52 protein-coding genes and 1 tRNA gene (2 of these 53 running past the window's edge) are annotated in these 57671 nt (G+C 63.1%); 14 read left to right on the forward strand and 39 right to left on the reverse strand.

Annotated elements, in window-relative coordinates; translation table 11 throughout:
• The 6 genes from GCN74_RS11385 to GCN74_RS11410 all read right to left on the reverse strand — a co-directional run.
• Positions 1–52, reverse strand: the beginning of a protein-coding gene (locus tag GCN74_RS11385) for a YciI family protein (protein WP_152256790.1). The gene continues 293 nt to the left of window position 1, outside the view; only the first 52 of its 345 coding nucleotides appear in the window; the start codon lies at positions 50–52; its stop codon lies beyond the left edge, outside the window.
• Between the two features lie 94 nt (positions 53–146).
• Positions 147–599: a gamma-butyrobetaine hydroxylase-like domain-containing protein gene (locus GCN74_RS11390; RefSeq protein ID WP_152256791.1), complete on the reverse strand. Its 453-nt coding sequence runs from the start codon at positions 597–599 to the stop codon at positions 147–149.
• 9 nt (positions 600–608) lie between these two features.
• Positions 609–1058 (reverse strand): HIT family protein, encoded by a 450-nt coding sequence (locus GCN74_RS11395; protein ID WP_152256792.1) that lies wholly within the window; start codon positions 1056–1058, stop codon positions 609–611.
• The gene (locus GCN74_RS11400) at positions 1058–5098 is read right to left on the reverse strand and encodes a DUF3683 domain-containing protein (RefSeq protein ID WP_152256793.1); all 4041 of its coding nucleotides are present in this window, start codon (positions 5096–5098) and stop codon (positions 1058–1060) included. The genes GCN74_RS11395 and GCN74_RS11400 overlap by 1 nt, the downstream gene beginning before the upstream one ends.
• A gap of 75 nt (positions 5099–5173) precedes the next feature.
• Positions 5174–5398: a hypothetical protein gene (locus GCN74_RS11405; protein WP_152256794.1), complete on the reverse strand. Its 225-nt coding sequence runs from the start codon at positions 5396–5398 to the stop codon at positions 5174–5176.
• Entirely contained in the window at positions 5368–5859 is a 492-nt protein-coding gene (locus GCN74_RS11410) for a YqaA family protein (protein ID WP_152256795.1), read from the reverse strand. The genes GCN74_RS11405 and GCN74_RS11410 overlap by 31 nt, the downstream gene beginning before the upstream one ends.
• Before the next feature lie 202 nt (positions 5860–6061).
• On the opposite strand from GCN74_RS11410, the gene ilvA reads away from it, so the two are divergent.
• The 5 genes from ilvA to rapZ all read left to right on the forward strand — a co-directional run bounded on the left by ilvA (position 6062) and on the right by rapZ (position 11324).
• Positions 6062–7597, forward strand: coding sequence for a threonine ammonia-lyase, biosynthetic (gene ilvA / locus GCN74_RS11415; protein WP_152256796.1), 1536 nt, complete (start codon positions 6062–6064; stop codon positions 7595–7597).
• Between the two features lie 113 nt (positions 7598–7710).
• Positions 7711–8553 carry an NADPH-dependent 7-cyano-7-deazaguanine reductase QueF gene (gene queF / locus GCN74_RS11420; protein WP_152256797.1) on the forward strand — a complete coding sequence of 281 codons (843 nt, stop codon included), beginning with the start codon at positions 7711–7713 and terminating at the stop codon, positions 8551–8553.
• Between the two features lie 337 nt (positions 8554–8890).
• On the forward strand, positions 8891–9373 hold the full coding sequence (locus tag GCN74_RS11425; protein WP_071079718.1) for a PTS sugar transporter subunit IIA: 483 nt from the start codon (positions 8891–8893) through the stop codon (positions 9371–9373).
• Between the two features lie 36 nt (positions 9374–9409).
• Complete coding sequence (gene hprK / locus GCN74_RS11430; protein ID WP_034753337.1) at positions 9410–10345, forward strand: HPr(Ser) kinase/phosphatase; 936 nt, start codon at positions 9410–9412, stop codon at positions 10343–10345.
• Positions 10346–10460: 115 nt separating this feature from the next.
• The gene (gene rapZ, locus GCN74_RS11435; protein WP_035824128.1) at positions 10461–11324 is read left to right on the forward strand and encodes an RNase adapter RapZ; all 864 of its coding nucleotides are present in this window, start codon (positions 10461–10463) and stop codon (positions 11322–11324) included.
• Positions 11325–11457: 133 nt separating this feature from the next.
• Here the strand turns inward: rapZ and GCN74_RS11440 are convergent, their stop codons facing one another.
• From GCN74_RS11440 to GCN74_RS11475, 8 genes are all read right to left on the reverse strand, one after another.
• Positions 11458–12543: an enoyl-CoA hydratase/isomerase family protein gene (locus GCN74_RS11440; RefSeq protein WP_152256798.1), complete on the reverse strand. Its 1086-nt coding sequence runs from the start codon at positions 12541–12543 to the stop codon at positions 11458–11460.
• A gap of 153 nt (positions 12544–12696) precedes the next feature.
• Entirely contained in the window at positions 12697–13056 is a 360-nt protein-coding gene (gene hpf, locus GCN74_RS11445) for a ribosome hibernation-promoting factor, HPF/YfiA family (RefSeq protein ID WP_152256799.1), read from the reverse strand.
• 69 nt (positions 13057–13125) lie between these two features.
• A complete protein-coding gene (locus tag GCN74_RS11450; protein WP_152256800.1) occupies positions 13126–14604 on the reverse strand; it encodes an RNA polymerase factor sigma-54 in 1479 nt (492 codons plus the stop codon).
• Positions 14605–14608: 4 nt separating this feature from the next.
• Positions 14609–15364 (reverse strand): LPS export ABC transporter ATP-binding protein, encoded by a 756-nt coding sequence (gene lptB, locus GCN74_RS11455; RefSeq protein WP_034778383.1) that lies wholly within the window; start codon positions 15362–15364, stop codon positions 14609–14611.
• Entirely contained in the window at positions 15364–15957 is a 594-nt protein-coding gene (gene lptA, locus GCN74_RS11460; RefSeq protein WP_152256801.1) for a lipopolysaccharide transport periplasmic protein LptA, read from the reverse strand. Before lptA ends, lptB begins: the two co-directional genes overlap by 1 nt.
• A 25-nt stretch (positions 15958–15982) precedes the next feature.
• A complete protein-coding gene (gene lptC, locus GCN74_RS11465) occupies positions 15983–16594 on the reverse strand; it encodes an LPS export ABC transporter periplasmic protein LptC (protein ID WP_226938994.1) in 612 nt (203 codons plus the stop codon).
• 42 nt (positions 16595–16636) lie between these two features.
• Positions 16637–17170, reverse strand: a complete 534-nt coding sequence (locus GCN74_RS11470) for a KdsC family phosphatase (RefSeq protein ID WP_152256802.1) — start codon at positions 17168–17170, stop codon at positions 16637–16639.
• Entirely contained in the window at positions 17170–18204 is a 1035-nt protein-coding gene (locus GCN74_RS11475; RefSeq protein ID WP_413541537.1) for a KpsF/GutQ family sugar-phosphate isomerase, read from the reverse strand. Before GCN74_RS11475 ends, GCN74_RS11470 begins: the two co-directional genes overlap by 1 nt.
• 84 nt (positions 18205–18288) lie before the next feature.
• On the opposite strand from GCN74_RS11475, the gene GCN74_RS11480 reads away from it, so the two are divergent.
• On the forward strand, positions 18289–20268 hold the full coding sequence (locus tag GCN74_RS11480; protein ID WP_152256804.1) for a monovalent cation:proton antiporter family protein: 1980 nt from the start codon (positions 18289–18291) through the stop codon (positions 20266–20268).
• 11 nt (positions 20269–20279) lie between these two features.
• On the opposite strand, the gene GCN74_RS11485 is transcribed toward GCN74_RS11480, so the two are convergent.
• The 3 genes from GCN74_RS11485 to GCN74_RS11495 form a co-directional block, all read right to left on the reverse strand.
• Positions 20280–21443 carry a sensor domain-containing diguanylate cyclase gene (locus tag GCN74_RS11485; RefSeq protein WP_152256805.1) on the reverse strand — a complete coding sequence of 388 codons (1164 nt, stop codon included), beginning with the start codon at positions 21441–21443 and terminating at the stop codon, positions 20280–20282.
• A 34-nt stretch (positions 21444–21477) separates the two neighbouring features.
• Entirely contained in the window at positions 21478–22329 is an 852-nt protein-coding gene (locus GCN74_RS11490) for an MOSC domain-containing protein (RefSeq protein WP_152256806.1), read from the reverse strand.
• A 128-nt stretch (positions 22330–22457) separates the two neighbouring features.
• On the reverse strand, positions 22458–23552 hold the full coding sequence (locus tag GCN74_RS11495; RefSeq protein WP_152256807.1) for a type II asparaginase: 1095 nt from the start codon (positions 23550–23552) through the stop codon (positions 22458–22460).
• A gap of 133 nt (positions 23553–23685) precedes the next feature.
• Here GCN74_RS11495 and GCN74_RS11500 point away from each other — a divergent pair, with 133 nt between their 5' ends.
• The gene (locus GCN74_RS11500) at positions 23686–24204 is read left to right on the forward strand and encodes a hypothetical protein (protein ID WP_152256808.1); all 519 of its coding nucleotides are present in this window, start codon (positions 23686–23688) and stop codon (positions 24202–24204) included.
• 134 nt (positions 24205–24338) lie between these two features.
• Positions 24339–25418: an acyltransferase family protein gene (locus GCN74_RS11505; RefSeq protein ID WP_152256809.1), complete on the forward strand. Its 1080-nt coding sequence runs from the start codon at positions 24339–24341 to the stop codon at positions 25416–25418.
• A gap of 136 nt (positions 25419–25554) precedes the next feature.
• Here GCN74_RS11505 and GCN74_RS11510 read toward each other — a convergent pair whose 3' ends face one another.
• From GCN74_RS11510 to GCN74_RS11570, 13 genes are all read right to left on the reverse strand, one after another.
• Positions 25555–26337, reverse strand: a complete 783-nt coding sequence (locus GCN74_RS11510) for a class I SAM-dependent methyltransferase (protein ID WP_152256810.1) — start codon at positions 26335–26337, stop codon at positions 25555–25557.
• A 199-nt stretch (positions 26338–26536) separates the two neighbouring features.
• Positions 26537–28984 (reverse strand): TonB-dependent receptor, encoded by a 2448-nt coding sequence (locus GCN74_RS11515; RefSeq protein WP_152256811.1) that lies wholly within the window; start codon positions 28982–28984, stop codon positions 26537–26539.
• A gap of 105 nt (positions 28985–29089) precedes the next feature.
• On the reverse strand, positions 29090–30073 hold the full coding sequence (locus GCN74_RS11520) for a siderophore ABC transporter substrate-binding protein (RefSeq protein ID WP_152256812.1): 984 nt from the start codon (positions 30071–30073) through the stop codon (positions 29090–29092).
• A gap of 1 nt (position 30074) precedes the next feature.
• Complete coding sequence (locus tag GCN74_RS11525) at positions 30075–30845, reverse strand: ABC transporter ATP-binding protein (protein ID WP_152256813.1); 771 nt, start codon at positions 30843–30845, stop codon at positions 30075–30077.
• Positions 30842–31780, reverse strand: a complete 939-nt coding sequence (locus tag GCN74_RS11530; protein ID WP_226938995.1) for an iron chelate uptake ABC transporter family permease subunit — start codon at positions 31778–31780, stop codon at positions 30842–30844. The genes GCN74_RS11525 and GCN74_RS11530 overlap by 4 nt, the downstream gene beginning before the upstream one ends.
• A gap of 8 nt (positions 31781–31788) precedes the next feature.
• The gene (locus GCN74_RS11535; protein ID WP_226938996.1) at positions 31789–32745 is read right to left on the reverse strand and encodes an ABC transporter permease; all 957 of its coding nucleotides are present in this window, start codon (positions 32743–32745) and stop codon (positions 31789–31791) included.
• A 13-nt stretch (positions 32746–32758) separates the two neighbouring features.
• The gene (locus tag GCN74_RS11540; protein ID WP_152256816.1) at positions 32759–34519 is read right to left on the reverse strand and encodes an ABC transporter ATP-binding protein; all 1761 of its coding nucleotides are present in this window, start codon (positions 34517–34519) and stop codon (positions 32759–32761) included.
• The gene (locus GCN74_RS11545) at positions 34513–36303 is read right to left on the reverse strand and encodes an ABC transporter ATP-binding protein (protein ID WP_152256817.1); all 1791 of its coding nucleotides are present in this window, start codon (positions 36301–36303) and stop codon (positions 34513–34515) included. Before GCN74_RS11545 ends, GCN74_RS11540 begins: the two co-directional genes overlap by 7 nt.
• 96 nt (positions 36304–36399) lie before the next feature.
• Positions 36400–37380 carry a FecR domain-containing protein gene (locus tag GCN74_RS11550; protein ID WP_152256818.1) on the reverse strand — a complete coding sequence of 327 codons (981 nt, stop codon included), beginning with the start codon at positions 37378–37380 and terminating at the stop codon, positions 36400–36402.
• 3 nt (positions 37381–37383) lie between these two features.
• Positions 37384–37902, reverse strand: coding sequence for a sigma-70 family RNA polymerase sigma factor (locus tag GCN74_RS11555; RefSeq protein ID WP_152256819.1), 519 nt, complete (start codon positions 37900–37902; stop codon positions 37384–37386).
• Positions 37903–38128: 226 nt separating this feature from the next.
• A complete protein-coding gene (gene ychF / locus GCN74_RS11560; protein ID WP_152256820.1) occupies positions 38129–39220 on the reverse strand; it encodes a redox-regulated ATPase YchF in 1092 nt (363 codons plus the stop codon).
• 153 nt (positions 39221–39373) lie between these two features.
• A complete protein-coding gene (locus GCN74_RS11565) occupies positions 39374–39607 on the reverse strand; it encodes a helix-turn-helix domain-containing protein (protein ID WP_152256821.1) in 234 nt (77 codons plus the stop codon).
• A complete protein-coding gene (locus GCN74_RS11570; RefSeq protein WP_152256822.1) occupies positions 39607–40182 on the reverse strand; it encodes a DUF2975 domain-containing protein in 576 nt (191 codons plus the stop codon). Before GCN74_RS11570 ends, GCN74_RS11565 begins: the two co-directional genes overlap by 1 nt.
• Positions 40183–40300: 118 nt before the next feature.
• On the opposite strand from GCN74_RS11570, the gene GCN74_RS11575 reads away from it, so the two are divergent.
• A complete protein-coding gene (locus tag GCN74_RS11575; RefSeq protein WP_152256823.1) occupies positions 40301–41398 on the forward strand; it encodes a serine hydrolase domain-containing protein in 1098 nt (365 codons plus the stop codon).
• Here the strand turns inward: GCN74_RS11575 and pth are convergent, their stop codons facing one another.
• The 7 genes from pth to GCN74_RS11610 all read right to left on the reverse strand — a co-directional run bounded on the left by pth (position 41399) and on the right by GCN74_RS11610 (position 47490).
• Positions 41399–41983, reverse strand: a complete 585-nt coding sequence (gene pth / locus GCN74_RS11580; RefSeq protein ID WP_152256824.1) for an aminoacyl-tRNA hydrolase — start codon at positions 41981–41983, stop codon at positions 41399–41401.
• 115 nt (positions 41984–42098) lie between these two features.
• Positions 42099–42707: a 50S ribosomal protein L25/general stress protein Ctc gene (locus GCN74_RS11585; protein ID WP_152256825.1), complete on the reverse strand. Its 609-nt coding sequence runs from the start codon at positions 42705–42707 to the stop codon at positions 42099–42101.
• Positions 42708–42873: 166 nt separating this feature from the next.
• Complete coding sequence (locus GCN74_RS11590; RefSeq protein ID WP_034753270.1) at positions 42874–43824, reverse strand: ribose-phosphate pyrophosphokinase; 951 nt, start codon at positions 43822–43824, stop codon at positions 42874–42876.
• Positions 43825–43975: 151 nt separating this feature from the next.
• A tRNA-Gln gene (locus GCN74_RS11595) sits at positions 43976–44052 on the reverse strand.
• A gap of 78 nt (positions 44053–44130) precedes the next feature.
• Entirely contained in the window at positions 44131–45015 is an 885-nt protein-coding gene (gene ispE, locus GCN74_RS11600; RefSeq protein ID WP_152256826.1) for a 4-(cytidine 5'-diphospho)-2-C-methyl-D-erythritol kinase, read from the reverse strand.
• Complete coding sequence (locus GCN74_RS11605) at positions 45012–45650, reverse strand: outer membrane lipoprotein LolB (protein ID WP_152256827.1); 639 nt, start codon at positions 45648–45650, stop codon at positions 45012–45014. Before GCN74_RS11605 ends, ispE begins: the two co-directional genes overlap by 4 nt.
• A 61-nt stretch (positions 45651–45711) precedes the next feature.
• Positions 45712–47490, reverse strand: a complete 1779-nt coding sequence (locus GCN74_RS11610; RefSeq protein ID WP_152256828.1) for a tetratricopeptide repeat protein — start codon at positions 47488–47490, stop codon at positions 45712–45714.
• Between the two features lie 167 nt (positions 47491–47657).
• On the opposite strand from GCN74_RS11610, the gene mutM reads away from it, so the two are divergent.
• Genes mutM through GCN74_RS11635 form a run of 5 tightly spaced genes read left to right on the forward strand, consistent with a single transcriptional unit; the run spans position 47658 to position 54047 of the window.
• Positions 47658–48494, forward strand: coding sequence for a bifunctional DNA-formamidopyrimidine glycosylase/DNA-(apurinic or apyrimidinic site) lyase (gene mutM / locus GCN74_RS11615; RefSeq protein ID WP_152256829.1), 837 nt, complete (start codon positions 47658–47660; stop codon positions 48492–48494).
• Positions 48495–48527: 33 nt separating this feature from the next.
• On the forward strand, positions 48528–50429 hold the full coding sequence (locus GCN74_RS11620; RefSeq protein WP_152256830.1) for a dynamin family protein: 1902 nt from the start codon (positions 48528–48530) through the stop codon (positions 50427–50429).
• 38 nt (positions 50430–50467) lie between these two features.
• Positions 50468–51631, forward strand: a complete 1164-nt coding sequence (gene mutY, locus GCN74_RS11625) for an A/G-specific adenine glycosylase (RefSeq protein WP_152256831.1) — start codon at positions 50468–50470, stop codon at positions 51629–51631.
• Complete coding sequence (locus tag GCN74_RS11630) at positions 51631–53436, forward strand: sensor histidine kinase (RefSeq protein ID WP_193317047.1); 1806 nt, start codon at positions 51631–51633, stop codon at positions 53434–53436. The genes mutY and GCN74_RS11630 overlap by 1 nt, the downstream gene beginning before the upstream one ends.
• Complete coding sequence (locus GCN74_RS11635) at positions 53433–54047, forward strand: response regulator transcription factor (protein ID WP_152256833.1); 615 nt, start codon at positions 53433–53435, stop codon at positions 54045–54047. The genes GCN74_RS11630 and GCN74_RS11635 overlap by 4 nt, the downstream gene beginning before the upstream one ends.
• Here the strand turns inward: GCN74_RS11635 and GCN74_RS11640 are convergent.
• Positions 54044–57289, reverse strand: coding sequence for a molybdopterin dinucleotide binding domain-containing protein (locus GCN74_RS11640; RefSeq protein WP_226938997.1), 3246 nt, complete (start codon positions 57287–57289; stop codon positions 54044–54046). The genes GCN74_RS11635 and GCN74_RS11640 overlap by 4 nt on opposite strands.
• 10 nt (positions 57290–57299) lie before the next feature.
• Positions 57300–57671: the end of an NrfD/PsrC family molybdoenzyme membrane anchor subunit gene (nrfD, locus tag GCN74_RS11645; protein ID WP_152256834.1), read on the reverse strand. Its footprint extends 741 nt past the window's final position; only the last 372 of its 1113 coding nucleotides appear in the window; its start codon lies beyond the right edge, outside the window; the stop codon is at positions 57300–57302.

Below are 57671 nucleotides of genomic sequence, written 5' to 3' on the forward strand. Positions count from 1 at the left end.
CCATGGCGGCATAGCGCGCCTCGTCGGCGTAGATCAGGATCATGTATTCCATAGTCTCTTCTCCAAAAGAAAATGCCCGCAAGCGCGGGCATCCATACGACGAACGGGGCGGCGGCAATCCGACAAGATTACCGCATTATTTTTAATTAATGCTTATGACCGCAACTGGGTCCATGAACATGACCGCCGGACGATTGCTTGACCGTCATATCCGCCTTGGCATCGCGGCCGCTGTCGCCCGGGTAGCCGGCTGCCGTCAGGCGGTCCAGGTAATCCTGCCACAGGGTCGCTTGCTCCGCGCCCAGCTTGTACAGGTAGGCCCAGGTGTACAGGCCCGAATTGTGCCCATCGCTGAACGTGGGTTGCACGGCGTAGTTGCCGACCGGTTCGATGCCCGTGATGCCCACCAGGCGCTTGCCTAATTGCAAGGTTTCCTGGCCCTTGCCATGGCCCTGCACTTCGGCCGACGGCGAATACACGCGCAGGTATTCGAACGGCAGCGCAAATTCGCTGCCATCGTCGAAGGCCACGTCGAGCACGCGCGACTGGTTGTGCACGGTCAAGCCGGTGGGTTGGGGTGTTGCTGCTTTTTCAGTCATGACAATACTTTATGCAGATAAACGTTGAATGATGGCGTCGCGCAAGGCCGGCAGCAGGGCGCGGCGCGCGGCCAGCACCTGGGGCGCCGTCTCGCGCTGCACGACGGCCCAGCTGGGGTTCGGGAAATGCGCATCGTCGCGGTAGCGGGGAATCACGTGCCAGTGCACATGCGGCGTCATGTTGCCGAAACTGGCCACATTGACCTTTTCCGGCTGCATCACTTCACGCACGGCCAGCTCGACTTGCCACACGACTTCCATCACGTAGTTGCGCTCGCCGGGCGTCAAGTCCGTCATTTCCTTCACGTGCTTGTTCCAGATCACGCGGCAAAAGCCGGGGTAGCTGGGATCGTCGACGGCCACCACGGACAGCCGCTCGCTGCGCCACAGCAAGGTCTCCAGACCCTGCTTGTTGGCGTAGCCGTCCAGCAAGGTGCACAGATCGCAGCTCGTGGACATCACACGAGCACCCGTTCGATGCCGCCGTCATTGGCGCGTTTCACGTAATCCGGCATCCAGTTCTCTCCCAGCAAGTGTTTGGCGATCTCGACGACGATGTAATCGGCCGTCGTGCCCGAATCGTCATTGTAGCGCGACAAGCCTTGCAGGCACGACGGGCAGCTGGTGAGGATTTTCACGTCGCCGGTAAACCCATCGCCGCGCAGCTTGTCGGCACCCTTGACCATCTCTTCTTCCTTGCGGAAACGCACTTGCGTGGAAATGTCGGGACGCGTGACGGCCAGCGAACCCGATTCGCCGCAGCAGCGGTCATTCTTTTCGATCTTCACCTTGTCTACCGTGCTGATCAGGGAATTGATGGTCTTGCCCGATTCCTGCAACTTCATCGGATTGTGGCATGGCTCGTGGTACATATAACGGGTGCCGTTGACGCCTTCCAGCTTCACCTGTTTTTCCAGCAGGTATTCATGGATATCCATGATGCGGCAGCCGGGGAAGATCTTTTCAAACTGATACGTGGCCAGCTGGTCGTAGCAGGTGCCGCACGACACGAGCACCGTCTTGATGTCCAGGTAATTGAGCGTGTTGGCCATGCGGTGGAACAGGACGCGGTTGTCCGTCATCATCTTCTCGGCCTTGTCGAACTCGCCCGCGCCCCGCTGCGGATAACCGCAGCACAGGTAGCCAGGCGGCAAGACCGTCTGCACGCCCACTTCCCACAGCATCGCTTGCGTGGCCAGGCCCACTTGCGAGAACAGGCGTTCCGAACCGCAACCGGGGAAGTAGAACACGGCTTCCGTATCGGCCGTCGTCGTCTTCGGATTGCGGATGATCGGGATGACTTTATCGTCTTCGATGTCGAGCAGCGCGCGCGCCGATTTCTTCGGCAGGTTGCCCGGCATTTTCTTGTTGATGAAGTGGATCACCTGCGCCTTGACGGGCGGCTTGCCTGTCGATGGCGGCGGCGCCTTGGTTTGCTTCTTGGCAAATTTCTTCAGCAAATCGTGGCCCAGGCGCTGCGCCTTGTAGCCCCAGCCGATCATGACCTTGCGCGTGGCATTGATGGTCACGGGATCGGTGGCGTTGAGGAACATCATCGTGGCTTTGGTGCCCGGATTAAAGCTCTTCTTGTCCATCTTGCGCAGCAAGTTGCGCATGTTCATCGACACGTCGCCGAAGTCGATGTTGACGGGGCAAGGCGTCACGCATTTATGGCAGACCGTGCAGTGGTCGGCCACGTCTTCGAACTCTTCCCAATGCTTGATGGAAATACCGCGGCGCGTCTGCTCTTCGTACAGGAAGGCTTCGATCAGGGACGAGGTCGCCAAGATCTTGTCGCGCGGCGAGTACAGCAAATTGGCGCGCGGCACGTGGGTCGAGCACACGGGCTTGCACTTGCCGCAACGCAAGCAATCCTTGACGCTGTCGGCGATGGCGCCGATATCGCTTTGCTGCATGATCAAGGACTCGTGCCCCATCAGGCCGAACGATGGCGTGTAGGCATTGCGCAAGTCGGCGCCCATGCCCGGCAGGTTCAGCAGTTTGCCCTTGTTGAAACGGCCTTCCGGGTCGATGCGCTGCTTGTAGCTGCGGAAGTCGCCGATCTCGTCTTCCGTCAAGAATTCCAGCTTGGTGATGCCGATGCCGTGTTCGCCGGAAATCACGCCATTGAGCGAGCGGGCCAGGATCATGATGCGGCCCACGGCTTCGTGGGCATCCTGCAGCATTTCGTAGTTGTCCGAGTTGACGGGCAAGTTCGTGTGCACGTTGCCGTCGCCCGCATGCATGTGCAGGGCGACGAACACGCGGCTGCGCAGGATGCGCGCGTGAATCGCCGTCGCTTCGTCGAGGATCAGTTTAAACGCGGCGCCGTTGAAGATCTGGCGCAGCTGGGCGCGGATTTCCTGCTTCCAGGTAATGCGCACGGTACGGTCCTGCACCACGTCGAACAGGGTGGCGTCGGGCTGCGTTTCCAGACGTGCATCGAAGACGGGCAGCAAGCGCTCCATGCCCAGTTCCGCCAGTTCGCCCTTCACCTCGGCCAGCGGACGGTCCAGCTGGCCCAGCAGATGGGTCCAGCGTGCCGTGACCTGCGCCAGCAACTGCTGCGCCTGCTCTGCGCGGTCGCCCAGCATTTCCGCATCGTCGACCCGGTCATCGGACGCATCGTCGCTCTTGCCGATCGGCAGGTTGCCCTTGCCAAAGAAGTCGCTCAAGGCTACGGCCAGCTGCAGTTTATTCTTGATCGACAGCTCGATATTGATGCGCTCGATACCGTCCGTGTATTCGCCCATGCGGTTGAGCGGGATCACCACGTCTTCATTGATCTTGAATGCGTTCGTGTGCTTGGCGATCGCCGCCGTGCGGGCACGGTCGAGCCAGAATTTCTTGCGCGCTTCCGGGCTGACGGCCACAAAGCCTTCGCCCACGCGGGTGTTGGCGATGCGCACCACTTCCGACGCCGCTTGCGCGACAGCATTTTCATCGTCGCCGACGATGTCGCCAAACAGGGCCATCTTCGGCAGCACGCCCCGTTTCGACTTGGTGGCGTAGCCGACGGCGCGCAGATAGCGCTCGTCCAGGTGTTCCAGGCCCGCCAGGCGGATGGTCGAGTACTGCTCGCCTTTCGCCGGCAAGCCATCGAGATAATCCTTGATTTCCACGATCGACGGAATCGCATCGCGCGCCTGGCCGAAGAATTCCAGGCAGACGGTGCGGGCAAATTTCGGCATCTTGTGCAAGATCCAGCGCGCCGACGTGATCAGGCCGTCGCACCCCTCTTTCTGGATGCCCGGCAAGCCGGCGAGGAATTTGTCCGTCACGTCCTTGCCCAGGCCCTCCTTGCGGAATTTGCGGCCAGGAATTTCCAGAATTTCCGTCTTGAACGGCGCGCTCGGCTTTGTCGCGTCGCGCGTGCTCGGGTGGCGCCATTCCAGCTGGAAACGTGCCAGCGCGATATCGTGGATCTTGCCCAGGTTGTGGTCCAGGCGCGTGACGTCGAGCCAGTCGCCGTTCGGGTCCACCATGCGCCACGACGCCAGGTTGTCCAGCGCCGTGCCCCACAGCACGGCTTTCTTGCCGCCCGCATTCATGGCGACGTTGCCGCCGATGCACGAGGCATGCGCCGAGGTGGGGTCGACGGCAAACACGAAACCGGCCTTTTCCGCCGCTTCCGAGACCTTGTTCGTGATCACGCCGGCACCCGAATGGATGGTCGCGTATTCGTGCGTGAGGCCAGGCAAGACCGTCATTTCGACGGCGCCCAGGGTGATCAGTTTTTCCGTGTTGATGACGGCCGACATCGGCGTCAATGGAATCGCGCCGCCCGTGTAGCCGGTGCCGCCGCCGCGCGGGATGATGGTCAGCCCCAGTTCGATACAGCCCTTGACCAGGCCGGCCATTTCTTCTTCCGTGTCGGGCGTGAGCACGACGAACGGGTATTCCACGCGCCAGTCGGTGGCGTCCGTCACGTGCGACACGCGCGTCATGCCGTCGAAGCGCACATTGTGCTTTTCCGTGTAGCGGCCCAGCACCTTGACCGTGCGCTTGCGCAAGTCGTAGGTCTTGCGGAATTCGTCGCCGAAGTCGGCCACGGCCTTGCTGGCCGCCTTCAGCAGCAGTTCCACGTTGGCGCTGCGCGCCTTGGCCACTTCCGGCGCTTCGCCGGCAGCCAGCGCGTCGCCGCCGGCCGCATCGATGCCCAGGCGGCGCTTGTCGACTTCGGCCAGGCGGTGATGCAAGGCATCGATCAAGCCCTGGCGGCGCTTCGGGTTGTCCAGCAAGTCATCCTGCAGGTAGGGATTGCGGCGCACCACCCAGATATCGCCCAGCACCTCGTACAGCATGCGGGCGGAACGGCCCGTCTGGCGGGCGCCGCGCAGCTCGTCGAGCAGGCGCCAGGAGTCCTCCCCCAACAGGCGTATGACGATCTCGCGATCGGAAAACGACGTGTAGTTATACGGGATTTCGCGCAGGCGGCTTGCTGCGGGACCATTCGGCGTTTCTGCCAGTAAAGCTTGGATATGTGCGGGAGCGTTCATGGAGTGTGGTGACGATGTGGACTGGACCCTAAAGGCCCATTTTATCTTATTGCGCCGCACCATGCGGGAACAGCCTTATGCCGCCCAAGGTTTAAGGACCTGATCCGCGACCATAGCAAATATGGAAAAGCCTTCTTTTACATGAATAAAAAACCAGTCCCGATGATTTTTTAACGCAAAAATGCCAAGAATCAGACTCAGCCACAAACTATCAAACTGCCCAAAAACAGGGCAAACAGGCGTTGCATTGTGCCCCGTTTGCGTGCCGATCAGGCCAGCATTTGTCCAATCCGGTGCCATACGCCATCGGGAACGTACAGCAGCAAACCCGTCATGGTCAGGTAGCGCGCGCACTTGCCGATGGCCATGTAGGCCACGCTGGGCCAGAACGGCAGCTTGAGCCAGCCTGCCAGGGTGCACAGGGGATCGCCCACGATGGGCAGCCAGGCCAGCAGCATGGTCTTGGCGCCATAGCGGGCCAGCCAGCGGAACCAGCGCGTGTCGCGCTCCTTGGCGAACGCCTGCTTGGCCCGGTAGCCCATCCAGTAGTCGACGACGCCGCCCAGGGTGTTGCCCAGGGTGGCGACGCCGATGGTGGCCCAGAACAGCGCGGGATTGGCCTTGATGACGGCAAACACGGCCGGTTCCGAGCCCAGCGGCAAGAGGGTGGCGGAAATAAAGCTGATCAGAAAGACCGACGTCAGCCCGACTTCCGGTGCGGCGATCAGCTGCAGCAGCCAGGCGATTGCGGATTCGATCATGGAACACTTCGCGATGCAGTAAGGCTCTCCATTATAATGAAGAGCAGCTTGCGCGCCGCACAATCCGCGCCGACCGGCAAGGGCTCACCGGCCCCCTAGATCCACAGAGCACTATTGTCGCCAGGCTATCCGCCGCGGCGCCGCCGATATCGCCCGACACGCTCCAGACCCTTTCTGGCCCAGAATCACTTGCTTGCAGACTATGAACATCGACTACCTCAAGAAAATCCTGACCGCCCGCGTCTATGACGTCGCCACCGAAACGCCGCTGGAACCGGCCCCTGCCCTGTCGCAGCGCCTGAACAACCAGATTTACTTCAAGCGCGAAGACATGCAAAGCGTGTTCAGCTTCAAGATTCGTGGCGCCTACAACAAGATGTCCAAGCTGAGCGAAGCGGACCGCAAGCGGGGCGTGATTTGCGCCTCGGCCGGCAACCATGCCCAGGGCGTGGCCCTGTCGGCCGCCCGCATGGGGTGCCGCGCCGTCATCGTCATGCCCACCACCACGCCGCTGGTGAAGGTCGAGGCGGTCAAGGGACGCGGCGGCGTCAACGTGGAAGTGGTGCTGCACGGCGAGTCGTACACGGATGCCTACAACCATGCGCTGACCCTGGAAAAAGAGCAGAAGCTGACCTTCGTGCACCCGTTCGACGACCCGGACGTGATCGCCGGCCAGGGCACGATCGGTATGGAAATCCTGCGCCAGCACGCCGGCCCCATCCACGCCATCTTCGCGCCCATCGGCGGCGGCGGCCTGATCGCCGGCATCGCGGCCTATGTGAAACAGATTCGTCCCGACATCAAGATCATCGGCGTGCAAAGCGTCGATTCGAACGCCATGGCCCGTTCGCTGAAGGCGGGCGAGCGCGTGACCCTGAACGACGTGGGCCTGTTCGCCGACGGCACGGCCGTGCGCCTGGCGGGCGAGGAAACCTTCCGCCTGGTGCAAGCCTATGTCGATGAAATCATCACGGTCGACACGGACGCCATCTGCGCCGCCATCAAGGACGTGTTTACGGATACGCGCAGCATCCTGGAACCGTCCGGCGCGCTGGCCATCGCCGGCGCCAAGGCGTATGTGGAACGGGCCAGCCTGACCAAGCATCCCGTCAACAATGAAACCCTGATCACCATCGCCAGCGGCGCCAACATGAACTTCGACCGCTTGCGCTTCGTCGCGGAACGGGCCGAACTGGGCGAATTCCGCGAAGCCCTGTTTGCCGTCACCATGCGCGAACAGCGGGGCAGCTTCAAGCGCTTCTGCTCGCTCATCGGCGCGCGCAACGTGACGGAATTTAACTACCGCATCAGCGATGAAAAAGCAGCGCACGTGTTTGTCGGCGTCCAGATTGCCGACCGGAATGAGTCCGGCGCGATGGCGAAGAAATTCGAAGAGCACGAATTCAGGACGCTGGACCTGACGCACGACGAACTGGCCAAGTCGCACATCCGCCACCTGGTCGGCGGCAAGAGCCGCCTGGCGCAGGATGAACTGCTGTACCGCTTCGAGTTCCCCGAGCGCCCCGGTGCGCTGATGCGCTTCCTCGACAGCATGGCGCCGAACTGGAATATTTCCTTGTGCCATTACCGCAGCCAGGGCGGCGACGTGGGCCGCATCCTCATCGGCCTGCAGGTACCGCCCGATGAAATGGGCGAGTTCGCCCGCTTCCTCGATACGCTGGGCTACCGTTACTGGGATGAGAGCAGCAATCCCGTGTATAAGCTGTTCCTGGGGTAATAAGCCCAACTGCAAATACTGGGGTCGTACCCTGCAGGGTACGACCCCAGCCGTCGCCGTTGGGTTGAAATAAGCTACCATTCACCCTTCACAGAATTTGTAGCCATACGACCATGACCACCACCAACGACCTCGCCGAACAATCCCCGTTGGGCAAAAGCTCGGCCTACCGCACCGATTACGCGCCGGAACTGCTGTTTCCCATTCCGCGCCAGGGCAAGCGCGACGAGCTGGAATTGCGCGGCACCTTGCCCTTCTTCGGCCTCGATATCTGGAATGCGTATGAACTGTCGTGGCTGAACCAGCGCGGCAAGCCGCAGGTGGCCATCGCCAAGGTCAGCGCGCCGGCCGATTCGCCCAACATCATCGAATCGAAATCGTTCAAGCTGTACCTGAACTCGTTCAACCAGACCAGGCTGGACGGCCCTGAAGCGCTGCTGGCCCTGTTGAAACAGGATCTGTCCAACGGTTTCGGCGCGCCCGTGCAAGTGGAACTGACCTTGCAGGAAGATTTCGGCAAGCTGAAAATGGGCGAGTTCGACGGCGTGCTGCTGGATCGCCTGGACCTGGAAATCACGCAATACACGCCCTCGCCGCTGCTGCTCAAGGCGGCGCTGGACGAGGCGCCCGTGGAAGAAAAACTCGTCTCGCATTTGCTCAAATCGAATTGCCTCGTAACGGGCCAGCCCGACTGGGGCAGCGTGCAGATCGAGTACGCGGGACCGCAGATCGACCAGGAAAGCCTGTTGCGCTACCTGATTGGTTTCCGCGAGCACAATGAATTCCACGAGCAATGTGTAGAACGCATCTTTGTGGATATCTTGCGTCAGTGCAAGCCGCAAAAACTGTCCGTGTATGCGCGCTACACGCGCCGCGGCGGTCTCGACATCAACCCCTGGCGCAGCAACTTCAGCACGGGGGCGATGCCGGGCAACCTGCGTAATGCGCGCCAGTAATACCACGCATGCAACACCATAAAACCATGCCAACAGGAATGTTGGCTGTGTTTTAAAACAACGTTGTAGTAGTGCCGCAGTGCATGTCAAAGACGCTGAAAAATCGGAAATTCGGCATTCGGCGGCGGAAAAACCGGTTCGCCGCGTGTTTTTAATCAGGAAATAGCCGATACACCCCGATGTTATTTTTTTGCTAAAATGATGACGGCATGGACTGTAGCGCCCACTGCGCCCGCAGCGGGCGTATACTGTTGAGAATTGGCGTTACAGGCCGCGGAAACAGGCCTATAATTCGGCTCGCAAGCCCTCTGCGCATTGCACCATTTCATTGAGTGTCATGACTAATCTTAGCAAAATACTATCCCTCGAAAACGTCCTGCTGGACCTGGAAGTCTCCAGTAAAAAGCGCGCCTTCGAGCAAGCCGGCCTGATCTTCGAAAACAATTACGGCATCGCCCGTTCGACCGTCTCGGACAATCTGTTTGCCCGCGAACGCCTGGGCTCGACGGGCCTGGGCCACGGCGTGGCCGTGCCGCATGGCAGGGTCAAGGGCAGCAAGACCCTGAAAGCGCCGCTGGGCGCCTTCGTGCGCCTGGCCGAACCGATTCCGTTCGAGTCGCCCGATGGCAAGCCCGTCAATCTGCTGTTTTTCCTGCTGATTCCCGATCATGTCACCCAGCAACATCTGGAAATCCTGTCGGAAATCGCCGAGATGTTTTCCGACGATGCTTTCCGTACGGCACTGGCCACGGATCCGGAACCGAAATCCGTGCATTCGCGCATCGTCAATTGGCAACCCAGTCTGCAAGCGGCGGGTTAAACTTCAGGTATTCCTCCACTCCTGAAGAAGACTGCCATGTTGCAAACGCCGCTGACGATACAACGCCTGTACGACGATAATCGTGAAAGTCTGCAACTGGGCTGGTTCGCCGGCTTCCCCGGCGGCGAACGCCTGATCTCCGGCGACGTCTCGTCGGCGGCCGACCAGGTGGGCCACTTGAACCTGATCCATCCGGGCCGCATCCAGGTCTTCGGCCACCAGGAAATCAATTACTATCAGCGCCTGAAGGTCAATACGCGCACCCACGTGATCGGCGAACTGATCGCCGGCGGCCCGCCCGCGCTGATCATCGCGCAAGGGCTGGAAACGCCGCCCGACATCCTCGCCATCTGCGACGAGCAAAACATTCCCCTGTTCTCCACCCCGCTGCCGGCCGCGCAAGTGATCGACTTCCTGCGCGTCTACCTGTCGAAAAAACTGGCGCAGCGCATCATCATGCACGGCGTGTTCATGGACGTGCTGGGCGTGGGCGTGCTGATCACGGGCGACTCGGGCCTGGGCAAGAGCGAGCTGGGGCTGGAGCTGATCTCGCGCAGCCACGGCCTGGTGGCCGACGACGCCGTCGAGTTCTCGCGCATCGCGCCCAACATGATCGAAGGCCGCTGCCCGCCTCTGCTGCAAAACCTGCTCGAAGTACGGGGCCTGGGTTTGCTCGATATCAAGGCCATCTTTGGCGAAACGGCAGTGCGCCGCAAGATGCGCCTGAAACTGATCGTGCACCTGGTGCGCCGCAACGCGCTGGAAGAAGAAGTCGAGCGCCTGCCCTTCCTGTTCCCCACGGAAGACGTGCTTGGCTTGCCCGTGCGCAAGGTCGTCATCCCCGTCGCCGCCGGCCGCAACATCGCCGTGCTGCTGGAAGCGGCCGTGCGCAATACGATACTGCAGCTGCGCGGCATCGATACCTTGCAGGAGTTCATGGAGCGGCAACGTTTGGCAATGAGCGGCGATTAATGTTGCAAGGAGTTCGCCCTCTTTTGTTTAACCAACACCACAAGCCGAATTGCAATAGTTTGTAAAGATAATTGCCACGGAAGCACAGTGCCGATCTTTATTGTATGATCGGCGTATGCATATCGTCCTTATCACCGGAATATCCGGCTCCGGTAAATCCGTTGCGCTCAATGTGCTGGAAGATACCGGTTACTACTGCGTCGACAACCTGCCGCCGGCCTTGCTGCCCAGCCTGGTGCAAACCCTGCTCGACGAAGGCACACCGCAACTGGCCGTCGCCGTTGACGCGCGCAGCGCCGAGTCGCTGACCAGCCTGCCCCACAATGTGGCCCTGCTGCGCGACCAGGGGCACGACGTGAAGGTCATGTTCTTGACGGCCACCACGCATTCGCTGGTGGCGCGCTTCTCGGAAACGCGGCGCAGCCATCCGCTGTCGCACGAATTGCGTCCAAACCAGAATCCAGCCAGCCGCCGCACCCTGATCGAATGCATCTCGGAAGAACGGGAACGCCTGTCGGCCATCGAACAGCTGGGCCATGTGATCGACACCTCGGAACTGAGCGCCAACAAGCTGCGCGCCTGGATCAAGGATATCGTCGCCTCCGAACGCGCGCCACTGACCCTGTTCTTCGAATCGTTCGCCTTCAAGCTGGGCGTGCCGCTGGACGCCGATTTCGTCTTCGACGTGCGGGCCTTGCCGAATCCCTATTACGACCTGGCGCTGCGGCCCCTCGACGGCCGCGACGCGCCCGTGATCGCCTTCCTCGACGCGCAGCCCAGCGCGCTGGAACTGCTGGCCGATATCCGCGCCTTCATCGAGAAATGGCTGCCATCATTCAAGTCCGACAACCGCAGCTACCTGACGGTGGCCCTCGGTTGCACGGGCGGCCAGCACCGTTCCGTGTACATGGCCGAACGGCTGGCGCAATACTTCGGTCCCAACGAACGGGTGGTCCTGCGCCACCGCGAGCGCAGCTAGAACGCCAATAAAACCTGCTGCGCGTCGGTACAGGTGGTCTGCGATGCTCGCTGCCTCGGCGGCCCCGTGCCAAGCACAGTTCCGCTTCTCAACCACCTCTCCCTTCCGCTCGCTACGGTTTTATCCGGCGTTGTTACTGCAGATGATAAAGCGGATGCGCCGCGGCCGGCCAGACAGGAGCAAAGAAGCGCGCCACCATGGCTGCATCGACATCATCCAGGCTGGCGGGCTGCCAGCGCGGCGCATTGTCCTTGTCGACCACGAGCGCGCGCACGCCTTCGATCACTTCGCCATGTTCGAAATTGTGGCGCACCACCGTGCGCTCGAGGCGCAGGCAGTCGGCCACGCCCAGGCGGGCGCCCCGTTGCAGCAATTCCAGGGTCACCGACATCATCAGCGGCGAACGCAGGCGCATGGCCGCCAGGGCCTTGCCGGCAAACGCGCTGTCGTCCTGCGCCAGCGACGCCATGATGGCCGCCACGGAAGGAGCGCTGAAATGGCGGTCCAGCGCCGCGCGCGCCGTGGCCAGCGCAGAAACGCCCGCCTGGGACTGGAATGGCGCGGCCAGGGCCTGGATGGCGACCGGCAAGCCTTCACCGGGCGTCGATTCGAACAGGGCCAGCAGCGCCCCCATCTGCGCCTCGGGCAGGTACACATCGGCCAGGCCCGTGTACAGGGCGTCGGCCGCGTTGATCGTCAAGCCCGTCAAGCCCAGGTACAGGCCCAGCTGGCCGGCCAGGCGGGACAGGAAATAACTGCCGCCCACGTCCGGGAACAAGCCGATATTGACTTCAGGCATGGCCATGCGCGTGCGGTCCGTGACGATGCGCAGGCGGTTGCCGGGCCCGGCTTGCGCCACGCCCATGCCGCCGCCCATCACCACGCCGTCCATCACGGCGATATACGGTTTCGGATAGAAATGAATTACATGGTTGAGCGCATATTCTTCCGTAAAGAAATCTTCCAGCTGGGCGCTGCCACCTTGCGGCGTGGCCCGGCCCGCATCGTAAAAGAAACGGATGTCGCCACCGGCGCACAGGGCTTTTTCACTGCTGGAACGGATCACCACGGCGTCTACCTGCGGATCGTCGCGCCAGGCCAGCAACACGGCGCTCAGGGCGCGCACCATGTCCAGCGAGAGGGAATTCAAGGCTTTCGGGCGGTCGAGCACGATGTGGCCCGTGCGGTTGCGGATGGAGGTCTGGACGAAGTCGCTCATGGCAGGATGGAAAGTAGTAAGTATGGGAACATTCTAGCGCCTTCGGACGGAACATTGCGTTCCCATGACGCGGCCCGGCAAGGGCGACGGGCGCAAAAAAGGGCGCAATGCGCGCCCTTAGTTGATCACAGCCGGTTGAAAGTCGCGGCCCGCTCAGGCGGCGGCGAATTCTTCTTCCGAGCTGTCTGGCAGATGCTTGATCGCCTCTTTACCGTGCCCTTGCACTTTGGTTTTGTACTTCATCACTTGCCTGTCGAGCTTGTCGATCAGGGTATCGATCGCGGCATACAAGTCTTGCGCCAGGCTTTCCACATAGACGGTCTTGCCGCTCAGACGCAGATTGACTTCGGCCTTTTGACGTTTTTCTTTCTCTTTGAGGTTATCCACGGTCAGAATCACGGCGATATCGATGACTTGATCGAAATGACGTTTCACGCGCTCCAGCTTCGTTTGTACGTATTCACGGATGGCTGGTGTCACTTCAAGATGATGTCCGCTGATGGTGAGATTCATACACACTCCTAAAGATGATCGGGTTCGTGCGGTCCATCGTATCCGGCCCGCAGAGGAACCGAAAAAAACTTACAAACACTTACGCAGGCTCACTGGCGGAATTTTTAATGCTTCCCGGTATTTGGCAACAGTACGTCGCGCAATCACCATGCCTTGTTCCCCCAGCATGTCCGCAATCTTACTGTCGGATAAAGGATTTTTAGGGTCTTCTGCTCCTGTCAGTTGCACGATCAATGCCCGTATCGCCGTCGATGACGCTTCGCCCCCCGCTTCGGTGGCGACGTGGCTACCAAAGAAATATTTCAACTCGAACATGCCGTGCGGGGTCAGCATGTACTTTTGAGTTGTTACCCGCGAGATAGTACTCTCGTGTAAACCCAGTGTATCAGCTATTTCACGGAGCACAAGGGGACGCATGGCAACGGCCCCATGCGAGAAAAAGTTCTTTTGTCTTTCTACTATCGCCTGTGCCACGCGCAGTATCGTGTCGAAGCGCTGGCGCATATTCTTGATCAGCCACTTGGCTTCCTGCAGCTGTGCACCCATGGCCCCCTCCCCCTTGCCCTGCTTGAGCAAGTTGGCGTACATGGCATTGACGCGCAGGCGCGGCATGACGTCGTTGTTCAAGGTGACTTGCCAGCCATTGCGGGCGCGCTTGACGACGACGTCGGGCACCACATAGTCAGACACGTCGGAGGCAAACACGGCGCCCGGATGCGGATTGCACTGGCGAATCACCGTCTGCGCTTCGCGCAAGTCCTCATCGTCGCAATCGAGGGCTTTTTTCAGCTTGTTGAAATCGCGCTGGGCAAACCAGGCCAGGTGCTTTTCCACGATGACGAGGGCCATGCGCCGCGTCACCATGGCGATATGGGGCAAACGCTTGATTTGCAGCGCCAGGCATTCGGACGCATTGCGCGCGCCCACGCCCGGCGGATCGAAACTTTGCAGCAGGGACAAGGCCGTGCGCAGCTCGTCGACGTCGATTTCCAGCTCTTGCGGCAAGCGCGCCAGGATGTCGTCGAGCGCCTCTTCCAGGTAGCCATTGTCGTCGAGCGCGTCGATGATCAGCTCGACCAGCGCGCGGTCGCGCAATTCGAGCACCGTCACGCGCATCTGCTCCATCAGATGCTCGCGCAGGGTGCAGTGATGGGCTTCGAGTTGTGGGCGGGAATCTTCGTCGTCGGGCGTCTTGCTCCGGCTCGCGTCGCTCCAGTCGCTGTCGCCGCCGTCCGCGGCGGCCGGGCCCTCGCCCGCCTCGCCGTCAAAGGTTTCCCCTTCGGCCGGCGCCGCAGGCGCTTCCTGGCCTGGCGGCTGGGGCGGCGCTTCGGCCGGCGCGGCCGTGGAACTCAGGGCGCCGTCGGACAGCAGGCGCAGCGAACGGTCGAGCGGATCATCGAGGCGCTCGAGCAAAGGATTGTCCGTCAGCAATTGCTCTAATTCCTGGTGCAATTCCAGGGTAGACAATTGCAACAGGCGTATCGATTGCTGCAACTGCGGCGTCAGTGCCAAATGCTGCGAAGTGCGCAGCTGCAATGATTGTTTCATTGGCTCACATACGGAAGTGTTCGCCCAGATAGACCCGGCGTACCGACTCGTTCGCGATGATGTCGTCGGGGCGTCCCGACGCCAGCACCGAGCCCTGGTTGATGATGTAGGCACGGTCGCAAATACCCAGCGTCTCGCGCACATTATGATCGGTGATCAGCACGCCGATATTGCGCTCCTTCAAGAAACGCACGATGCGCTGGATTTCGATCACGGCGATCGGATCGACGCCGGCGAACGGCTCGTCCAGCAGCACGAAACGGGGATCGGTGGCCAGCGCGCGGGCGATTTCCACGCGGCGGCGCTCGCCGCCCGACAGCGACAGCGCCTGGTTTTCGCGCAACTTCTCAATCTGCAAATCGGCCAGCAGTTTATCCAGGCGCACCTCGATCTCGGCCTTCGTCAGCGGACGGCCTTCGACGGTCTGGATTTCCAGCACGGCGCGGATATTGTCTTCCACCGTCAGCTTGCGGAAGACGGAGGCTTCCTGCGGCAGATACGACAAGCCCATCTGCGCGCGGCGGTGGATCGGCAGGCTGGAGATGTCCACGCCGCTGATATCGATGCTGCCGCCATCGGACGGCACCAGGCCGACGATCATGTAGAACGAGGTGGTCTTGCCGGCGCCGTTCGGGCCCAGCAGCCCCACCACTTCGCCGCATTCGACTTGCAGCGAGACATCATGCACGACCTGGCGCTTGCCATAGGTTTTTTGCAGCCCGCGAACGATCAGGGTACTGCCGCAACGTGTATTGTCCATTATTTCTTTCCTGGCGCAGGCGTGGCCGGCGCTTTCTCCGCCGCCGGTGCCTTGGTCTTCGGCTGGATCACCATGCGCACGCTGCCGCCGTCCGGGGTGCTGGTGCCGCTGTCGGAATTTTCCATCGTAAACACTTCCTTGCGGCTGTCATACGAGATGAAGGCGCCGTTGGCCACGTCCGTCGGCTTCGTGCCTTCCAGGCGCGTCAGCTTGGCCTTGGAAAACAGTTTCACCACTTCCGTCTTGTTGTTGTATTCCACGCGCTCCGCTTCGCCTTCCACCCACAGGTCGCCCGCGCCATCGCGCTTCTGGCGGAAGGTGGCCAGCTTGCCGGGATCTGCCCAGAAGGTGATGAACTGGTAGCCTTGCGGATCTTCCGTGATCAGGGCGCGGCCCGCCTTCATGGTCAGGGTGCCCTTGACCAGCACCACGTCGCCCGTCAGGGTGCGCGTCTGCTTGACGTCGTCGACCAGGCCGCTGCGTGCCGTGATGACGGCTTCCTTCTCGGAATCGGCCTTCTCGGCATGCGCCGCGCCCATCACGCCCAGCGAGCAGACGGTCGAGAATAGAGTCAACAGCAAGATGTTCTTCATAGTATGGTTTCCTTGTTTCATTCTGTCATTTTGCCGCCGCGGCCGGGCGCGGTTTCGGCGGGAGGACCATGCGCAAGGCATTGTGCACCTGCACCACGCCGGTGGCGTTATTGGCTTGCATGCCCACGCCATTGATGCGCGAAGCGCCCGTCAGGATATCGACAGGCACGTCCGTTTCCATTCTTTCCTCATCCGGAAACACCGTCAGCGCTTCCGTCCTGACCGTCAGGTTCTGCGCCTTCGGACTGGCCACGCGGTCGATCACGACATTGCGGTGCAGTTGCAGCCGGGTATTGTCCTGGTCGATATGCGCCAGTTCCGCATTCATGTTCATCGGCGGCATGCCGGGCGTGAGCTTGCGCACGAAGGGCTGGTCGATATCGGACGAATCGTCCAGCGGATAGTGCGTGAGCTTGGTGCCCGACACGATATAGCTGGGCTTGCCCGTCAAGTCCATGCGCACCAGGCTGAAATTGGTGATGAAATAGTCGGGTTCATCCAGATGCTTGCTGGCCGTGATGTCCTGGCCATTCTTGTTCATCACTTCGAGCAGCCAGAAGCTGCCCAGCGCAACGACGACTGCGCCCAGCACGGTAAAAATCACGCGCCAGCGATGGGCGCCTCCTGGCTTACGCATAGGGCTTCACTCTTTCAAATGTCACGGGCGGCAAGGCGCGCCTCACTCCAGGAACGGCGCCATGACGCGCGCATAGTTGTCCTGGGCGCGCAGCAGGAATTCGCAGATCTCGCGCACTGCGCCGCGGCCGCCGCCGGCCTGCGTCACGTGGTGCGCCAGGCCCTGCACTTCCGGACGCCCGCCCGGCACGCTGACGGCAAACCCCACGCGGCGCAGGATGGGCGCATCGATGACGTCGTCGCCGATATAGCCGCATTGCTCTTCCGTCAAGCCCGTCAACGCCAGCAACTCTCGAAACGGCGTCAGCTTGTCGTGGCCGCCCTGGTGCACATGGGTAATGCCCAGGTCTTGCGCGCGGCGTGCCGTGATGGCCGAGCGGCGCGCGCTGATGATGGCCGTCTGCACGCCCGATTCCTGCAGCAGCTTGATGCCCAGGCCATCATACACATTAAACGTTTTCATCATCTCGCCGTCCGGGCCGAAATGCAGGCTGCCGTCGGTGAGCACGCCATCGACGTCAAAGATCATCAGTCTGACCTTGGCCGCCCGCGCCAGGTTGTCCGCTACGCTATCCATCAGATCACCTTCGCTTGCGTCAGGTCATGGATATGCAGGGCGCCCACCAGCTTGCCGTCGGCATCGACGACCAGCATCTGGTTGATGCGGAACTGCTCCATCACGGCCACGGCATCCACGGCCAGGCGTTCGGGCGCGATGCTGCGCGGCTGCGCATGCATGACGTCGCGGATCGCCACCTGCGTGAAATCCTGCACGCGCTCGAACATGCGGCGCAGGTCGCCATCGGTAAACACGCCCACGGGGTGGTCGTCCGCATCGACGACGGCCGTCATGCCCATGCCCTTCTTCGTCATTTCTTCCAGCGCCTGCAGCAAGGAGGCGTCCACGGGCACCTTCGGCACCCGTTCGCCGCTGCGCATGACGTCATGCACGTGCGTGAGCAGGCGGCGGCCCAGGGCCCCGCCCGGGTGCGAGCGGGCAAAATCTTCTTCCTTGAAGCCGCGCAAGTCGAGCAAGGCCACGGCGATCGCGTCGCCCAGGGCCAGGGTGACGGTGGTGCTGGCCGTCGGCGCCAGGTTCAGCGGACAGGCTTCTTTTTCAACAGAAATATCCAGGTGCACATCGGCCAGCTGGGCCAGGCTCGAATTCGGCTTGCCCGTCATGGAAATCAGCACGCCGCCCATGCGCTTGACGACGGGCATGATGGCCATCAGTTCCGACGATTCGCCGGAATACGATATGGCAATAAAAGCATCGTCCGACGTGACCATGCCCAGGTCGCCATGGGCCGCTTCGGCCGGATGCACGAACAGGGCCGGCGTGCCGGTGGACGCGAGGGTGGCGGCAATCTTGCGCGCAATATGGCCGGACTTGCCGATGCCGGAGACGACGACACGCCCCTTGCATTGCAGCAACATCGCCACGGCGCGGCCCACGCTGTCGTCCGTGGCCAGGCGCGCGTGCAGGGCATTGATGGCGTCGGACTCGATCTGCAAGGTGGTACGGGCCAGCGCGACAGCGCGCTCGGTCGTCGCTTGCATGTCAATTCGATCAAAAGCTTTCAGCATTGTTTTTTCATGGGTTACACTCATGCCCAAAGTATAAACGAATTAGGAAAGCAAAAAACTTGCCAGTCACAACAAACAACGATTTCCATTGACCGCACCGGGCAACCCATGTTTTCCTCGCTTGAACTGACCCTGATGTTACTCGGCAGCGCCGTGCTGGGCGTGGTCGCTTTCAGAATGTTGCATTTGCCGCCCATGCTCGGTTACCTGGCCGTCGGCATCGTCATCGGCCCCCACGCGCTGGGCCTGGCGGCAGAAAACGAGGCCAGCCACACCCTGGCCGAGTTCGGCGTCGTCTTCCTGATGTTTTCCATCGGACTCGAATTTTCTCTCCCCAAGTTTCTCGCCATGCGGCGCATCGTTTTCGGCCTCGGCATGGCGCAGGTGGTCACCACCATCGTCGCCACCGTCGTCTTCGGCTGGTTCGTCGCCCGCTACCTGTCCGCCTACATCCACCTGAGCTGGCAAGCGGCGTTCGCCCTGGGCGGCGCGCTGGCCATGTCGTCGACGGCCATCGTCTCGAAGATGCTCACGGAACGGCTGGAGCTGGAAAGCGAACACGGCCGCAAGATCATCGGCATCCTGCTGTTCCAGGACCTGGCCGTAGTCCCCCTGCTGATCCTGATTCCCGCCCTCACGCGCGATTCGGACAACTTGGCCGAAACCCTGGCCTGGGCCGGCGGCAAGGCGCTGGTCGTCCTCATTTTGCTCTTGTTCATCGGCCAGAAGCTGGTGCGGGGCTGGCTGACCATCGTCGCCAAGCGCCGCTCGCAGGAATTGTTCATGCTCAACCTGCTCCTCATCACCCTGGGGGCGGCGTGGATCACGGAACGGGCCGGGCTGTCGCTGGCCCTGGGGGCGTTTGTTGCCGGCATGCTCATTTCCGAGACGGAATTCAAGCACCAGGTGGAAGAGGATATCAAGCCCTTCCGCGACGTGCTGCTGGGCCTGTTCTTCATCACCGTCGGCATGCTGCTCAATATCCGCGTGGTGCTCGACAACTGGTGGCTGGTCTTGCTGCTGCTGTGCGGGCCCGTGCTGCTGAAATTCGCCCTGATCGCGGGCCTGGCCCGGCTGTTCGGCTCCAGCAACGGCGTGGCCTTGCGCACGGGGCTGGGGCTGGCGCAGGCGGGCGAGTTCGGCTTCGTGCTGCTGAACCTGGCGGGCGGCATCAAGCTGATGGACCCGTTCGTCGTGCAGGTGGTGCTGGCCTCGATGGTACTGTCGATGCTGGTGGCGCCCTTCCTCATCGCCAAGTCCGACGCCATCGTCATGAAACTGGCGGCCAACGACTGGATGATGCAATCCTTGGCCCTGACGAAGATCGCCACGCGCACCATGGCCTCGCAAAAACACGTGCTGATCGCCGGCTTCGGGCGCAGCGGACAAAGCCTGGCCACCCTGCTGGCGGAAGAAAAGATCGAATACCACGCGCTGGACCTGGACCCGGAACGGGTGCAGGAAGCGCAGCTGGCCGGCGCCCACGTCTCGTATGGCGATGCGGGCCGGCGCGAAAGCCTGGTGGCGGCCGGCATCTACCGGGCCAGCGCCGTGGTGATTACGTATGCGAACACGCCGTCGGCGCTGCGCCTGTTGCATTTGCTCAATGAAATGGCGCCCACCCTGCCCGTCATCGTGCGCAGCCATGACGACACCGACCTCGACCAGTTGAAGAAGGCGGGCGCGGCCGAAGTGGTGCCGGAATTGATGGAAGGCAGCCTGATGCTCGCTTCGCACGCGCTGATCATGATGGGCGTGCCCCTGCGCCGCGTGGTGCACCGGGTGCAGGCGGCGCGCGAGGAGCGCTACGCCTCGCTGCGCGGCTATTTCCACGGCTCCAGCGACGCGGGCGACGATGCCGAGCTGGAACGCTTGCATACGGTCACCGTCAACGAGGGCGCGCAGTGCGTGGGATTGCCGTTAAGCACGATCGACGTGGCCGGCTGCGGCGCGGCGGTGACAGCAATCCGCCGCGGCCGCGGCCGCCTCGATGTCACCCCCGAGACGCAGCTGGCCAGCGGCGACGTGGTGGTGCTGCGCGGCACGGCCGACGCCGTGGCCAAGGCGGAAACCTTGCTGTTGAAATAATCAGCCGGTCTTCATCCACCGACCTGCGCCTGCCAGCTGACGACCTTGTTGCGGCCGTCGGCCTTGGCCTGGTACAGGGCCTGGTCGGCGTGCGCCACCAGTTGCTGCGCCACCGTTTCGATCGGCAGCAGCGCCGCGTCCGCCTCAAGGCTGGCCACGCCGATCGATACGCTGACCCACGCTTGCGCGCTGCCCGGCAAATCGAACATGGTGCCGGCGATGCTGGCGCGGATGCGTTCGGCAACAAAGGTAGCGCTGTCGAGGTCGGCGTCGATCAGCAGCACGACGAATTCCTCGCCGCCGAAGCGACCCAGCGCATCGGAGCGGCGCAATTCCGTGCGGATGCGCGTGGCCACCTCGCGCAGCACTTCATCGCCGCCCTGGTGGCCATACGTGTCATTGACCGACTTGAAATGGTCGATATCGATATACATGCATGAAATGCAATAATCCTGGCGCCGCGCGCGGGCGATTTCTTCCAGCAGCCGGCGGTCGATATAGCGGCGGTTGTAGACGCCCGTGAGGGAATCGGTCAGGCCGATATATTTCAGCATTTCATTGCTGATCACGTTTTCCAGGCAGATGGCGATGATGGACGCCATGTGCTTGATGAAATCCGTGCCCAGCGCGGGCGTAAAGCGCGTCACGTCGCTGCTGGCCAGGTTCAGGCTGCCGATCAGGCGCTTGTTGCGCAACAGGGGCACCAGCGCCACGCTGCGCAGGGGCGCGTCGATCTGCGGAAAACGGGGGCCATGCACGGCCGCGTCGAACTGTCCCAGCAGCGGCAGCGGCGGCAAGGCCGCTTCGCCCTCGGCCACGGGCAGCGGCGGCGCAAAGCCCAGCTCCGCCACTTCATGCACGAACAGCAACTGCGGAAACGCGCTGAAATCGACGCCCAGCTTTTCCATCACCAGCACGATATCGTCGTCCTCGTCGAGCAGGCTCAAGGTGACGCCGTCGAGGTCGGAAATCACGGGCAAGGTGCGAAAGATGGTGCCGATCAATTCGGGAAACGTGGACGCGCTGACGATTTCCAGGTCAAACGCCTGGTGGCGGCACATGATGTCGTGGTTGCGCTCGGCCTGTTCCAGCAGGAAAGCCATGCGCGCGCGCAAGGCCTGGTTTTCGGCTTCGAGGCTGGCAATGCGCGGGTCCGGCGGTATTGCTTGATTCATAGAAACCTTAAACCCTTCTGTACGGGCGCCATGCTTAAAATGCCAGTTCGAAACCGACGTCCTGCCCCACCACGATACGCTCGTCGCCGCCTGCGGTCACGATGGCGTTCATGCCGAAGCAGATGGCGCCGTCAAGCTCGGGCTTGGCGCGGTAGCCATGCATGACGTCGAGCGGATCGGGCCCCGGCACGCCCGTGGCCTGGTCCACCGACGGAATCGGGCAGCGCGAGCACGGCTTGACGGGTTTCAAGGTGGTGGCGCCAAATTGCAGGAAGTCGGCGTAGTCTTCCTCGAACGGGGCAATATCGCCGATGACCAGGTTCGGGCGGAAACGGTTCATCGGCAAGGCCTCGCGGCCGGCGGCGCGCAGCTTCTCATTGACGTCGGCAAGCGAGGCGCTGCCGGCGATCAGCACCGGATAGCCATCGGCAAACATGGTCGAGGCGGCCACGCCGCCCGTCCACTTGGTGCTGGTGGCGCGCACCACGTCCGGGTGAAAGCGCACGAGGCGGCACGGCACGCCGATGGCCCTGGAAAACCACGTGGCCGTGACTGCGTCGCAATCGTAGGCGCGCACCGTATCGTCCCACACCTGCACCTCCAGCATGGGCGCGTGTTGCGGATCCGGCAAGCCCAGTTCGATTTCCAGCCGCAGCATGCCCGGCGCGCGCAACTCCAGGGTCGTGGCCTTGATGGACGGCACGATCAGCGCCATGCGCGGATGTTCGCGCTGGGTCAGGAAGCGGCCCTGCTCGTCCACCACCATCCATTCGCGGTCGAACACATGCTCGCTCATCAGCCCGGAATGCGTGAGGACCGCCTCGCGCAAATGGATGCCGGCGCACGATTTGATGGGATACAGGATGATGTCGGACAGGATAGCCATGGACAGGGGAGAAGGAACAGTGTTGCCGCTTCTGCCAGGAAGTTATTCAGAAACGAAGTATGGCAGCAAAGCAGGCAAGCGTAAATCAGCCAGGCTCAACCTATGAGGCTGGCCCGGCGCGGCAGCGATCAATACGTGTAGAAAATACGCTGGATTTCTTGCGTGCTATTCGTTTTGGTCAAGGCCAGCATCAGCAGGATGCGGGCTTTTTGCGGGTTCAGGGTGTCGGATACGACACTGTCGAGTTCATCGTCGTTGGCTTCGCCGTTGCGCGCCACGATGCCCTGGCCGACCCGGCTCGAACGCACGATCAGCACGCCCTTCTGGCGCGCTTCCACCAGGGCCGGCTTCATTTGCGCGGCCACGCTGCCATCGCCCACGCCCGCGTGGATGATGCCCTTGGCGCCGGCGGCAATGAACGCGTCCATGCCGACGCGGTTCATGTTGGCGTAGCCATACACGATGTCCACTTGCGGCAGGGCATCGAGCTTGCTGATGTCAAATTCCGTTTCCAGCGTGTGCTTGCGCGTCGACTGGCGGTAAAAGAAGGCCTTGCTGCCCTGGATGTAGCCGAGCATGCCCAGTTCCGGCGACTTGAAGGTGTCCGTCGTCGAGGTATTCGTCTTCGTGACTTCGCGCGCCGCGTTGATCTGGTCGTTCAGGGCCACCAGCACGCCCTTGCCCACGGCTTCCTTGCTGCCGGCCAGCATCACGGCGTTATACAGGTTGATGGGGCCGTCAGCCGAAATGGCCGTCGACGGACGCATGGCGCCCACCACTACCACGGGTTTATGGCTTTTCACGGTCAGGTTCAGGAAATACGCCGTTTCCTCGATGGTATCGGTGCCGTGCGTGACGACCACGCCATCGACGTCGTTCGACGCCAGCAGCACGTTGATGCGCTTGGCCAGGGTCAGCCAGTGTTCATTGCCCATGCTTTCGCTGGCGATCTGGAAGACTTGCTCGCCTTTCACATTCGCCACTTTCTTCAATTCCGGCACGGCCGCGATCAGCCGTTCGACGCCCACGGTGGCCGAGGTATAACCCACGGTGGTGGTGCTGTCGGCGCCGCTGCCGGCGATGGTGCCGCCCGTGGCCAGGATCACCACATTCGGCAATTTGACGGCCGCTTGCTGCGCGCGCGCCGGGGACGCGGCGATAAAGCCCATCAGCAAGGTAGCCAGCATCAGCTGTGCACAAGAATGGAATTTGCGTGAAAACATGGTGCTCCCGTGAGGTGTACTGTCAAAAATAACAAAGTCGTGTGCAAATTATATGCCATCCATGCCTGAGCAAATCCCCAATTCATGCGTATTGCGCAAACGTGCGCGCCTGCCCATCGGCTACAGTGGCGCCATGTCCACACTGCTGCCCATCCGCTCCTGCCTCGTCCTGCCGTTTGTCCTGATGGCGCTCAATGCCTGCTCCACGCAGGTCGAGCTGCGCATGGCGGCGCAACAGGAACAGTTCGCGCAGGAAGCGGCCGGCCATGGCGACTGGGCGCAAGCCCTGCGCAACTACGCGGCGGCCGTGGAAAATGTCGGATTGGGCCATGGCGATCTCGCTTGGCAGGCGCGGCTGCATCACCAGGCGGGGCGCGCCGCCAGCGCCGCATGCCGCTACGACGCGGCCGTGTTTCATTTCCGCAGCGCCATCGCGCTGGCACAGCAGGCTCACGCTTCGAGCGACCTCAGCTACAAGGCGCTGATCGACCTGTATGAACGCCAGGGCAAGACGGCGGAAGCCTTGGCCTGGCGCAATGAACTGAGCCGGCACCGGGCGCGGGCAATGAGCGCGCTGGCCGGCCTGGAATCGCTGCCGACGCTGGACGGCCATGAACCGTGCAGGGCAACGGCGACACCGGCGCCGCATTAAGGCAACCGGCGGCTGGCATTGCAAAAATAATACATATTGCATGCATTTCTTTGCTATATGACAACCAATTAAGAGTTAGCTTAATTCTCGAGACCTTACTATAATTATGTCCCCGACACCGACAGGCTGCACCAATGCTTCAGAAATTCTCCTCAATTCAGATAATCAGAGCAATTGCAGCACTGTCCGTCGTGATGTTTCATTCTCACTTTGCAGTCGCTTCTTTTCCGGACGAATATAAAGTCACCCTTCCATTTATTTACAAATGGGGTTATCTCGGCGTCGATCTCTTCTTTGTCGTCAGCGGTTTCATCATTGCGCATATCGCAAGCAAGGGACAAATTCAACCGGCATCGTTTTTAACCAGACGCTTCTTCAGGATATATCCGCTATACTGGATATTTTGCGGGACGGCCGTCTATCTGCAATTATGCTACGGCTACAATCTTGGCGGCGGCGAGCTGGGCATGCCGGAGATCATCAAGTCTTTTGCCATCTTCCCGATGGAAAACCATCCGCCCTATGCCGTAGGCTGGACCTTGGAACATGAAATAATATTCTACCTGCTGAGCGCAGTTATTTTATATTTTTCCAGTTTCAGAACATTCATCATTATTCTTTCCCTGCTTGGCGGCGCGGGTCTCGTTTTACCCATCCTGGTCAATCAGGGAACGCTTCTTCCCTTCTGGGATTACCATTTATTGTCTCCAACGCATATCAATTTCCTGACAGGTATTTTGATTTATAAAAATCAAGATCGTCTTGTAAAATTCAAATCGGCCGGACCGCTGCTTGCCTCCGCCATTATATTTTTCACTTGGGAAAACATGCTGGGTTGGCCCAATGCAAGCTGGAATACCTTGATTTCCACATTGGGAACCAGTATATGTTCAGCCCTGTTAATCGTGGCCTTCTTGAATTCAGAAAAATCAAATGCCAGCAAGCCAAACAGTTTTTGGCACAGCCGATATACGAAATTCATGATCGGCATTGGCAATGCCTCATTTTCGCTCTATCTGGTGCACTGGATCATTTTCATGGAAGTCGGCCGCAATAAATGGAAAATCTATTTCGAGCTGCCGGACCACGCAGCCGAAAGTTATCGGATAGCAATAATCGCCGCCACCGTGCTGCTTGCCTTCCTCATGTACAAACTCATAGAAACGCCCTTGATCGCAGTCGGTCATTGGATTGCAAAACGTCTGGAAAAATAGCCAGCAAGCGCCAGCACACGGCAAGCCGGATGTCCGGCGCAGGCGCAGTGGGGTAGCGCAGAACAACGGATAAAGGCTGCCGCACCGCGCGACTGGCGGCGCCAGCCACCAGGTTCATCCGTTCAGGTCAGCACTGTCAGCCCTTGCCATAGGGCTCGGGTTCTTTATAGAGGATGCAGATGGAAACGCGCTCATCGCTATCGGGCGAAAAGGCATGTTCGCTATGGGAAAAGCTGTCTTTGGCTACCAGATAGTAATGGCCGCTGGCGGTAAAGAAGTCAGCATAGGACGTCTTGTAGGAAAACAAGCCAGGCTTGTGATGATAGGTGCGCTTGTGGCGAATACCGGGATCAAAGTCCAGGATGGCCAGAAATCCACCGCTCTTCAATACCCGGTCGGCCTCGGCAACAGCCTTGAGAATTTCCGTCCGGTCCACCAGGTACAGGCAAAAGCCGAAGTACACCAGATCCATGCTGGCATCGCCGTGCGGAATGTGCGACGCAATCGAGACGTCCAGGTGAACATTGGCATTAGGAAATTTATCCATGCCTTCGCGGACAGCCTCGGCAGAGGGATCGATGCCATGGCCCTGCGCAGCAAAGAACTGGCACAGATCCGCCAGTTTGACGCCGTTGCCGCAGCCGATTTCGAGGATATGCCCGATACGGTCACGGTGGCCGGCCAGCACGCGCTTGATCGCTTCGTTCTCGTAGAATGACTTCTGCTGGTTCAAGGTGGATCTGTTGCGGTCGAACCAGCGGTCACCCTCCCCCTCCAAAAATACCTGGCATTGCGTTTGCGCTAAGGAAGTCATCACCATGGCCAGCCCTTTGAAGTCTTGTGCCTGGCTGCGAGCAGCCAAATCCCAACAATATCGGTTCCTGCGGTGCGCTACTACGCATGCGCGCACTGCAGGCATGATTCTTTCATAAACATTCAAAAAATATTATCACCAATCCTGGCACTGCGCGCCTTTTGGCCTTGATTTTTATCAGTGGCGGCACCGGTCTGTTTTGAGTCCGGGTCCGGCAATCCATCCGGGCAAGCTGCGTGGCCCGGAAACGACAATGCCCCGCACCGGCGGGGCATTGTCAAACAGCTCATGCGGCAAACGGCATTCAGAAATCCATGGTTCCCGACAGCATGAAGGTGCGCGGCGCACCCAGGCCCAGGCTGGTCCACTGCGGCAGCGCCCAGTAAGCCTTGTTGCCGACGTTGCTCACGCTGGCGCGCACGGTCAACGGCCTGCCCGCCGCGCGCGTGGCGTAGCGCGCGCCCAGGTCAAACACGGTACGGCCCGGCACGGACAGCGAGTTGTCCGCATTGATGTATTGCTTCGATGCCGCCGTCGCATTGGCCGTCAGGGTCACGCCGGGCACGGCCGGGGTATCCCACTCGACGCCCAGCTTGGCTTGCAGCTTGGGCACGCCCGTCGCCTGCTTGCCCTGGTTGCTGCCGCCCACGGTCTTCGTCAAGACGGGGTCCACATAGGCCACGCCGCCCATCAGGCGCACGTCGCGCAGGGGCGAACCGAAGAAGCCCCAGTCGACGCCGCGGTTGCGCTGTTCGCCGCCAAAGGAAAAGATATTGCTGACCGGATCGACATAGCTGCTGGGCCGCTTGATTTCATACACGCTGACCGTATGCGCGAACTCGCCCAGGTCGACCTTGAAGCCCAGTTCCGCCTGCTTCGACTTGTACGGCGCAAAGACCTCGCCCGAATTGGCCGCCGTCAGCGGCGCCGTGGCGCCCTGGCTCAAGCCTTCGATGTAATTGCCGTACAGAGAGATATTCTTGCTGGCCTTGACCAGCAGCGCGACGGCGGGCGTGGTGACGCTTTCGTCATAGCGCGACGTGCGCGCGCCCGTCTTGATGTTGAAGTTATCGCTGAGCACTTCCTGGCGGCGCAAGCCCACCGTCAGCTGCACGGTGTCTTGCGCAAAGGACAGCGTGTCGACCAGGCCAAAGCTGGCCAGGCGCAGTTCCGCCTTGGAAATCTGCGGCGCCTCGAAGCGGGTCGCCGGTCCCCAGACGGGATTGTAGATATTCGTGATCCAGTCTTTCGCCAGGGTATTGCGGCGCCCGTACTGCTTGTCCGTGTGGTGATAATACGTGGCGTTCACGGCCCATTGATGGCCGATATCGCCCGTGCGCAGCTTGCCCCGCAAGCCCGCTTCCGCCGACTGCTTTTCCACATCGAAACCCAGGTCGGCAACGTTGGTGCGGTAGTCGCCGGCCGTGTTGAACACCTGGATCAGATACGCGCCCGTCGACTGGTAGTCGGCCTGGCTGGCACCGACGGCGGCGTAGGCCATCACCTGCTCGTTCACATCCAGTTCGCCGCGCAGCATCGCGCCCTTGTCCTTGGTATCGTAAAACGCCCAGCTGGGATTGAGCAGGGTTTCCGCTTTCGGCGGACGCGGCACGGGCAAGCCGGCGGCCAGGTTGACGCCCCGGTTCAAGCCGTCGGCACGATCCTCGCTGTGATACAGGTCGGCCGACAGGCGCGCGCCATTGCCGCGCCAGTCCAGGCCCACGGAAGCGAGCTGGGTCTTCTTTTTCTGGTGGTCGATGGCGCCGTCGCCGTCACGGTAGACGCCGTTGACTCTGATGCCGAATTGTTGATTGTCGCCAAAGCGCTGGCCCAGGTCCACGTGGCCGCCCCATTGCGAATCCGACATATACGACGCCGTCACGCGCGCCAGCGGCGTGTCGCCCGCGCGCTTGGGCACCAGGTTGATGCTGCCGCCCACCGAGCCGCCCGGTGGCATGCCATTGAGCAAGGCCGACGGCCCTTTCAGCACGTCGATGCGCTCGAACATTTCGGGCGAGGTGCGGTAGTACGGCGAGATGCCGTACAGCCCGCCGAACGCGACGTCGCCGATATTCGAGCTGAAGCCCCGTATCGAATAATTCTCGCCGATGATGCCCGTCATGCCGCTGCTGAAGACGGTGGGGTCGGTGGCGGAAATCACGTCGGTGATGTCGCGCGCCTGCCGGTCCTCGATGAATTTATCCGTGTAGCTGATGGTGTTGAAGGGCGTCTCCATGAAGTCCTTGTCGCCCAAAAAACCCACGCGGCCGCCGGAAGCCACCTGGCCGCCCACATAGGCTTCGGTCACCGCATTGCCCTTGCCCCACACGGTCACGGCCGGCATGGTCGCGGCGGCTTCAGCGGCGGCGCTGTGCGCCGGTTCGCGGCGCAAGGTGTAGCTGCCATTGCCCTCGCGCACGGCTTGCAGGCCATGGCCGCGCAGCAAGGCATAAAAACCTTCGGGCACGCTGTAGCTGCCGGACAGGCCCGCACAGCTCTTGCCCTGCAGCAGGCTAGCCTCGGCCGTCAATTCGATGCCCGCCTCGGCGGCGAAGGTATTGAGCGCCAGGCCCAGCGAACCGGCCGGCACGTTGAACGCTTGCCGGGTTTGCGCCGCTTGCGCGAACGCCGGCCGGGCCGCCACGCCCAGCGCCCCCGCCGTGAGACCCGTGATCAGCGCCAGCTGCACGGCGGTGGCGATGCGACTCAATGTCAAGGCGGGAAGGTGGCGCGATGCCATGCGTTTGCTCATACGGTAAATCCTTTCAGATGGATGATTGCTTGCTCTCACCCTGTCTCCCGAACGAAAAGGCAAAATCCTCAATGCAAATACGACTCATTACGAAAAATATCACGATTACCGGTAGCCCTGGAGCACATCGTCGATCACCAGCTTCAACGACGTCACGCTGGCCGCCGTGATGTACCAGGCATCCGCATCGACGAAGACGACGCGGCCGTTCTTCCAGGCATTGGTCTGGCGCAAAAGAGGATTGGCCATCTGCTCGGCCGTCATGACGGGACGGTGCTCCATCACGGCCGTGCGGTCCACGACATAGATGATGTCGGGATTGGCTTGCTGGATGAACTCGCTGGAAATCGGCTGTCCATGCAAGCCCGCTTCGATGGCCGAGCTGGCCGGTTTGACGCCGAGCGCATCGAAAACAAAGCCGTAGCGCGACTGCACGCCGAACGAGCTGAAGGCGCCGTTGTTGTGCAGCACGATCAGGGCTTTCTCGGGACGCTCCTGCGTCACCTTGCGGGCGTCCGCCACCTTCGCATCGAGCTCGGCGGCTTTCTGGCGAGCGATATCTTCCTTGCCGAAAATGCGCCCCAGTGTCAGCAAGTGCTGCTTGACCACGTCGATGTGCTTGCCCTGGCTGTTCTTGAAGTCCACGTCGAAGTGCAAGCTGGGCGCGATCTGGCTCAGCTCCTTGTAGTGGTTGGCCTGGATCGACGTCATCAGCACCAGGTCGGGCTTGAGCGCGTGGATGTGCTCGAGGTTGGGCTGCACGATGGCGCCCAGGTCGCCGATGCCCTGGTCCTCCTTGTAGCGGGCCAGAAAATGCGGCACATAATCCTTCACCATGCCGGCCACGGGCACGCCCAGCTGGTCGAGGAAATCGACTTCATTCATGTCCAGCACGGCCACGCGTTGCGGGCGCTGCTGGATCACCGTCGTGCCCAGTTTATGCTCGATGGTGATGGGAGAATATGCCTGCTGTGATGCCGTGGCGGCCGGCGCCGGCGGCACCGTGGCGGCCTTGTCGCTGCAGCCGGGCAAGGCGGCCACGGCGGCGAGCAGCACGGCCAGCGCGCAGAAAGGTTTGTTCCAGATCATCTCAAGCTCCTGTGGGGGTAAAGTAATTGCAGACGCAGCCGCGTTCATCGCGCACGATGTGAAAATCGATGTCGTACAGGGACCGCAGGCGTTCCTCGGTGACGACCTCGTGCGCGGGGCCGCTGAAGCGCACGGCGCCGCCCTGCATGGCGACGATGTGGTCCGAATAGTTGGCGGCGAAATTGATGTCGTGAATCACCAGGATCACGGTGCGGCCCTGTTCGTCGCACAGGCGGCGCAGCGCGCGCATGATCTGCACGGCGTGTTTCATGTCCAGGTTGTTGAGCGGCTCGTCGAGCAGCAGAATATCTGTCTGCTGGGCAATCGTCATGGCCAGGAAAGCCATCTGGCGCTGGCCGCCGCTCAGCTCATCGACGTAGGCGGCACGCAGCGCGTCGAGCGACAAAAAGGCGATGGCCTCGTCGATCGCGTGCCGGTCCTGCGCCGTCAAGTTGCCGCGGCTGTGGGGAAAGCGGCCGAAGGCGACCAGTTCTTCCACCGTCAGGCGCAGGCTGAAATCGGGCGACTGGCGCAGGGTGGCCACTTGCCGCGCATAGTCGGCCAGGCGGATATCCGCAATGCTGCGCCCGCCCAGCAGAATATCGCCATCGCTGGGCTCGATCAGGCGCGCGACCAGCATCAGCAAGGTCGTCTTGCCGGCGCCGTTGGGGCCGATCAAGGACGTGACCTGTCCTTTGGGAAACTGCACGTTGACGTTGGCCAGCACCGTCCTGGCGCCGTAGCTTTTTTCGATCTGTTGGACGTGAATCATGCGGTGCCTCGGGTACGGACCATGAGCGCGAGAAAATACGCGCCGCACACCAGGTTGACGAGAATGCCGACCGTGGTGCGGTAATTGAAAACGTGCTCGACCAGCAACTGGGCGACCAGGAAGATGGCGATGGCGATGGCGCAGCCCAGGGGCAAGGTGGCACGGTGGCGCCCCGTGCGGGCCAGCGCATAGGTCGTGTTTGCAACGAAGATGCCCATGAAGGCCGTGGGTCCCAAGAGGCTGGTCGAGACCGCCACCAGCACGGCGATCAGCGCCAGCTGCAGCTGCACCATGCGCCGGTAATCGATACCCAGCGACATGGCCTGTTCGCGGCCCAGCGCCAGCACGTCGAGCGCGGGCAAGGTCTTCGCCACGGCCATGCACGCGGCGCCCGCCAGCAGCGCCGAATACAGCAATTGCCCGGGCTGCGCCTTGTTGAACGAGGCCTGGCTGAATCCCTGCAAAATGGCGAACTCGCCCGGGCTGATGCGCAACTGGATGAACTGGGTAAACGTACCGATCACCATCGTCAGCACAAAGCCCAGCAACAGCAAAAAATACACGTTGTTCTTGCCATCACGAAACAGCCAATAATGCATGGCCCACGAGTACGCGAGCATCAGCGCAATCGACACGACAAAATTGCCGTTCTGTCCCAGCAGCACCAGGCTGTGCATGCCCATCACGAGGATCAGCAGCGACTGCAGCAGCAGATACACGGCTTCATAGCCCATGACGGCCGGCGTCAGTATCCGGTTGCCGGCGGTGGTCTGGAATACGATGGAGGACACGGCCACGCAGACGCCGCCAATGGCGATGGCGGCCAGCCGCGCCAGGCGCTTCGGGATGATGTAATCGAAGTCCAGATTCGCGCCGAGCAGGAGAAACGCCGCCGCCAGGGCGGCAACGGCCAGCCACAGCATCGCGGGATTCATTACGCGCCTCATCGCCGCCCCCGGATGATCAGGAAGAGAAACAGCAAGCCGCCCACGCCGCCCGCCGTCAGGCCGATCGGCACCTCGAACGGATAGATCAGCAAGCGCCCGGCGATGTCGCAGGCCAGCAGCAGCGAGGCGCCGCACAGGGCGACGATGGGCAGGGTGCGGCCCAGGTTGTCGCCGTAGCGCAAGGCCACCAGGTTCGGGATGGCCAGGCCGACAAACGGAATCGCTCCCACCGTGATCACCGTGGCTGCCACCGTGACGGCCACCAGCATCAGGCCCAGCGCCACCGTGCCCCCGTAGTTCAGGCCCAGGCTGGCGGCCATGCCCTCGCCCATGCCCAGCAGCGTGAAACGCTGCGCGTACAGATACGTGAGGGCAACGATGGGCAGGATCAGATAAATGATTTCATAGTTGCCCTGCACGATCTTCGAGAAGTCGCCCAGCAGCCAGCCCTGCATGCTTTGCAGGATATTGTTGCGGTAGGCATAGAACTCGGCCACGGCGCTCAGCACGCCGCCATACACGAGGCCGATGACGGGCACGAGTATCGTGTTCTTGAAACGGATACGGCGGATCAGCGCCACGTAGACCAGGCTGGCGGCAAAGCAAAAGGCCAGCGCAAACGCCATCTTGCCCGCCGTGCCCGCTGCGGGCGCCATCGTCAGCGAGACGAGGATGCCCAGCTTGGCCGCGTCGAGGCCGCCCGACGTGGCCGGCTCGACGAATTTGTTGCGCACGATGTGCTGCAGGATGACGCCGCAGACGGACAGCCCCACGCCCGTCAGCACCAGCGCCGCCAGGCGCGGCAGCCGGCTGGCCGTCAAGGTCAGCCAGGTATCGTCGGACAGCGCGCCGGACAGCGCAAACAGCTGCGTCCAGGCAATGTCCCGCGCGCCCACCAGCAGCGACATACCACACAGCAGGAAGAACAGGGAAAACAGACGCGCGCGTGTCAAATCATCATCCCGTTCATTGCTGCGGCGCCGCGGAGGCGATGCGCCAGCCCTTGGCCGCCTGGCGCTGGGCCAGGAAGTGGGCATACAGGCCATCGCGTGCGCGCAGCTGTGCCGGCGCGCCCTGCTCGCGGACCTGTCCCCCGTCGAGCACGACGATCTGGTCGGCCATCGCCACCGTCGACAGCTGGTGGGCGATGACGATCACCGTGCGCTTGCCGCGCAGTCGCGCCAGCGCCTCGGCGATGGCGGCCTGGTTTTCCGCGTCGAGCGCGGCCGTGGCTTCGTCGACCAGCAGAATCGGCGCATCCTTGATCAGCGCGCGGGCGATGGCGATACGCTGGCGTTCGCCGCCGGACAGGCGCGCGCCGCCCTCGCCCACCGGCGTGTCCAGGCCCTGCGGCAGGCGGGCGATGATCTCGGCCACGCCCGCCTGGCGCGCCGCTTCCAGCACTTCGGCATCGCTCGCGTCCGGCTTGCCGAGGCGAATGTTATCGGCGATGCTGCCCTGGAACAGATAGCTGTCCTGGAAGATCTGGCTGATCTGCCCGGCCAATTGCTCGCTGGACATGTGCCGCACGTCGACGCCGCCCACCAGCACGGCGCCCTGGCTGGCGTCAAAGAAACGCGCGATCAGGCGCACCAGGGTCGTCTTGCCGGAACCGGACGCGCCGATCAGCGCCGTCATGCTGCCCGGCGCGCAGTGCAGGTTGATGTCCGTCAATACGTCGGCTTGATCCTGTGCATAGCGGAATCCCACGCCGCGCAATTCGACGGCGCCATCGCGCGGCGCTTGCGGCATGGCCGCTGCCGGCAAGGGCTGCACGGCGAAAATATCGCGCGCCGCATCGAGCGGCCCCCGCGCGCCGCGCAGCACTTCGCCATAACTGGCCACTTCCTGCAAGGGGTCGACAAAGCGTACCACCAGCAACAGCGCCACGATGACGGCGATGGCGTCGCCCGTGCCGGCGCCGCCACCCAGCAGCGTGTTCAGCCACAGCGCGGCGGCGGCCAGCAAGGCGGCAAAGATGGCTTGCACGGTCCAGGCGTTGAGCACCGCCGACAGCGCGGACAGATAGATCAGCCGCGTGCCGGCGTGGCGCTGCTCGTCGATGGCTTGCTGCAGGAACCGCGTGCCGCCCCCCTCTCCATTAAATGCGCGCAACACCGATTGCGCTTGCGCAAACTCCACCAGGCGCTGGCTGGTCTGGGCAAAATGCCGGTGATACGCGTCATCGGCGCGCTGGCCCAGGTGCGCCGTCAGCCGCAAGGCGCCGGCCAGGATGGGCAGCGCCAGCAGGGCAATCACGCCCAGCGGCCAGTGCAGCGCAAACAGCGCGGCCAGCAGCACCAGGGGCGTGACGGCGCCGCAAATCACGGGCGTCAGCACGTGGGCGGGCAGCTGGGCCACATTCATCATGCCCTGCGTGATGACGTGGCCCAGTTTCGCCGTATGCTCCGGCGTGTACCAGCCGACGGGCAGGCGCGCCACATGGTCGCCCAGGCGCTGGCGCGCCCCTTGCAGGATCGTCACGCCCACGCGCACGCCCGCCTTTTCCACCTGTCTCCGCCAGGCCCAGCAAGCCACCAGCCCGGCCAGCAACGCCAGCAGCCACAGGGCCGCGCCGCCCGTATCGGCGGCCAGCAAGCGGCCCAGGGCCAGCACCAGCGCCGTCATCGTCAACCCGCCGAGTACGCCATAGGCGAGCGCCATGGCACAGTAGCGGCGGAACACGGGCGCATCGTCGCCCAGCAGTTGAATGAAGGTCTTCAGCATGGCAGCACCGCGTCTTCCCGGGTATCCTGGTAGCCGCCCAGCGCCCACAGTTGCGCATAGCGGCCCTTGTCTGCGAGCAGTCCGGCATGGCTGCCCTGCTCAAGAATGGCGCCGTTCTCGACGACGACGATATGGTCCGCGTGCATGATGGTGTCGAGCCGGTGCGCGATCACCAGCAGGGTGCGGCCACGGGCAAAGCGCGACAGCGCATCCTGGATCGCCACCTCGTTTTCCGCGTCGGCCGCCGCCGTCGCTTCATCGAGCACCAGCACGGACGGGTCGAGCAGCACGGCGCGCGCGATGCTCACGCGCTGCAGCTCGCCGCCGGACAATTGCGCATCCTCGCCGATCACGGAATCGTAGCCACGCGGCAAGGCCAGGATGCGTTCGTGGATGTTCGCCAGGCGCGCCCCCGCTTCCACCTCGCCGCTGCTGGCGCCAGGCCGGCCCAGCGCGATGTTCTCGCGCACGCTGGCATGGATCAGGCGCACTTCCTGCAGCACGAAGCCGACGCGCCGGTACAGCTCGGTCGTGGCGATATGCCGCAGGTCGACGCCGCCCAGGGTGATGCGGCCTTGCGTGGGATCAAAAAAGCGCAGCAGCAGCCGCGCCAGGGTCGACTTGCCGGAACCGGAGGCGCCGACGATGGCAGTCACCGTGCCGGGCCGCAAAGTCAGGTTAATATCCGACAACACCTGGTTTTGCCCATCGTAGGCGTAGCCGACGCCTTCCAGGCGGATCTCGGTGCCGTCCGGCAGCTGCTGCTGTCCGGGCGCCGGCTGCGCCAGCACGGGCGTGTCGAGCAGCGCCAGCACGCGCTGGGCGGCGCCGGTGGCGTTGTTGAGGTCATGCGTCAGGTAGTGCAGCAGCAGCATCGGTGCGGAGATGCCGGGCGCCACCAGGGCGAACGGCAACACGTCGACGGGCGCCATCATGTCCAGGGCCACGAACACGGTGCCGGCGATCACCACCACGCCCAGCACGGCGACGGGCGCGATCAGCGTATTCGCATTGGCCATCGAACCCACCAGCGGCCGCGTGAACGCGGCAAACGCGTCGGCAAACGCATCGACGGCCGCGCGGTAGCTGCCGTGCGCGCGGCCCGTGGCGCCGAAGGCCTTGACCACGGGAATGCCGTTGACGAATTCCACCACCGCATGGTTGATGCGTCCCATGCCGGTGACGAATTGCGCCATATTGTTTCCGCTGGCCTTCATGGCGCGGCCAAAGAACAGGAAAAAGCCGGGAAAGGGCAGGATGGCGATCAGGGCCATGCGCCAGTCCATGGCGAACAGGTACACAACGGAAATGGCGATGGCGCCCACGGCGCGCCCCGTCGTCGTGTAGAAGTGGGCCGTGAGGCTGTGCAGGGTATTGATGTCGTCCTGCATCGCCTGCTTGACTTCGCCCGAGGCGCGGCTGGTGAACCAGCCCAGCGGCACTTGCCCCAGACGCCGCATCGCTTGCAGGCGCAATTGATGGGTGATGCGGTTGTCGGCCAGGTGCGCGGCCAGCTCGCCCAGCGAGATCAGGGCCATGCCGAGGAACAGGCCGGCGGCGCTGGCGATGACGATGCGCCACACGTCGCCCTGCGCCAAGGTGCCGGCGGGTCCCAGGGCCATGGTTGCCAGGTGCGCGATGCCGGCCAGCGGCACCAGGGTGAACATGGAACCGATGCCGGTGAGCAAGGCAGCGACGATCAGGCGCCCGCGGATGGGCTGCAATATGCGGCGGATCGGGTCCGCCTGTTTGGGTTCGGCCGGGGCCGCGTCATGGGTACTCATGAAAAAAGGGCATGCATGGTGTCAGAAGAAAAGAGTGGCTCTCACCCTATATCCCGAACGAGGTGGCAAAACCCTCAATCGGGCCAGCGGAAAATCTCAAACAGCAGCCTGGGGCAGGGCCTGCACCGTGACCCAGTAACGCGTGCGCGCGACAACTTCGATGGGCAAGGCCAGCGCCAGGTTGTGCAGCGCGCGGTCCGTGTCGCGCAGCGAAAACACGCCGTTGACTTTCAGGCTGGCCACGGCCGGATCACAGCGCAGCAGGCCCGGCCGGTAGCGGGCCAGTTCCGCGAGCAAGTCATCGAGGCGCAGGCTGTCGGCCACCAGCACGCCCTTCGTCCAGGCCGCCGCGCTGGCGGACACGGGCGCGGCAGACTGCACGATATCGGCCGAAAACACGGCGCTGTACCCCGTGGCGATGCGCACGGGCCGGCCCGGTGCATGCGCGAGGCGCACTTCCACGGCGCCCTCGAAGACGGCCACGCGCGACGTGTGTTCGTCTTGTCGCACAGTAAAACGCGTGCCCAGCGCCTGCACCGTGCCGTGGCGGCTTTGCACGCGGAAAGGCCGCTGCGCCGGGTCCGGATCGTGCGCCGTGGTGACATGGATTTCGCCCGTGCGCAGGATCAGCAAGCGCTCGCTGGCGTCGAAGCGCACGTCGATGGCGGACGCCGAGGCCAGCATCACGCGCGTGCCGTCAGGCAGCATGATTTCGCGCAATTCCCCCGTCGCCGTGCTGTGCCCGGCCGTGGCCACTTGCCAAGCATCCGTGCCGCGCAGCATATACGCCATGCCGCCCACGGGCAGCAGCACGGCCAGCAGCTTCAGGGCACGGCGGCGGTTCAGATAGGCGGCGGGCGCCGGTTCGCGCAGCGCGTGCCGGGCGGCGTCGCGCGGCACGCTGTGCAGCTTGCCTTCGAACGCCTGCAGGCGCTGCCAGGCGATGGCGTGATGGGGATGGGCGGCGCACCAGCGGGCACAGGCGGCCCGGTCTGCGTCGCTGGCGTCGTCGGACCACAGGCGCGCCATCCACTGGGCCGCCTGCTGGACGACGGCCGGCGCGATCACCACGTCCATGGCTCAGGCATCGGGCGCATGCAAGGCCTGGTAGCAGGCCAGCAAGCCGGCGGCGATGTATTTTTCGACAGACGAGACGGACACCTGCAATTCGGCGGCGATATCGCGGTAGCTCATGCCGTCGAGTTTGCACAGCAGCAAGGCCTTGCGCGCCTTGGGGGGCAGCTTGTGCAGCACCGCATCGATCTCCGCCAGCGCCTCGACCACCAGCGCGCGCTCCTCTTCGGACGGCGCCAGCGCCTCGGGCACGAGGGCCAGCACTTCCAGGTAGGCGGCCTCGATCTGGCGGCGGCGGTACAGGTCGATGACCATGCCGTTGGCGATCTGCGTCAGGTGGCGGCGCGACTCGCCGGCCGGCGGCACGCGCCCCGTCTTCATCAGGTGCAGATACACGTCGTGCGCCAGGTCGGCCGCATCGAAGGCATTGCCCAGCTTGCGGCGCAGCAAACCCCGCAGCCAGCCATGGTGGTCGGTGTACAGACTGCTGACTTGCTGCTGAAGCGCTAACTCGGCGGTGCTCACGATACCCTTCCTGTGGTCGACGGCCAGCAAAAAGTGGCACATTCATATAAATGAGAATTATTCTCATCATACAGGAAAAAACTGGACCGCCGCAACCGCCGTGCCCCGTGCACCGGGTGCGGCAGCCAGGCCACGCCCGGCAAGCAGGCAATAAAAAACCCTGCAAATCAATGACTTGCAGGGCTCGTTACTGTCCCATGCCCAGGCATGGGAACAGCGTCGGGAGTTAGACGTTGAACAGGAAGTTCAGCACGTCGCCATCCTTGACCACATATTCCTTGCCCTCGGCGCGCATCTTGCCCGCTTCCTTGGCGCCCGCTTCGCCCTTGTAGGCGATGAAGTCGTCATAGGCGATGGTTTGCGCGCGGATGAAGCCCCGTTCGAAGTCGGTGTGGATCACGCCGGCCGCCTGCGGCGCCGTGGCGCCGACGGGGATGGTCCAGGCGCGTACTTCCTTCACGCCCGCCGTGAAGTAGGTTTGCAGGCCCAGCAGCTTGTAGCCGGCGCGGATCAGGCGGTCCAGGCCTGGCTCTTCCATGCCCATGTCGGCCAGGAAAGCGCCCTTGTCGGCATCGTCCAGGTCGGCGATTTCCGCTTCCAGCGCCGCGCAGATGGCGACGATGGGCGCGTTCTGCGATTTCGCGTAGGCGGTCAGCTGGTCCAGCAGCGGATTGTCCGTGAAGCCCGTGTCCGACACGTTGGCCACGAACATGGCCGGCTTGGCCGTGATCAGGCACAAAGGCTTGATCAGTTCCATTTCGTCGGCGTCCAGGCCCATGGCGCGCACCGGCTTGGCATCGTTCAGGTAAGGCATCATGCGTTCCATGATGGCCAGCAGCTTGGCCGCGTCCTTGTCGCCCGAGCGGGCTTTCTTGTTTTCGCGGTGGATGGCTTTTTCCACGGTGCCCATGTCGGCCAGCGCCAGTTCGGTCTGGATGACTTCGATATCGTCGAGCGGGTTGATCTTGCCGGCCACGTGGATGACGTTGTCATCTTCGAAGCAGCGCACGACGTTGACGATGGCGTCCGTTTCGCGGATGTGCGACAGGAACTGGTTGCCCAGGCCCTCGCCTTTCGACGCGCCCGCCACCAGGCCGGCGATGTCGACGAATTCCACGATGGCGTTGACCATGCGTTCCGGCTTGACGATGGCGGCCAGCGCATCCATACGCGGATCCGGCACTTCGACGACGCCGACGTTCGGCTCGATGGTGCAGAACGGATAGTTTTCAGCCGGGATGCCGGCTTTCGTCAGTGCATTGAACAGGGTGGACTTGCCGACGTTCGGCAAGCCGACGATACCGCATTGGAGACTCATGGAAAACCTTTAAATAATCAATTTTGCCGGCAAGCGGCTGGTGCAAAAACGGCCTGTACCGGCGTTTTCTGGATAATCTTGCTGTAATAAATCTGGTAAGGGTCAATTGTACCTCTATGCACCCTACTCTTCAAAAAAACCGCCCCGGCGGCGCTAAGTGTCGCCATCTCCGTCGTCCCGCTGCGACGAGTCGAATTCCAGGATGTCGCCGGGCTGGCATTCGAGCATTTCGCAAATCTTCGACAAGGTATCGAAGCGCACGCCCCGCACCTTGCCCGATTTCAACAGGGACAGGTTCTGCTCCGTGATGCCGATGAAGGCCGCCAGTTCCTTCGATTTCACTTTTTTCCTGGCCAGTACCAGGTCGAGGCGCACGACGATGCCCATCAGATGAACCCGCTGTTTTCATCGGCCAGGCGCTGGCCTTCGTGCAGGATTTGCGCCAGCGCAAAGAACACGGAACACAGCAGCAAGGTCCACAGGTCGCCGCCCGTGATGTCGACCACCAGGCGCAGCTGGCCTGCCCCCTCTTCCAGCAAGCCGAACAGCATGCCCCGCACGGTCGGCTCCAGCAAGGTCAAGAACGTTCCCAGCAGCAGGCCGCCCGCGAAACGGCGAAAGCACGCCGCCACCTCGGGCGTGAAGTACACGCCTTGCTCGAACTGGCGCAAGACCCGGGCCAGCTGGCGCACGGCATCGCCCAGCACCAGCAGGGCCGGCAAGGCCAGCGCCAGGCCCAGCGCCCGCTGCCACCAGGGCATGGCGGCCAGGCGCTCGAATGGCTGGCTCTGCAATTGCAAGACCAGTTCATACATGCCGGCGCCTCCCACGGTGCCGTGCGCGGCCGGCGCGGGCGCCAGCCAGCCCAGCACTGTCAGCAGCAGGTACAAAGCAAAGAAGCCCGTCACGCCTAGGCGCACGCGCCGGCTCAGTATGGCTGGTCCCGCATTATTTTTTTTCATATTTAAAAGTATACGAACACGCAAAGTGTCGATAGAATAAATTATCGTAAAACAATAATTAAATCATGTTTTGCGACCATTTTAACATGTTCGCCCTATCCTATCGACTGGAGACACCATGAAGACCCTGCTTGCCACACTCGTTTGCAGCACCGCCTTTTTGCTCGGCGGCCCCGCCCGCGCCCATGACTTGCACGCCATGCTGCAGCAGGCGCTGGCCGACAAGAGCGTGCCGGCCATGGCGATCCTTGTCATTCGCGACGGCAAGATCGAGGCGCAGGCGCAGGCGGGCGTGCGCGCCAATGACGGCCAGGACGCCGTGCGCGCCGACGACGTGTGGAATATCGGCTCCGACGGCAAGGCCATGACGGTGACCCTGATCGCGCGCCTGGTGGAACGGGGCCTGCTGTCGTGGGATGCGCCGCTGTCGAGCATGCTGCCCGCGCTGAGCGCCGGCATGCGCGCCGAGTACCGCAGCGTCAATCTGGCGGACCTGCTGGCGCACCGCGCCGGCCTGCCGCCCAATCCCGATGAAGCGTGGATCAATTCCACCTACACGGATACACGCCCGCTGCCCCTGCTGCGCCTGGAATACGCGCAGCGCGCGCTGGCCGACGCGCCCGTCGCCACGCCGCGCGGCGAATCGCATTACTCGAACAGCGGCGCCATGATCGCCGCCGCCATCGCGGAACGGGTCACGGGCAAGACCTATGAGGAACTGATGCAGGCGGAGGTGTTTGGCCCGCTGGGCATGCAGGCCGCGTTCGGCCCCACCGTGCGCGGACAAAACCTGGGCCACAAGCAAGGCAAGCCCATCGCCGGCCTGATGGCCAGCAACCCGCTGATGATGGCGCCCGATGGAGAGATTCACTTGAGCCTGGCCGACTGGGCCAAGTTTGCGCTCGACCAGTTGCAGGGAGAACAGGGCAAGGGCAAGCTGCTGAAACGGGAAAGCTATGTGTTCCTGCACACGGCGCAGGGTGACACGAACGCGGCGCTGGGCTGGGGCGTGATGCACTTCCCGCCGCAGGCGCCGCAGCGCGTGCTGACGCACCTGGGCTCGAACGGCTACTGGCACGCGCTGATCGCGCTGGCGCCCGGCAGCGGCGACGGCTTGCTGATCGCCGCCAACGCGGGCGAAGGCAGCAGCGCCCAGGCGAGCCAGCAGCAGATGGCGAAAACCATCATGGCCGGCTTCGGCAAGGCGGGGAAATAATCAGACGGTATGCAACTTCATGGTTGCCGCTTCGAACTTGCCGTCGACGATCTGCGGCATGACTTGCAGGGATTTCTCGATCGCTTGCTCGATCAGCTCCTGGTCTTCGCGGCGCGGACGGTGCAGCACGAAATCGGCCACTTGCTGCTGCAGGCTCAGGGTGCGCGGATGGCCGATGCCCAGGCGCAAGCGCCAGTAATCCTGCGTGCCCAGCGCAGCCGTGATGTCCTTCAAGCCATTATGGCCGCCGGCCGAGCCGCCCTTCTTCAGGCGCGCGATGCCGGGCATCAAGTCCAGTTCGTCGTGCACCACCAGCACTTCATCGGCGGCGATCTTGAAGAAACGCGCCAGCGCGCCCACGGACTGGCCCGAGCGGTTCATGAAGGTCAGCGGTTCGAGCAGCCAGACTTCCTTGCCGCCGATTGACGTTTTCGCAAGCATGGCGTTGTAGCGCGAATCGCGCTGCAGGCGCGTGCCGGGCAAGCTGTTGGCGAGGTTGTCCACCAGCCAGAAGCCGGCATTGTGGCGGGTTTGTTCGTATTCGGGTCCCGGGTTGCCGAGGCCGACGATCAGGCGTATGGGCATGACTGTGTCTGCAATGTAAAAGAAAGCATTATCGGTGAAAACAGGCGGAAAAAAACCCGCGCGGCGAACCTGGCGGGTTTTTCCTTGCGACTACCGCATTGCTGCGGCGGCAAAATTACTTCTTGTCAGCAGCAACTTCAGCAGCAGCGGCTTCAGCAGCAACGTGGCCAGCCGGTACCGAAGCGGTAGCGATGGTCAGGTTGGCGCCGTGGGTGACAGCGGTCACGCCAGCTGGCAAGACCAGGTCGCCGACGTGCAGCGAGTGACCGACGTCGATGTTCGACAGGTCAACGTTGATGAATTCTGGCAGTTGGCCTGGCAGGCACGATACTTCGATTTCGTTGGCAACGTGGCTGATGGTCGCGCCATGCAGTTTGACTGCTGGGGAAACGTCAGCGTTCGTGAAGTGCAGCGCAACTTTCACGTGGATAGCTTGCTTAGCGTCAACGCGTTGGAAGTCAGCGTGCAGAACCAGTTGTTTGTATGCGTGGACTTGGAAGTCGCGCAACAGAACTTGCTGGGAAACGCCGTCGATTTCCAGGTCCAGGATCGACGAGTGGAACACTTCTTTTTTCAGCGCGTGGTACAGGGCGTTGTGATCCAGCGAGATCAGCACTGGGGCTTCAGCGCCGCCGTAGACGATACCAGGGGTTTGGCCGGAAATGCGCAGGCGGCGGCTCGCTCCGGAACCTTGCAATTCGCGTTTAAATGCGATAACTTTCATGTGAAACTCCAAGAAGAACAAGGCTTGCGCCTTGTGTTATGAAGATTCCCGCGACCAGGAATCTTCGGAAATGGGCGCATGCGCGCCCCGAAAACTAAAATACTACGGCGCAACAGGCAAAAAGCCGGTCGCGCCGCAGGTGACGTCTGTTGCTGCTCTTGTCGAATTAATCGATGAAGAGGGAAATAACCGAATCGCCCTTGATGATGCGCTTGAACGTCTCGGCCAGCAGCGGCGCGCACGTCAATTGACGAATCTTGCCGCAGGCCAGGGCCGCTTCGGACAGGGGGATCGTGTCGGTCACGACCAGCTCATCGAGTGGCGACGCCGAAATACGGTCGATCGCCGGGCCCGACAGCACCGCGTGCGTGCAATACGCCACGACTTTTTTCGCGCCGCGCTCCTTGAGCACTTCGGCAGCCTTGGTCAGCGTACCTGCCGTGTCGACCATGTCATCCATGATCACGCAGTTGCGGCCTTCGACTTCACCGATGATGTTCATCACTTCGGACACGTTCGCTTTTGGACGACGCTTGTCGATGATGGCCAGGTCGCAGCCCAGGCGTTTTGCCAGGGCGCGCGCACGTACCACACCGCCGACGTCCGGCGACACCACCAGCAGATCCTGGTAGTTTTTCTTTTGCAGGTCGCCCAGCAAAATTGGCGAAGCGTAGATGTTGTCGACTGGGATATCGAAGAAACCTTGAATCTGGTCAGCGTGCAAGTCCATGATCAGGACGCGCTCGACACCGGCTTCTTCCAGCATGTTCGCCACTACCTTGGCCGAAATCGCCACACGCGCGGAGCGTGGACGGCGGTCTTGGCGGGCGTAGCCGAAGTAAGGAATTGCGGCGGTGATGCGGCCAGCGGAAGCGCGTTTCAAGGCATCGACCATCAGCATGATTTCCATCAAGCTGTCGTTGGTTGGCGCACAGGTGGATTGCAAAACAAAAACATCCTTGCCGCGCACGTTTTCGTTAATCTCGACCATTACTTCGCCGTCAGAGAATTTCGAAACGTTTGCTTTACCGAGAGGGATGCCGAGGTTTTTTGCGACCCCCTCTGCTAACGCTGGATTCGCGTTGCCGGTAAAAACCATCAGGTTTTCGTAAGCCATGGGAGTCCCAAGAGGTGATATAGAAGTCTTGAAAAGCACTAACCGGGCATAGGCCCGGTCAGTCATTGTTTAGAATATGCCGCGTGGCGACATATCTGCTTTTTCCCGCACTGGACGCCAACTTCGCATCGACAGACTACGGTGAAATGGGTGGCAGGGGAAGAAGGATTCGAACCTTCGCATGCTGGAATCAAAATCCAGTGCCTTAACCAGCTTGGCGATTCCCCTACGCAACTGACTGCTTGCCGTCATGTTGGCCAGTATTATACCGACTATTTGACGCTAAGCAAAATCTTTTTTTGCTCTTTACAACACCGTGAGCATCGGGTGGCGATTCAGCGCTTTTGCCTTCCAGGCGATCCAGACCGGTGGCACATTGCTGAGCACCGCATCCGCTTCTTCCTGACTGCCAAACGCACTAAATACACAAGCACCGGAACCAGTCATCCTGGCCTCACCGTAAGCACCCAGCCATTCTACCGCATCTGCTACCGGCTTGAAAAGACTGCATGCCACTTGCTGTAAATCATTCTTACCAAATCCACCCGCATCGTTTCCTTCTGCGAGGTACCTGGAAAAGTCCGCTATTGTGACGGGTTCGGTATTTCTCGTCAAGCCTTCCGCGCAAAAAATTGCAGCGGTGGGAACTTGCACGCCCGGCTCGATCACCACATACCAGCAATCGGGCGTGGCGACGGGCTGCAGGGCCTCGCCCACGCCTTCGGCAAACGCATTCTCGCCAAAGATGAAAAACGGAATATCGGCGCCCAGCGGCAAGCCCAGCGCCATCAATTCCTCGCGGCTCAAGCCCGCCTGCCACAGGCGGTTCAAGGCCATCAGGGCCGTGGCCGCGTCGGACGAGCCGCCCCCCAGGCCGCCGCCCATGGGCAGCACCTTGTCGATGGCGATATCGACGCCGCGCGGCAAAGCGCCCGTGCGGCGCAGCACTTCCGCCTGCAGCAGCCGCGCGGCGCGGATGATCAGGTCCTGCTCTTCCGGCACGCCGGCCAGCGCCGTCACGCGGCGGATCAGCGTATCGTCGCGCAACGCGAAGTGCAAGGTGTCGCCATGGTCGAGCAATTGGAATACCGTCTGCAGCAGGTGATAGCCATCGGCGCGGCGGCCGTTGACGTGCAGAAATAAGTTCAGCTTGGCGGGGGCCGGGCAGTTGTTCAAGGTCGTCAGTGTCATGGTGCAGATGCGGCAGGGGCGGGTTCGAGCACGATGCGCAGCGACACGGCATCGGCCTGCGCGCTGGCATTGCGTTCGGCATCGATACGCCGCGGTTGGGGCAAGGCGCCCGGTGTATTCTCAGGCGCATCTTGCCACGACACATAGCGCAAGCGCCAGCCGTCCTTCGTTGTCACGCTGTCGTTGGCGGGCGAGGCCACGAAACGCTTGCCGTCGGCGCCCGTGGCATAGCCCTGCAGCCAGTCGCGCAAGCCCGACACGGGCAAGGACCAGCCCAGCATCTGCGCGCTCAGGGTGTCGACGTCGGGCGCGCTGCGCGGCGCCTTGCCGCTTTGCGTCAGCACGGCCTGCTGCGGCGTGACGGCGATCGTCGCCAGGGTGCTGCCGACGGGCGTATACAGGGTCACGTCCGTGCGCGCGGCCGTCTGCAGCCAGTTGAAATTGACGGTGGCCGATTCAGGCTTGTCATCCTTCTGGTACACCACGTTCAGGCGGCCCGTCAGCTCCACCTGTTCGCGGTAGGGCGCCACGGCCACGCTCGAAGGCGCGGCGCCGGACGAAAAAGGCGAAGTCAGGGTCGAGCAGGCCGAGAGGGACAGGCACAGAGCCGTCAGAACGAGGAGATTTTTTGACATGGGCATACGTAAAAACCAGCGACAGGGCGCTGGTTTTTCAGAGTTGGGTTAATCGATTCAATCACAGGCTGACATTCAGGCGCGCCAGCGTGCTTTTCAGCGCATCGTTTTTCGGGTCCTTGCCTTGCGCCTCGCGCCACAGTTTTTGCGCTTCATCCTTGTCGCCCTTCTGCCACAGCACTTCGCCCAGGTGGACGGCGATTTCCGGATCGCTGCGCACGGCATACGCGCGGCGCAGCGCGTTTTCCGCCGCGGCCAGGTTACCCATGCGGAACTGCACCCAGCCCATGCTGTCCATGATGAACGGATCGCCCGGCGCCATCTGCAGCGCCTTCTCGATCAGCGCATACGCTTCCTGCAGGCGGATGCCCCGCTCGGCCAGCGAGTAGCCGAGGGCGTTATACGCGTGCTGGTTGTCGGGCGCCAGCGCCATCACGCGGCGCAGGCTCGCTTCCATCAACTCCATCTTGTCCAGGCGCTCGGCCAGCAAGGCGTAGTCGTACAGCAGTTCCGGATTGTCGGGAAAGCGCAGCAAGGCGTTTTCCAGCACCGTGTACGCGCTTTGCACATAGCCGGCGTCGCGCAGGAATTGCGCGTCGACCAGCAGCACCTGCGCCTGGCTTGCCGGATCGTCCGTTTCGATTTCCGTCAGCGCCTTGCGCGCCGCATCGAGATTGCCGCCGCGGGCGATCAGCTGGGCGCGGCGCAAGCGCGCCTCGACATAGCCGCTCGATGCGCTGTTGTCGACCTTGTCCAGCCAGGCGATGGCGCCCGCCGTGTCGCCGCGCGTTTCGGCGATCTGCGACAGGATCATCAGGGCCTTGAACGGGTCGCGCGTGTCGCCGGGGGATTTTTCGAGCACGGCCAGGAAACGCTTGAAGTACTGCTCCGCGCCCTTGGTGTCTTCCAGCTGCAGCGCCACGATGCCGAGCGCATACAGGCCGCCCACGTTGTCGGGCTGCGTTTTCAGCAGCAGCAGGAATTGGTCGCGCGCCGGCTCCAGCTGTTTTTGCTCGACCAGCAGGCGCGCATACGCGCTGCGTACTTCGACGGCGTCCGGGTTCTTTTGCAGGAACGTGGCCAGCACCTTGCCAGCCGCCTCGGGTTCGCCCGTCACCTGCGCCAGGGTCAGCACGGCCAGCTCGGAGTTCGGCTTGATCGCCAGCGCCTTGTTCGCCTCGCCGATGGCGCGCTCGCGCTCGCCGATCGACAGGGCGCCCTGCGCCAGCACCAGGTGCGCTTCGAACATGTCCAGGTAGGGCTGCACCAGGCGCGTCACCATCGAATAGGCATACAGCTTGTCATTCGAGCGCGACAGGATTTGCTGCATCTGGAACAGGGCCACGCCGCGCGCGCCCGGCGGCGCATTGGCCAGGCGCTCGGCAAAGATCGGTTCCGCTTCCTCGATCTTGTCCGTCAGGACGACAAAGCCGAGGAAGAACTGCGTTGCCTCGTCCGATTCGGGCGCCAGGTCGCGCCACAGGCGGATGGCCGCCAGCGCTTCGCTGCCCTGCTTGGCGGCCAGCGCCATTTCGGAAGCGCGGCGCGCCAGGCGCGGGTCGCGCGTCTGCTGCGCCGCCACCATCATCGTCACGTACGGCCCTTGCCACTGGCCGTTCTTGAATTCCATTTCCGCCTTGGTCAGCTTGTACAGCAGGTCGCTGCTCAATTCGACCTTCGGCAAACCCTCCGCCTTGGACACGGCGCCCTCTTCCTGCGCCGTGGCGGGCACGGCCGCAGAGGGGCCGGCCGCGGCATCGGCAGGGGCGACGGGCGTCTGCGCCATGGCATGCGTGGCCATCAGGGCGGACAAGGTTACAATGGCGAAAGCGTTTTTCAAAGGCTGATCCTGGCTAAACGGCAAAGTTTGATTCTACGCCCAACGCGGCTATCGCGTACTTCACGTATGTAACGAAATATATACGTCGTGGCGGCATGGCGTGTCCGGACCAGCCATCGGCCGGCAAGCCGCCTGTTTTTTACCCGGTTTTCAACCATTCGAGCCCTATGCCAGAATTGCCAGAAGTCGAAGTCACACGGCGCGGTGTCGCGCCCCACATCGAAGGGCGCGCCGTGCGCGCCGTCGTGCTGCGGCGCGACGGCCTGCGCTGGCCCTTCCCCCCTGCCCTGGGCGAACAGCTGTCGGGACAAACCATCGGCCTGACGGGGCGGCGCGGCAAATACCTGCTGATCCACTTCCGCCACGGCACCCTGATCATCCACCTGGGCATGTCCGGCCATTTGCGCGTGCTGCCGACGGGGACGGAGGCGCAAAAGCACGACCATTTCGACCTCGTCGTGGAAGACGCGGACGGCAGCAGCCAGGTGCTGCGCATGACGGACCCGCGCCGCTTCGGCGCCGTGCTGTGGCACGACGAGGCCGACGGTCCGCTGGACGGCCACGCGCTGCTGCGCGGTCTGGGCACGGAACCGCTGGAAGGCGGCTTCACGGGCCAGCTGCTGTTCGAAAAAACGCGCAACAAGAACACGAATATCAAGCAGGTGCTGATGGCGGGCGACATCGTCGTCGGCGTGGGCAATATCTATTGTTCCGAAAGCCTGTTCCGCGCGGGGATCAATCCGAAGACGCCGGCCCGGCGCATCGGCCTGGCCCGCTATGAGAAACTGGCGCAGGCGATCCGCGACGTGCTGGCCGAAGCCATCGTGCAGGGCGGCAGCACCCTGCGCGACTTCATCGGCGTGAACGGCCAGTCCGGCTACTTCCAGCAGACGTATTTCACGTACAACCGCGCGGGCAAGCCCTGCCGCGTGTGCGGCGCGCCGATCCGGCAAATCGTGCAGGGCCAGCGTTCCACGTTTTACTGCGTGCATTGCCAGAAGTAGCGGTCAACAGTCAGTCAGAACAAAGGGGGCCAGATGGTCAGAGACTTGGAACAATACAGCGCGTGGCGCCAGGATGTGCTGGCGGCCCTGCAGGCATACCGGCAAGCCGCCGGCGCGGCGGGCCTGGTCGACGGCGCTTCCGCGCTGCGCCTGGCGCGCTGCGGGTCCCGCCTGGCCGACGACCGTCTATCGGTCGCCTTCGTGGCGGAATTCTCGCGCGGCAAATCAGAGCTGATCAACGCCATCTTCTTTGCCGACTACGGCCAGCGCATCCTGCCCTCGGGCGCGGGCCGCACCACCATGTGTCCCACCGAGCTGCTGTACGACGCGGCCTGGCAGCCGTCCATCCGCCTGCTGCCCATCGAGACGCGCGCGCAGAACCTGTCGACCAGCGACTACCGCGACCTGCCCGCCGCCTGGACCGTCCTGCCCCTGAACATCGATGCGGGCGGCGACATGCAGGAAGCGCTGCGCCAGGTCAGCCTGACGAAAAAAGTCAGCCAGGAAGAAGCGGCGCGCTACGGCCTGTACTACGCCGAGGACGCCGATGCCCCCGCCATGCTCGACGAGGACGACCGGGTGGAGATCTCCATGTGGCGCCACGCCATCATCAACTTCCCCCATCCGCTGCTGAAACAGGGCCTCGTCATTCTCGATACGCCCGGCCTGAACGCCATCGGCACGGAACCGGAACTGACCCTGAACCTGATCCCGAACGCGCACGCGGTGCTATTCATCCTGGCCGCCGACACGGGCGTCACGCGCAGCGACATCGAGGTATGGCGCAACCATATCGGCGCCGGCGCGGGGCGCCTGGTGGTGCTCAACAAGATCGACAGCATGTGGGACGAACTGCGCGGCGATGCGGAAGTGGCGCAGGCGATCGAACGCCAGCAGGCCAGCGTGGCGCATCTCTTGACCCTGGACGCGGGCCAGGTATTTCCCGTCTCCGCGCAAAAGGCACTGGTGGGCAAGATCAACCACGACGCGGCGCTGCTGGACAGGAGCCGCCTGCAGGCGCTGGAGACGGCCCTGTTCGAGGAGCTGATCCCCGCGCGCAAGGACATCATCCGTCACCAGCTGGCATTCGACCTGGACGCCATCGAAGCGGCGCAGCAGGTGCAGGCGGCGGCCCGCGCGCGCGGCATCGCCGAGCAGCTGCACGAGCTGCACAGCCTGCGCGGCAAGAACCAGAGCGTGATCGCGCACATGATGCGCCGCGTCGATATCGAGAAGAAGGAATTCGACAGCAGCCTGTTCAAGCTGCAAGCCACGCGCGCCGTATTTACGCGCCTGTCGACGGAACTGTATACGAGCCTGGGCATGGATATCGTGCGCAACGATATCGATGGCGTGCGCGCCGCCATGCAGCGCAGCCGCTTTTTCACGGGCCTGCGCGAAGCCGTGCGCCAGTATTTCGAACGCATCACCCGGAACCTGGACCGCTCGGAAGGCAAGACGGCCGAGATCACGGAAATGATGAACGTGATGTACCGCAAATTCGCCACCGAACATGGCCTGGCGCTGGCCTTGCCGATGCCGTTTTCGCTGGCCCGCTACCGCCAGGAGATCGCCGACATCGAAGCCGTGTATCACAAGCAGTTCGGCACAGCCACCCTGCTCACCACCAGCCGCGTCGTGCTGATGGAAAAATTCTTCGACACCATCGCCTCGCGCGTGCGCCGCAGTTTCACCAACGCCAACGACGACGCCAGCGCCTGGCTGAAAGTCATCATGGCGCCGCTCGAAGCGCAAATCGTCGAGTACAAGGAACAGCTGAAGCTGCGCTTTGCCTCGATCCAGCGCATCCATGACGCCACGGGCAGCCTGGAGCAGAAAATCGCCGGCTTCGAAGCCAGCCTGGCGGCGCTCGAACGCGACAAGGCGCAGCTGGCGCAATTGCTGGCCGCCTTGCGCGCGGCCAGCGCGACCTGACATACGCAACACCACGCCACACGATACTGGAACCCCGCATGAAACGTCTGCTGCATCCGCTCTCGCCCGCCCCGGGCGCGGCACTTCTTGAAGACTATATCGACCCGACTTTTTCCGCCACCGTCATCGCCTGGCAAAAGCAGCACGGCCGCCACGCGCTGCCATGGCAAAACACGCGCGACGCCTACCTGATCTGGCTGTCCGAAATCATGCTGCAGCAAACGCAGGTGACGGCCGTACTCGGCTACTACGCGCGCTTCCTCGAACGCTTCCCCACCCTGCGCGACCTGGCCAGCGCGCCCGTGGAAGACGTGATGGCGCAGTGGAGCGGCCTTGGCTACTACACGCGGGCGCGCAACCTGCACAAGTGTGCGCAGCGCGTGGTGGCCGAATACGACGGCGTCTTCCCCCGCGACCCGGCCTTGCTGGCCGACCTGCCCGGCATCGGCCGCTCGACGGCCGCCGCCATCTCCGCGTTTTCCAGCGGCACGCGCGCAGCCATCATGGACGGCAACGTCAAGCGCGTGTTCGCGCGCACCTTCGGCATCGATGCCTATCCCGGCGAAAAACGGGTCGAGGAAGCCATGTGGCGCCGCGCCGAAGCGCTGCTGCCGGAGACCGGCATTGAAGCCTACACGCAGGGCCTGATGGACTTCGGCGCCACCCTGTGCACGCGCAGCAGCCCCGATTGCGGCCGCTGCCCGCTGCAGCCGCGCTGCGTGGCCTACGCCACCGGGCGCACCAAGGATCTGCCGGTACGCAAGCCGAAGAAAACCAGCCCGGAAAAGCACGCCGTCATGCTGGCCATCATCGACGACGGCCAGGTGCTGCTGGAGCAGCGCCCCGGTTCCGGCATCTGGGGCGGCCTGCTGTCGCTGCCCGAACTCGACGGCCACGTGCTGGCCGGCGAGGACTGTCCGCGCGACATCGACCAGCATGCGCTGGCGCGCGCCATGGCGCCCTTCGGCGAGATCGAAACGCAGGAACGGCTGCTGCCCATCGTGCACGTCTTCACGCACTACAAGCTGCACATCGTCCCCTGCCGCATCACCCTGGCGCGGCGCCTGGCGCTGGCCGGGGAAGCCACGCACGTCTGGTACGACGGCGCGAAAATCGCGGACGCGCCGCTGCCCGCACCCGTCAAGAAACTGCTGCTGGACCTGTTCGGCGATGCGCGCGCGGCGCAGCGCAGCATGTTCTAGTGCGGCGTTTTGTAGTGCTCGCGCTGGCGGCGCTGTGCCTGCACGGCGCCCACGCGGCGGACGACCTGCCCGAGGTGAAAATTGGCGTGCTGGCCTACAAGGGCGGCGACGCCGTGCAGCAGGACTGGTCGTATGTGACGCGCCACCTGCAAGCGAGCATTCCCGGCATCCGTTTCATCCTGGCCGACTACGACCAGGCGGGCCTGACGCGCGCCGTGCAGTCGCAAGCGATCGCCTTCGCCATCACCAGCAGCGGCCATTACGTGGCGCTCGAGCACAGCGATGGCGCCAGCCGCATCGCCACGCTCGAATCGCCATGGACGGAGTCGCCGCGCCAGGCCATCGGTTCGGCCATCGTCGTGCGCAGCGCGGCGCCGCTGCACGACCTGGCCGACCTGGCGGGCAAGAACGTGATGGCCGTGGCGCCCGATGCGTTCGGCGGCTACCAGATCGCCGCGCGCGAACTGCGCGAAGCGGGCATCGATCCCGCGCACGATTTTGCCAGCCTGCGCTACAGCGGTTTCCCGTCGCAGCAGATCGTCGACGCCGTGCGTTCCGGGCGCATGGATGCGGGCATCGTGCGCACCTGCTTGCTCGAGCAGATGGTGGCGCGCGGCGAAGTGCGCGCCGATGAACTGCGCGTGATCACCACGCGGCCGATTCCCGGCTTTCGCTGCGCCAGCTCGTCGCGCCTGTATCCGGACTGGCCCTTCGTGGCCCTGCGCCAGACGCCGCCCGCGCTGGCGAAAAAAGTGGCGCTGGCCCTGCTGGCCATGCCGCGCACCGACGAAGGCTACAGCTGGACGGTGCCCAGCGATTACCAGATCGTCGATGAATTGTTCCGCGAATTGCGCATCGGCCCCTACGCGTATCTGGACAAGCTGACGTTCGAGACGGCGCTGCGCCGCTACTGGGGCTGGATGCTGCTGGTGCTGGCCCTGCTGGTGGCCTGGGCCGTGCACACGGTGCGCGTGGAATACCTGGTCAGCCGCCGCACGGAACAGCTGCGCGCGGCCCAGCACCAGCAGCGCGCGCTGGAAGAGCAGGCGCGCCAGCGCCAGGCCACGCTCGACCACACGGCGCGCCTGGCCATCCTGGGCGAGATGGCCAGCGCCATCGCGCACGAATTGAACCAGCCGCTGGCGGCCATCGGCAATTTCGCGCGCGGCATGGCGCGCCGCATCGCGGCAGGCCGGCTGGACGCGGCGCCCCTGCTCGACGGCGCGCAGGAAATCGCCACGCAAAGCGAACGCGCGGGCGCCATCATCCGCCACATCCGCGCGATGGCGCAAAAGCGTCCCGCGCACAGCACGCCCTTCGCCCTGGCCGACGCCGTCGAGCAAGCCGTGGCCCTGTTCCGCGCAGCCCATCCGCAAGCCCAGATCAGCTGGCGCCACGGCGCCGCCAGCCCTGACGCGCGCGTGCTGGCCGACCCGCAGCAAGTGCAGCAAGTGCTGCTCAATCTACTCAAGAATGCGTTCGATGCGCAGCTGGAAAACGGCAATCCGGATCACGCCATCGGCGTGCTGCTGCACCGTGAAAACGGCGCCTGCACGGTGGCCGTGCGCGATGCGGGATGCGGCCTGGAAGCGGCGCAGATGGCGCGCCTGTTCGAACCGTTTTTCACCACCAAGGCCGAAGGCCTGGGCCTGGGCATGTCGCTCAGCAAAAGCATCATCGAATCGTTCGGCGGCAGCCTGTCGGCGCACGCCAACGCCGACGCGCCGGGCTTGACGGTCTGGTTCCGCCTGCCCGAAGATAGCGCTGTGGAAGCAGACCAGGAAAGACACGAGGAAACACCATGAACGAAAGCGATGCGATCATCTTTGTCGTCGACGACGACGCCGCCATGCGCCGCTCGCTGGCCTATCTGTTCGATTCGGCCGGCTGGCAGGTGCAAGCGTTCGAGTCGGCGCGCGAATTCCTGCAGCGCTACGCTGGCCATGCGCCGGGCTGCCTGCTGCTCGACGTGCGCATGCCCTTGATGAGTGGACTGGAACTGCAACAGGAGCTGTCGCGCCATGCGATTACGCTTCCCGTGATTTTCCTCAGCGGCCACGGCGACCTGGCCATGGCCGTGCAGACGATGAAGGCAGGCGCCTGCGATTTTTTGGAAAAGCCGTGCAAGGACCAGGTGCTGCTCGACGCCGTCACGCGGGCCGTGGCCCGCAGCGTGGAAGAGAGCCGCCACGCCGCCAGCGCGAATACGGCGCAATCGGCGCTGGCCAGGCTCACCGCGCGCGAGCGCGAAGTGGCGCTGCTGATGGCCGAAGGCAAGGCCTCGAAAGTCATCGCCCGCGAGCTGGGCATCAGCGACAAGACGGTGCAGGTGCACCGCCATAACACGATGGAAAAACTGGGCCTGCATTCAGCAGCCGAGGTGGCCCGGCTGCTGATGGCAGGTGGACAAATTTAAGCCCGCACGATGCGCGCCGGCAGTCCCTGCCGCACCGACGTGCCCGACACGGGATCGACAAACACGTTCTTGTCGCCGCGGCTGGGGTCCGTCAATCCCAGGTCGTTCAGGTTGATGCCGGCGCCGATGGCCGGCTCGTCGGGCTGGCGCGACTTGCCGATGCGGTGCGCGCGCGCGCCATGCTCCTTGTGGCCGAAGCCGTGTTCGACGGCGATCACGCCCCGCTGCACGCCATGGCGCAGCATCACCGTGGCCCTGGCCCTGCCGCCCGGCGTTTCCAGATAAATCGCGTCGCCGTTTTCCAGCTTCAGGCGGGCCGCATCCTCCGGATGCACGGCGACCGGGTTGTCCGGGTGGATGCCGCGCAAGCGCCGCGCGCCGATGCTGTAGGAGTTCTGCAGCGCCGATTTAAAACTGATCAACTCGAACGGCCATTCGCTGGCCGGATACGCCTTGCGCACGGGCGTGCCGTCGGCAAACGCCGCCACCCGCCAGGCGGGCGTGCCGGGAAAACGCTTGCCGCTCAAGCTGTTCTTGCTCACGCCCAGGCCCTCGTTGTACAGCATCATGGGCTTCAGGTAACGGTGCGTGGACCAGTCCTGCGGATACGGCGTCTCGTCGACGGCCGGCGCCGGCGCCGGAGCCGGCGCCGCCGGCGCCTTGGGGTTCGCTGGCGGCGGCAGGCGCAGGCCGAACATCTCGCCATAGCTCTGGTAGCGCCCTCCCCGCGCCAGCATGAAAGCCACCTTGCGCCACTCCTCGGGCTTCAGCGTGCGTTCCAGTTCGGGGCGGATGCGCGCCACGCCAGAGAGCGCAATGTCATCGTCGCTGGCTTCCGGCACGGAGGTTTTTCCCTGCCAGGCGATGTTGGCGCCGCCCCGCAGATACCAGTCTTCCGCGCGCTGCAGGGGGAAGCGCTGGCCATCCATGTCCTGCAAGGCTGCGGGGCCGAAGCCGGGCAAGTCCATCGTTTTCGCCAGCGCGATGAAGAACGATTCCATGCAGATGGTCTGGCCGTCCGGCGTCTTTTGCACGCGCGGCTCGACCACGGGCCAGCGCGCCGTGCTCATTTTGACGGGCATGCCGCCCCAGGCGCCGGCCCAGCCCCAGCTTTCATACAGCAGGGTATCAGGCAACAGGTAGTCGGCAAACGCGGAGCTTTCGTTGATGAAGGGATCGATGGCGACGATCAGGGGAATCTTCTTCGGATCGGCCAGTTCCTTGCCGATCTGCGCGCGCAAGCCCGTGATGCCGTACACGGGATTGCAGCTCCACAGTATCAGCGCCTTCAGGGTGTACGGGTAGCCGTTCATGGCGCTGGTCAGCCACTCGGTGGCCAGCGCGGGCGCGTTCGGATACCACGGCGCCTTCGCCGGATACGCCTTGCCCGCTTCTTTCTTCAGCTTGAATTCCGAGGTTTTTTCATACGGCACATTGCGCCCGATCGGCATGCCGGCCGCCTTGATCTCGCCGTCGAAACTCTCCAGGTTGTAGCGCGGGCCCGGGCCCGCATCCTTGAAGCTGCCGCCATTGACGAGGGTGCCGCCCTTGCGGTTCAGATTGCCGATCAGGGTATTGAGCATGACCAGCGCATACGCGTTATAGAAACCGGCGCCCGACATCATGCCGCCGTGCGCATTGACGGCCGCGCGCTTGCCATGGCTGGTCAGTTCCTGCGCCAGCCCTTCGATGATGTCGCGTGAAATGCCGCAGGCCGCCGCATAGTCCTCCATGCTGTGGCGCTGCGCTTCCTCGTTGAGCATCGTCATGGCCGTCTTCAGGTGCAGCGGCGCGCCCGCCACGTCCAGCGGGCCGTCGAAGAACAGCCGTGCCTCGCCCTTGGCGGCGCTGTGCGGCACGATGGCTTGCGTGGCGGTGTCGATCACGCAGAACGGGTCGCCATCCTTGTAGCGTTCTTCTTCCCCCAGTTCCACCGCGCCGATGTCGGAGCCGCGCAGGTAGCGGCCGTCGCGCGGGTGGCCCTTCTCGCTGATGATCAGGTGCGTGGCGTTGCACCAGGCGGCCTCGCCCGCCGCTTCCGCCACCTTCAGGTTGGGCTGCGCGAGGAAGTGGCGGTCATAGCGTTCGTGCTCGATGATCCAGCGTATCATCGCCATGGCCAGCGCGCCATCCGTGCCCGGCTTGATGGGCACCCAGCGGCTGCGGTCGCCCGCCGCCAGGCTGTCCGCATTCGTCAGCACGGGGTCGACCACGACGTAGCTGAAATCGCGCTTGCCCGAACGGGCTTTCGCGATCAGGGTGCCTTGCCGCTTGAACGGATTGCCCGCATTGCCCGGCGCCGTGCCCACGAAGATGCAGAACTCCGTGTTTTCCAGGTCCACTTTTGCGTGCGGCATTTTCTTCATGTCGCCGAACATGGCGCCGGACCCGCTGCGGTAGGCGCCGCCGCAATACGATCCGTGGTTGACCAGGTTCAGGCTGCCGTACGACTGCTTGAAAAAGCGCGTGCCGAACGCCAGGCGGCCATCGTCGGTACTGCACATCAGGCCCACCTGGTTCACTTGCGGGCCCAGTTCCGGCTGCGCCGGATCGATGGGTTTTTCCAGCTCGCGCAGCGCGCGCAAACCCTGCACATGGCCCTCGCCAAACAGGTCGCCCCCTTCCGTCACTTCCTTCACCAGCTGATCGAAGGCGATCGGTTCCCACTGGCCGCCGCCACGCGGTCCCACGCGCTTCATGGGTGCCAGCACGCGGAACGGCGACTCCATCTGCTCCAGCACGCCGTTGCCGCGGCCGCAGGCCGTGGAACGGCCTTTCAGCCCCTTTTCCTGGAAGCGCGACAGCGAGACAAAGCTGTCGCGGATCGAGGTTTGATAGGGCAGCGCCGGGTCGGCCGACATGGGGCTGTACGGGTTGCCGGCCACGCGCAGCACCTTGCCGCTTTTTTTATCGAGGCGCACGCGCACGCCGCAAAACGTGGTGCAGCCCATGCACATGGTATAGCTCACTTGCTGGTCCGGATTGACCGTCAGTTTGCCCGTGACCGTATCGACGGAAAACTCGGGCGGCAGTGAATTGCCATGCAGTTTCTGCACGGGCTTGTCCTTGCCCAGCGCGTGATCGACCATGCGGCCGGCCGTGGTGGAAAAGCTGGCGGCAAACGCGGCCAGGCCGCCGCCGATGGCGCCGTAGCGCAGCAGCTTGCGGCGCTTTTCGTGCTCGTCTTCAGGGGCGCCGTTGTCTGTGTTGTGGTGTACTTGATTGTTCATCGGATCGTTCATCGTTAACTCCTCAGTGCGTGGCCATGGCGGGACGGCTGCGCGTAGCGACGACGCGTCCCGCCCATGGCAAAAATTCCAGCATCAGCAACAGCAGCGCGATCCACAGGCCGGCCGTGCCGATGATCCCCATCAAGCCATCGTTCCCCATCGGCAGGTGGTAGTCGTACAGGCCCGCGCCCGTCTTCGGGATCGTCTGGCCGCCGATGAAAATCGTCCAGCGCATCATCCAGGCGCTGTGCAGCGCGATCAGGCCGTTGACGAGGCCACTCGTGGCCGGACGCCAGATGGCCAGCACCATCGGCACGATGGACGACAGCACGGCCCAGGCAGCCGTGAACTGCCATTGCGGCATGCCGGCCACCTGGGTAAACGCCATGCTGTG

The organism is Janthinobacterium sp. FT14W (assembly GCF_009208755.1).
In the GTDB taxonomy this organism is placed as follows: Bacteria; Pseudomonadota; Gammaproteobacteria; order Burkholderiales; family Burkholderiaceae_D; genus Janthinobacterium; species Janthinobacterium violaceinigrum.

Excerpts from the sequence above, each read along its gene's own strand:
- GCN74_RS11515 (WP_152256811.1), bottom strand. The coding sequence starts at position 28,984 with ATGAGCAAACGCATGGCATCGCGCCACCTTCCCGCCTTGACATTGAGT.
- GCN74_RS11635 (WP_152256833.1), top strand. The coding sequence starts at position 53,433 with ATGAACGAAAGCGATGCGATCATCTTTGTCGTCGACGACGACGCCGCC.
- lptC (WP_226938994.1), bottom strand. The coding sequence starts at position 16,594 with ATGCGTAAGCCAGGAGGCGCCCATCGCTGGCGCGTGATTTTTACCGTG.
- GCN74_RS11450 (WP_152256800.1), bottom strand. The coding sequence starts at position 14,604 with ATGAAACAATCATTGCAGCTGCGCACTTCGCAGCATTTGGCACTGACG.
- queF (WP_152256797.1), top strand. The coding sequence starts at position 7,711 with ATGACCACCACCAACGACCTCGCCGAACAATCCCCGTTGGGCAAAAGC.
- mutM (WP_152256829.1), top strand. The coding sequence starts at position 47,658 with ATGCCAGAATTGCCAGAAGTCGAAGTCACACGGCGCGGTGTCGCGCCC.
- GCN74_RS11525 (WP_152256813.1), bottom strand. The coding sequence starts at position 30,845 with ATGATTCACGTCCAACAGATCGAAAAAAGCTACGGCGCCAGGACGGTG.
- GCN74_RS11480 (WP_152256804.1), top strand. The coding sequence starts at position 18,289 with ATGTTTTCCTCGCTTGAACTGACCCTGATGTTACTCGGCAGCGCCGTG.
- lptB (WP_034778383.1), bottom strand. The coding sequence starts at position 15,364 with ATGGACAATACACGTTGCGGCAGTACCCTGATCGTTCGCGGGCTGCAA.
- GCN74_RS11405 (WP_152256794.1), bottom strand. The coding sequence starts at position 5,398 with ATGGCACCGGATTGGACAAATGCTGGCCTGATCGGCACGCAAACGGGG.
- ychF (WP_152256820.1), bottom strand. The coding sequence starts at position 39,220 with ATGAGTCTCCAATGCGGTATCGTCGGCTTGCCGAACGTCGGCAAGTCC.
- GCN74_RS11400 (WP_152256793.1), bottom strand. The coding sequence starts at position 5,098 with ATGAACGCTCCCGCACATATCCAAGCTTTACTGGCAGAAACGCCGAAT.
- hprK (WP_034753337.1), top strand. The coding sequence starts at position 9,410 with ATGTTGCAAACGCCGCTGACGATACAACGCCTGTACGACGATAATCGT.
- GCN74_RS11640 (WP_226938997.1), bottom strand. The coding sequence starts at position 57,289 with ATGAACGATCCGATGAACAATCAAGTACACCACAACACAGACAACGGC.
- GCN74_RS11550 (WP_152256818.1), bottom strand. The coding sequence starts at position 37,380 with ATGGACGTGGTGATCGCGCCGGCCGTCGTCCAGCAGGCGGCCCAGTGG.
- GCN74_RS11410 (WP_152256795.1), bottom strand. The coding sequence starts at position 5,859 with ATGATCGAATCCGCAATCGCCTGGCTGCTGCAGCTGATCGCCGCACCG.
- GCN74_RS11485 (WP_152256805.1), bottom strand. The coding sequence starts at position 21,443 with ATGAATCAAGCAATACCGCCGGACCCGCGCATTGCCAGCCTCGAAGCC.
- GCN74_RS11575 (WP_152256823.1), top strand. The coding sequence starts at position 40,301 with ATGAAGACCCTGCTTGCCACACTCGTTTGCAGCACCGCCTTTTTGCTC.
- GCN74_RS11585 (WP_152256825.1), bottom strand. The coding sequence starts at position 42,707 with ATGAAAGTTATCGCATTTAAACGCGAATTGCAAGGTTCCGGAGCGAGC.
- GCN74_RS11590 (WP_034753270.1), bottom strand. The coding sequence starts at position 43,824 with ATGGCTTACGAAAACCTGATGGTTTTTACCGGCAACGCGAATCCAGCG.
- GCN74_RS11495 (WP_152256807.1), bottom strand. The coding sequence starts at position 23,552 with ATGTTTTCACGCAAATTCCATTCTTGTGCACAGCTGATGCTGGCTACC.
- GCN74_RS11545 (WP_152256817.1), bottom strand. The coding sequence starts at position 36,303 with ATGAGTACCCATGACGCGGCCCCGGCCGAACCCAAACAGGCGGACCCG.
- GCN74_RS11520 (WP_152256812.1), bottom strand. The coding sequence starts at position 30,073 with ATGATCTGGAACAAACCTTTCTGCGCGCTGGCCGTGCTGCTCGCCGCC.
- GCN74_RS11390 (WP_152256791.1), bottom strand. The coding sequence starts at position 599 with ATGACTGAAAAAGCAGCAACACCCCAACCCACCGGCTTGACCGTGCAC.
- GCN74_RS11490 (WP_152256806.1), bottom strand. The coding sequence starts at position 22,329 with ATGGCTATCCTGTCCGACATCATCCTGTATCCCATCAAATCGTGCGCC.
- lptA (WP_152256801.1), bottom strand. The coding sequence starts at position 15,957 with ATGAAGAACATCTTGCTGTTGACTCTATTCTCGACCGTCTGCTCGCTG.
- hpf (WP_152256799.1), bottom strand. The coding sequence starts at position 13,056 with ATGAATCTCACCATCAGCGGACATCATCTTGAAGTGACACCAGCCATC.
- GCN74_RS11605 (WP_152256827.1), bottom strand. The coding sequence starts at position 45,650 with ATGTCAAAAAATCTCCTCGTTCTGACGGCTCTGTGCCTGTCCCTCTCG.
- GCN74_RS11425 (WP_071079718.1), top strand. The coding sequence starts at position 8,891 with ATGACTAATCTTAGCAAAATACTATCCCTCGAAAACGTCCTGCTGGAC.
- GCN74_RS11470 (WP_152256802.1), bottom strand. The coding sequence starts at position 17,170 with ATGGATAGCGTAGCGGACAACCTGGCGCGGGCGGCCAAGGTCAGACTG.
- GCN74_RS11500 (WP_152256808.1), top strand. The coding sequence starts at position 23,686 with ATGTCCACACTGCTGCCCATCCGCTCCTGCCTCGTCCTGCCGTTTGTC.
- GCN74_RS11505 (WP_152256809.1), top strand. The coding sequence starts at position 24,339 with ATGCTTCAGAAATTCTCCTCAATTCAGATAATCAGAGCAATTGCAGCA.
- ispE (WP_152256826.1), bottom strand. The coding sequence starts at position 45,015 with ATGACACTGACGACCTTGAACAACTGCCCGGCCCCCGCCAAGCTGAAC.
- GCN74_RS11565 (WP_152256821.1), bottom strand. The coding sequence starts at position 39,607 with ATGGGCATCGTCGTGCGCCTCGACCTGGTACTGGCCAGGAAAAAAGTG.
- pth (WP_152256824.1), bottom strand. The coding sequence starts at position 41,983 with ATGCCCATACGCCTGATCGTCGGCCTCGGCAACCCGGGACCCGAATAC.
- GCN74_RS11530 (WP_226938995.1), bottom strand. The coding sequence starts at position 31,780 with ATGAATCCCGCGATGCTGTGGCTGGCCGTTGCCGCCCTGGCGGCGGCG.
- mutY (WP_152256831.1), top strand. The coding sequence starts at position 50,468 with ATGAAACGTCTGCTGCATCCGCTCTCGCCCGCCCCGGGCGCGGCACTT.
- GCN74_RS11440 (WP_152256798.1), bottom strand. The coding sequence starts at position 12,543 with ATGAGCGACTTCGTCCAGACCTCCATCCGCAACCGCACGGGCCACATC.
- GCN74_RS11540 (WP_152256816.1), bottom strand. The coding sequence starts at position 34,519 with ATGCTGAAGACCTTCATTCAACTGCTGGGCGACGATGCGCCCGTGTTC.
- GCN74_RS11475 (WP_413541537.1), bottom strand. The coding sequence starts at position 18,204 with ATGAGTGTAACCCATGAAAAAACAATGCTGAAAGCTTTTGATCGAATT.
- ilvA (WP_152256796.1), top strand. The coding sequence starts at position 6,062 with ATGAACATCGACTACCTCAAGAAAATCCTGACCGCCCGCGTCTATGAC.
- GCN74_RS11395 (WP_152256792.1), bottom strand. The coding sequence starts at position 1,058 with ATGTCCACGAGCTGCGATCTGTGCACCTTGCTGGACGGCTACGCCAAC.
- rapZ (WP_035824128.1), top strand. The coding sequence starts at position 10,461 with ATGCATATCGTCCTTATCACCGGAATATCCGGCTCCGGTAAATCCGTT.
- GCN74_RS11620 (WP_152256830.1), top strand. The coding sequence starts at position 48,528 with ATGGTCAGAGACTTGGAACAATACAGCGCGTGGCGCCAGGATGTGCTG.
- GCN74_RS11510 (WP_152256810.1), bottom strand. The coding sequence starts at position 26,337 with ATGCCTGCAGTGCGCGCATGCGTAGTAGCGCACCGCAGGAACCGATAT.
- GCN74_RS11570 (WP_152256822.1), bottom strand. The coding sequence starts at position 40,182 with ATGAAAAAAAATAATGCGGGACCAGCCATACTGAGCCGGCGCGTGCGC.